Origin of the sequence: Roseovarius sp. MMSF_3350 (genome assembly GCF_030733425.1) — a bacterium.
In the GTDB taxonomy this organism is placed as follows: Bacteria; Pseudomonadota; Alphaproteobacteria; order Rhodobacterales; family Rhodobacteraceae; genus Roseovarius.
In genome coordinates, this window is sequence record NZ_JASHIZ010000008.1 from 54,165 (window position 1) to 107,315 (window position 53,151).

Annotated in this window: 63 protein-coding genes, 1 other RNA gene and 1 riboswitch (2 of these 65 running past the window's edge); of the genes, 27 read left to right on the forward strand and 37 right to left on the reverse strand. The window is 65.9% G+C overall.

Features of this window, described 5'->3' with window-relative positions; translation table 11 throughout:
• From RBB31_RS09385 to RBB31_RS09395, 3 genes are all read right to left on the reverse strand, one after another.
• A protein-coding gene (locus tag RBB31_RS09385; RefSeq protein ID WP_306129031.1) for a MipA/OmpV family protein crosses the window boundary here: on the reverse strand, positions 1-279 show its beginning. It extends 477 nt beyond the left edge of the window; 279 of the gene's 756 nt are visible here — the first part of the coding sequence; its start codon is at positions 277-279; its stop codon lies off the left edge, out of view.
• A gap of 89 nt (positions 280-368) precedes the next feature.
• Positions 369-1,151 carry an MBL fold metallo-hydrolase gene (locus RBB31_RS09390; protein ID WP_306129032.1) on the reverse strand — a complete coding sequence of 261 codons (783 nt, stop codon included), beginning with the start codon at positions 1,149-1,151 and terminating at the stop codon, positions 369-371.
• 240 nt (positions 1,152-1,391) lie between these two features.
• Complete coding sequence (locus RBB31_RS09395; protein WP_306129033.1) at positions 1,392-2,702, reverse strand: glycine cleavage T C-terminal barrel domain-containing protein; 1,311 nt, start codon at positions 2,700-2,702, stop codon at positions 1,392-1,394.
• 140 nt (positions 2,703-2,842) lie between these two features.
• Here RBB31_RS09395 and RBB31_RS09400 point away from each other — a divergent pair, with 140 nt between their 5' ends.
• Both RBB31_RS09400 and folP read left to right on the forward strand, forming a co-directional pair.
• Entirely contained in the window at positions 2,843-3,772 is a 930-nt protein-coding gene (locus RBB31_RS09400; protein WP_306129034.1) for a dihydroneopterin aldolase, read from the forward strand.
• A gap of 122 nt (positions 3,773-3,894) precedes the next feature.
• A complete protein-coding gene (gene folP, locus RBB31_RS09405; RefSeq protein ID WP_306129035.1) occupies positions 3,895-4,905 on the forward strand; it encodes a dihydropteroate synthase in 1,011 nt (336 codons plus the stop codon).
• A 33-nt stretch (positions 4,906-4,938) separates the two neighbouring features.
• On the opposite strand, the gene RBB31_RS09410 is transcribed toward folP, so the two are convergent.
• Positions 4,939-5,865: a DMT family transporter gene (locus tag RBB31_RS09410; protein ID WP_306129036.1), complete on the reverse strand. Its 927-nt coding sequence runs from the start codon at positions 5,863-5,865 to the stop codon at positions 4,939-4,941.
• Between the two features lie 101 nt (positions 5,866-5,966).
• Between RBB31_RS09410 and RBB31_RS09415 the strand changes: the two genes are divergently transcribed.
• A complete protein-coding gene (locus tag RBB31_RS09415; protein ID WP_306129037.1) occupies positions 5,967-6,131 on the forward strand; it encodes a hypothetical protein in 165 nt (54 codons plus the stop codon).
• Positions 6,132-6,190: 59 nt separating this feature from the next.
• On the opposite strand, the gene ilvC is transcribed toward RBB31_RS09415, so the two are convergent.
• Positions 6,191-7,213, reverse strand: coding sequence for a ketol-acid reductoisomerase (ilvC, locus tag RBB31_RS09420; protein ID WP_306129038.1), 1,023 nt, complete (start codon positions 7,211-7,213; stop codon positions 6,191-6,193).
• Between the two features lie 129 nt (positions 7,214-7,342).
• Between ilvC and RBB31_RS09425 the strand changes: the two genes are divergently transcribed.
• The 4 genes from RBB31_RS09425 (at position 7,343) to RBB31_RS09440 (ending at position 10,095) form a co-directional block, all read left to right on the forward strand.
• A complete protein-coding gene (locus tag RBB31_RS09425) occupies positions 7,343-7,801 on the forward strand; it encodes an Lrp/AsnC family transcriptional regulator (RefSeq protein ID WP_306129039.1) in 459 nt (152 codons plus the stop codon).
• Positions 7,798-8,256, forward strand: a complete 459-nt coding sequence (locus tag RBB31_RS09430; protein ID WP_306129040.1) for an Lrp/AsnC family transcriptional regulator — start codon at positions 7,798-7,800, stop codon at positions 8,254-8,256. Before RBB31_RS09425 ends, RBB31_RS09430 begins: the two co-directional genes overlap by 4 nt.
• A 206-nt stretch (positions 8,257-8,462) precedes the next feature.
• Positions 8,463-8,807, forward strand: a complete 345-nt coding sequence (locus RBB31_RS09435; RefSeq protein ID WP_306129041.1) for a hypothetical protein — start codon at positions 8,463-8,465, stop codon at positions 8,805-8,807.
• A gap of 160 nt (positions 8,808-8,967) precedes the next feature.
• Positions 8,968-10,095: an aminotransferase class V-fold PLP-dependent enzyme gene (locus RBB31_RS09440; protein ID WP_306129042.1), complete on the forward strand. Its 1,128-nt coding sequence runs from the start codon at positions 8,968-8,970 to the stop codon at positions 10,093-10,095.
• A 217-nt stretch (positions 10,096-10,312) separates the two neighbouring features.
• Here the strand turns inward: RBB31_RS09440 and RBB31_RS09445 are convergent, their stop codons facing one another.
• The 4 genes from RBB31_RS09445 to RBB31_RS09460 form a co-directional block, all read right to left on the reverse strand.
• The gene (locus RBB31_RS09445; protein WP_306129043.1) at positions 10,313-10,987 is read right to left on the reverse strand and encodes a M50 family metallopeptidase; all 675 of its coding nucleotides are present in this window, start codon (positions 10,985-10,987) and stop codon (positions 10,313-10,315) included.
• A 2-nt stretch (positions 10,988-10,989) separates the two neighbouring features.
• Entirely contained in the window at positions 10,990-12,192 is a 1,203-nt protein-coding gene (locus tag RBB31_RS09450) for a UbiH/UbiF family hydroxylase (protein ID WP_306129044.1), read from the reverse strand.
• Positions 12,193-12,251: 59 nt separating this feature from the next.
• A complete protein-coding gene (locus RBB31_RS09455; RefSeq protein WP_306129045.1) occupies positions 12,252-12,386 on the reverse strand; it encodes a hypothetical protein in 135 nt (44 codons plus the stop codon).
• Between the two features lie 168 nt (positions 12,387-12,554).
• Complete coding sequence (locus RBB31_RS09460; RefSeq protein ID WP_306129046.1) at positions 12,555-13,199, reverse strand: pyrimidine 5'-nucleotidase; 645 nt, start codon at positions 13,197-13,199, stop codon at positions 12,555-12,557.
• 105 nt (positions 13,200-13,304) lie between these two features.
• Here RBB31_RS09460 and RBB31_RS09465 point away from each other — a divergent pair, with 105 nt between their 5' ends.
• A complete protein-coding gene (locus tag RBB31_RS09465) occupies positions 13,305-13,955 on the forward strand; it encodes a GntR family transcriptional regulator (RefSeq protein ID WP_306129047.1) in 651 nt (216 codons plus the stop codon).
• Here the strand turns inward: RBB31_RS09465 and RBB31_RS09470 are convergent.
• Positions 13,929-15,845 carry a glycosyltransferase gene (locus RBB31_RS09470; RefSeq protein ID WP_306129048.1) on the reverse strand — a complete coding sequence of 639 codons (1,917 nt, stop codon included), beginning with the start codon at positions 15,843-15,845 and terminating at the stop codon, positions 13,929-13,931. The two genes, RBB31_RS09465 and RBB31_RS09470, sit on opposite strands and share 27 nt — an antisense overlap.
• A gap of 82 nt (positions 15,846-15,927) precedes the next feature.
• Complete coding sequence (gene carA, locus RBB31_RS09475; protein WP_306129049.1) at positions 15,928-17,076, reverse strand: glutamine-hydrolyzing carbamoyl-phosphate synthase small subunit; 1,149 nt, start codon at positions 17,074-17,076, stop codon at positions 15,928-15,930.
• Between the two features lie 194 nt (positions 17,077-17,270).
• On the opposite strand from carA, the gene RBB31_RS09480 reads away from it, so the two are divergent.
• The gene (locus RBB31_RS09480) at positions 17,271-17,732 is read left to right on the forward strand and encodes a GatB/YqeY domain-containing protein (RefSeq protein WP_306129050.1); all 462 of its coding nucleotides are present in this window, start codon (positions 17,271-17,273) and stop codon (positions 17,730-17,732) included.
• A 70-nt stretch (positions 17,733-17,802) separates the two neighbouring features.
• Here RBB31_RS09480 and RBB31_RS09485 read toward each other — a convergent pair whose 3' ends face one another.
• Positions 17,803-18,135 (reverse strand): hypothetical protein, encoded by a 333-nt coding sequence (locus tag RBB31_RS09485; protein ID WP_306129051.1) that lies wholly within the window; start codon positions 18,133-18,135, stop codon positions 17,803-17,805.
• Positions 18,136-18,226: 91 nt separating this feature from the next.
• On the opposite strand from RBB31_RS09485, the gene RBB31_RS09490 reads away from it, so the two are divergent.
• Complete coding sequence (locus RBB31_RS09490; RefSeq protein ID WP_306129052.1) at positions 18,227-19,219, forward strand: hypothetical protein; 993 nt, start codon at positions 18,227-18,229, stop codon at positions 19,217-19,219.
• A gap of 17 nt (positions 19,220-19,236) precedes the next feature.
• Here RBB31_RS09490 and RBB31_RS09495 read toward each other — a convergent pair whose 3' ends face one another.
• Both RBB31_RS09495 and dtd read right to left on the reverse strand, forming a co-directional pair.
• A complete protein-coding gene (locus RBB31_RS09495) occupies positions 19,237-19,734 on the reverse strand; it encodes a DUF2244 domain-containing protein (RefSeq protein WP_306129053.1) in 498 nt (165 codons plus the stop codon).
• An 80-nt stretch (positions 19,735-19,814) separates the two neighbouring features.
• A complete protein-coding gene (dtd, locus tag RBB31_RS09500; protein ID WP_306129054.1) occupies positions 19,815-20,252 on the reverse strand; it encodes a D-aminoacyl-tRNA deacylase in 438 nt (145 codons plus the stop codon).
• A gap of 48 nt (positions 20,253-20,300) precedes the next feature.
• On the opposite strand from dtd, the gene RBB31_RS09505 reads away from it, so the two are divergent.
• Positions 20,301-21,311 carry a GlxA family transcriptional regulator gene (locus tag RBB31_RS09505; RefSeq protein WP_306129055.1) on the forward strand — a complete coding sequence of 337 codons (1,011 nt, stop codon included), beginning with the start codon at positions 20,301-20,303 and terminating at the stop codon, positions 21,309-21,311.
• A gap of 36 nt (positions 21,312-21,347) precedes the next feature.
• Here the strand turns inward: RBB31_RS09505 and RBB31_RS09510 are convergent, their stop codons facing one another.
• Positions 21,348-22,151 (reverse strand): pseudouridine synthase, encoded by an 804-nt coding sequence (locus RBB31_RS09510; protein ID WP_306129056.1) that lies wholly within the window; start codon positions 22,149-22,151, stop codon positions 21,348-21,350.
• A gap of 61 nt (positions 22,152-22,212) precedes the next feature.
• Between RBB31_RS09510 and RBB31_RS09515 the strand changes: the two genes are divergently transcribed.
• The gene (locus RBB31_RS09515; protein WP_306129057.1) at positions 22,213-22,668 is read left to right on the forward strand and encodes a nucleoside deaminase; all 456 of its coding nucleotides are present in this window, start codon (positions 22,213-22,215) and stop codon (positions 22,666-22,668) included.
• Between the two features lie 133 nt (positions 22,669-22,801).
• Here the strand turns inward: RBB31_RS09515 and RBB31_RS09520 are convergent, their stop codons facing one another.
• Positions 22,802-23,494, reverse strand: a complete 693-nt coding sequence (locus RBB31_RS09520; RefSeq protein WP_306129058.1) for a metal-dependent hydrolase — start codon at positions 23,492-23,494, stop codon at positions 22,802-22,804.
• 58 nt (positions 23,495-23,552) lie between these two features.
• Between RBB31_RS09520 and RBB31_RS09525 the strand changes: the two genes are divergently transcribed.
• From RBB31_RS09525 to RBB31_RS09570, 10 genes are all read left to right on the forward strand, one after another.
• Positions 23,553-24,212 (forward strand): ceramidase domain-containing protein, encoded by a 660-nt coding sequence (locus RBB31_RS09525; RefSeq protein WP_306129155.1) that lies wholly within the window; start codon positions 23,553-23,555, stop codon positions 24,210-24,212.
• A gap of 34 nt (positions 24,213-24,246) precedes the next feature.
• Entirely contained in the window at positions 24,247-24,534 is a 288-nt protein-coding gene (gatC, locus tag RBB31_RS09530; protein ID WP_222450767.1) for an Asp-tRNA(Asn)/Glu-tRNA(Gln) amidotransferase subunit GatC, read from the forward strand.
• Entirely contained in the window at positions 24,534-26,018 is a 1,485-nt protein-coding gene (gene gatA / locus RBB31_RS09535; RefSeq protein ID WP_306129059.1) for an Asp-tRNA(Asn)/Glu-tRNA(Gln) amidotransferase subunit GatA, read from the forward strand. The genes gatC and gatA overlap by 1 nt, the downstream gene beginning before the upstream one ends.
• A gap of 34 nt (positions 26,019-26,052) precedes the next feature.
• Positions 26,053-26,910, forward strand: a complete 858-nt coding sequence (locus RBB31_RS09540; protein WP_306129060.1) for a hypothetical protein — start codon at positions 26,053-26,055, stop codon at positions 26,908-26,910.
• A gap of 16 nt (positions 26,911-26,926) precedes the next feature.
• Entirely contained in the window at positions 26,927-27,595 is a 669-nt protein-coding gene (locus RBB31_RS09545) for an N-acetylmuramoyl-L-alanine amidase (RefSeq protein ID WP_306129061.1), read from the forward strand.
• 29 nt (positions 27,596-27,624) lie between these two features.
• Positions 27,625-27,987: RNase P RNA component class A (gene rnpB / locus RBB31_RS09550), an RNA gene on the forward strand.
• 104 nt (positions 27,988-28,091) lie between these two features.
• A complete protein-coding gene (locus RBB31_RS09555; protein WP_306129062.1) occupies positions 28,092-28,601 on the forward strand; it encodes an Rrf2 family transcriptional regulator in 510 nt (169 codons plus the stop codon).
• Positions 28,602-28,614: 13 nt separating this feature from the next.
• A complete protein-coding gene (locus tag RBB31_RS09560) occupies positions 28,615-29,070 on the forward strand; it encodes a carboxymuconolactone decarboxylase family protein (protein ID WP_306129063.1) in 456 nt (151 codons plus the stop codon).
• Positions 29,071-29,272: 202 nt separating this feature from the next.
• Positions 29,273-30,445 carry an acetylornithine deacetylase gene (gene argE / locus RBB31_RS09565; RefSeq protein ID WP_306129064.1) on the forward strand — a complete coding sequence of 391 codons (1,173 nt, stop codon included), beginning with the start codon at positions 29,273-29,275 and terminating at the stop codon, positions 30,443-30,445.
• A gap of 60 nt (positions 30,446-30,505) precedes the next feature.
• Entirely contained in the window at positions 30,506-30,871 is a 366-nt protein-coding gene (locus RBB31_RS09570; RefSeq protein ID WP_306129065.1) for a hypothetical protein, read from the forward strand.
• A 74-nt stretch (positions 30,872-30,945) separates the two neighbouring features.
• On the opposite strand, the gene RBB31_RS09575 is transcribed toward RBB31_RS09570, so the two are convergent.
• The 10 genes from RBB31_RS09575 to miaB form a co-directional block, all read right to left on the reverse strand.
• On the reverse strand, positions 30,946-31,659 hold the full coding sequence (locus RBB31_RS09575) for a tRNA (guanosine(46)-N(7))-methyltransferase TrmB (RefSeq protein ID WP_306129066.1): 714 nt from the start codon (positions 31,657-31,659) through the stop codon (positions 30,946-30,948).
• Between the two features lies 1 nt (position 31,660).
• Positions 31,661-32,524 (reverse strand): bile acid:sodium symporter family protein, encoded by an 864-nt coding sequence (locus RBB31_RS09580; protein ID WP_306129067.1) that lies wholly within the window; start codon positions 32,522-32,524, stop codon positions 31,661-31,663.
• 104 nt (positions 32,525-32,628) lie between these two features.
• Positions 32,629-33,795, reverse strand: coding sequence for a methionine adenosyltransferase (gene metK / locus RBB31_RS09585; protein ID WP_306129068.1), 1,167 nt, complete (start codon positions 33,793-33,795; stop codon positions 32,629-32,631).
• A 4-nt stretch (positions 33,796-33,799) separates the two neighbouring features.
• Positions 33,800-33,849: riboswitch (SAM-SAH riboswitch) on the reverse strand.
• 32 nt (positions 33,850-33,881) lie between these two features.
• Positions 33,882-35,420: an apolipoprotein N-acyltransferase gene (lnt, locus tag RBB31_RS09590; RefSeq protein WP_306129069.1), complete on the reverse strand. Its 1,539-nt coding sequence runs from the start codon at positions 35,418-35,420 to the stop codon at positions 33,882-33,884.
• Between the two features lie 3 nt (positions 35,421-35,423).
• Positions 35,424-36,356, reverse strand: a complete 933-nt coding sequence (locus RBB31_RS09595) for a hemolysin family protein (RefSeq protein WP_306129070.1) — start codon at positions 36,354-36,356, stop codon at positions 35,424-35,426.
• 42 nt (positions 36,357-36,398) lie between these two features.
• Positions 36,399-36,893, reverse strand: coding sequence for an rRNA maturation RNase YbeY (gene ybeY / locus RBB31_RS09600; protein ID WP_306129071.1), 495 nt, complete (start codon positions 36,891-36,893; stop codon positions 36,399-36,401).
• A gap of 90 nt (positions 36,894-36,983) precedes the next feature.
• A complete protein-coding gene (locus tag RBB31_RS09605) occupies positions 36,984-38,006 on the reverse strand; it encodes a PhoH family protein (RefSeq protein ID WP_306129072.1) in 1,023 nt (340 codons plus the stop codon).
• A 145-nt stretch (positions 38,007-38,151) separates the two neighbouring features.
• Positions 38,152-38,448, reverse strand: a complete 297-nt coding sequence (locus tag RBB31_RS09610) for a hypothetical protein (protein WP_306129073.1) — start codon at positions 38,446-38,448, stop codon at positions 38,152-38,154.
• 14 nt (positions 38,449-38,462) lie between these two features.
• The gene (locus RBB31_RS09615) at positions 38,463-38,966 is read right to left on the reverse strand and encodes an OmpA family protein (protein WP_306129156.1); all 504 of its coding nucleotides are present in this window, start codon (positions 38,964-38,966) and stop codon (positions 38,463-38,465) included.
• A 303-nt stretch (positions 38,967-39,269) separates the two neighbouring features.
• A complete protein-coding gene (gene miaB, locus RBB31_RS09620; RefSeq protein WP_306129157.1) occupies positions 39,270-40,601 on the reverse strand; it encodes a tRNA (N6-isopentenyl adenosine(37)-C2)-methylthiotransferase MiaB in 1,332 nt (443 codons plus the stop codon).
• Positions 40,602-40,715: 114 nt separating this feature from the next.
• On the opposite strand from miaB, the gene RBB31_RS09625 reads away from it, so the two are divergent.
• On the forward strand, positions 40,716-41,585 hold the full coding sequence (locus RBB31_RS09625) for a hypothetical protein (RefSeq protein WP_306129158.1): 870 nt from the start codon (positions 40,716-40,718) through the stop codon (positions 41,583-41,585).
• A 74-nt stretch (positions 41,586-41,659) separates the two neighbouring features.
• On the opposite strand, the gene RBB31_RS09630 is transcribed toward RBB31_RS09625, so the two are convergent.
• From RBB31_RS09630 to RBB31_RS09645, 4 genes are all read right to left on the reverse strand, one after another.
• The gene (locus RBB31_RS09630) at positions 41,660-42,256 is read right to left on the reverse strand and encodes a ferric reductase-like transmembrane domain-containing protein (protein ID WP_306129074.1); all 597 of its coding nucleotides are present in this window, start codon (positions 42,254-42,256) and stop codon (positions 41,660-41,662) included.
• Between the two features lie 7 nt (positions 42,257-42,263).
• Positions 42,264-42,767 (reverse strand): twin-arginine translocation pathway signal, encoded by a 504-nt coding sequence (locus tag RBB31_RS09635; RefSeq protein WP_306129159.1) that lies wholly within the window; start codon positions 42,765-42,767, stop codon positions 42,264-42,266.
• A 185-nt stretch (positions 42,768-42,952) separates the two neighbouring features.
• Complete coding sequence (locus RBB31_RS09640; protein ID WP_306129075.1) at positions 42,953-43,390, reverse strand: PACE efflux transporter; 438 nt, start codon at positions 43,388-43,390, stop codon at positions 42,953-42,955.
• 170 nt (positions 43,391-43,560) lie between these two features.
• On the reverse strand, positions 43,561-43,872 hold the full coding sequence (locus RBB31_RS09645) for a hypothetical protein (RefSeq protein ID WP_306129076.1): 312 nt from the start codon (positions 43,870-43,872) through the stop codon (positions 43,561-43,563).
• Between the two features lie 173 nt (positions 43,873-44,045).
• On the opposite strand from RBB31_RS09645, the gene RBB31_RS09650 reads away from it, so the two are divergent.
• Entirely contained in the window at positions 44,046-44,891 is an 846-nt protein-coding gene (locus RBB31_RS09650; RefSeq protein WP_306129077.1) for a calcium-binding protein, read from the forward strand.
• A gap of 54 nt (positions 44,892-44,945) precedes the next feature.
• Here the strand turns inward: RBB31_RS09650 and RBB31_RS09655 are convergent, their stop codons facing one another.
• From RBB31_RS09655 to fabA, 5 genes are all read right to left on the reverse strand, one after another.
• On the reverse strand, positions 44,946-45,737 hold the full coding sequence (locus RBB31_RS09655) for an enoyl-ACP reductase (RefSeq protein WP_306129078.1): 792 nt from the start codon (positions 45,735-45,737) through the stop codon (positions 44,946-44,948).
• 7 nt (positions 45,738-45,744) lie between these two features.
• A complete protein-coding gene (fabB, locus tag RBB31_RS09660; protein WP_306129079.1) occupies positions 45,745-46,974 on the reverse strand; it encodes a beta-ketoacyl-ACP synthase I in 1,230 nt (409 codons plus the stop codon).
• Positions 46,975-47,051: 77 nt separating this feature from the next.
• Entirely contained in the window at positions 47,052-48,458 is a 1,407-nt protein-coding gene (locus tag RBB31_RS09665; RefSeq protein WP_306129080.1) for a PAS domain S-box protein, read from the reverse strand.
• 319 nt (positions 48,459-48,777) lie between these two features.
• Positions 48,778-49,272, reverse strand: a complete 495-nt coding sequence (locus tag RBB31_RS09670) for an ATP-binding protein (protein ID WP_306129081.1) — start codon at positions 49,270-49,272, stop codon at positions 48,778-48,780.
• A 9-nt stretch (positions 49,273-49,281) separates the two neighbouring features.
• Positions 49,282-49,791 carry a bifunctional 3-hydroxydecanoyl-ACP dehydratase/trans-2-decenoyl-ACP isomerase gene (gene fabA, locus RBB31_RS09675; RefSeq protein WP_306129082.1) on the reverse strand — a complete coding sequence of 170 codons (510 nt, stop codon included), beginning with the start codon at positions 49,789-49,791 and terminating at the stop codon, positions 49,282-49,284.
• Between the two features lie 211 nt (positions 49,792-50,002).
• Between fabA and irrA the strand changes: the two genes are divergently transcribed.
• Together irrA and RBB31_RS09685 are read left to right on the forward strand one after the other, a co-directional pair.
• A complete protein-coding gene (gene irrA, locus RBB31_RS09680) occupies positions 50,003-50,443 on the forward strand; it encodes an iron response transcriptional regulator IrrA (RefSeq protein ID WP_306129083.1) in 441 nt (146 codons plus the stop codon).
• Between the two features lie 10 nt (positions 50,444-50,453).
• Complete coding sequence (locus RBB31_RS09685; RefSeq protein WP_306129084.1) at positions 50,454-51,440, forward strand: NADPH:quinone reductase; 987 nt, start codon at positions 50,454-50,456, stop codon at positions 51,438-51,440.
• 43 nt (positions 51,441-51,483) lie between these two features.
• Here the strand turns inward: RBB31_RS09685 and RBB31_RS09690 are convergent, their stop codons facing one another.
• Together RBB31_RS09690 and RBB31_RS09695 are read right to left on the reverse strand one after the other, a co-directional pair.
• Entirely contained in the window at positions 51,484-52,134 is a 651-nt protein-coding gene (locus RBB31_RS09690) for a hypothetical protein (protein WP_306129085.1), read from the reverse strand.
• Positions 52,135-52,367: 233 nt separating this feature from the next.
• On the reverse strand, positions 52,368-52,799 hold the full coding sequence (locus RBB31_RS09695) for a peptidylprolyl isomerase (protein WP_222450797.1): 432 nt from the start codon (positions 52,797-52,799) through the stop codon (positions 52,368-52,370).
• A 166-nt stretch (positions 52,800-52,965) separates the two neighbouring features.
• Between RBB31_RS09695 and RBB31_RS09700 the strand changes: the two genes are divergently transcribed.
• Positions 52,966-53,151 carry the 5' end (the start) of a haloacid dehalogenase type II gene (locus tag RBB31_RS09700; RefSeq protein ID WP_306129086.1) on the forward strand. It continues 498 nt past the right edge of the window, so 186 of the gene's 684 nt are visible here — the first part of the coding sequence; it begins with the start codon at positions 52,966-52,968; its stop codon lies beyond the right edge, outside the window.

The following is a 53,151-nucleotide window of genomic DNA, read 5'->3' on the forward strand; positions in this document are numbered from 1 at the left end:
ATCCGAACTGTCACGTTCCCCGATCAGGCGGAACGCGCCGCGCGGCCGCCAGCCGAGGTCCACCGCGTTGGGATCGGGGTCGCCGAACTCCAGCCGGCCGATCTTGAGGTGGCCGAACCTGAACCCGCCGGTCACGCCCGCCTCGTAATCGTCCGAACCGAAATACTCGGGCTGGTAATTGCCGCCGATGCCCGCCGAGAAGGACAGGCTGGGGCCGGACTGGGCCAGGGCCATGCCGGGAAGACACGTCATGGCGGCGATCAGGATTGTGACTTTCATGGGGCTCTCTATATCTAGCAGGCGTGTATGCGGTGGCGGTGTCGTGCCACCGCGCCCTGCCTCGGGCGCGGCGACTTGGTGCCCGGGCGTCAGCTCAGGCTGCCGTTGTACCAGTCGTGCAGCGACACCTCGGTCTCGGCCCCGGCCTCCTCGAGCATCTGGGCAAAGGCTTGGGGGTCCTGCGTGCCGCCGTCGCGGCCGCGGTAGTGGTAGGGGACCACGACCGCAGGGGCGAATTCGGCCACCGCGTCTGCGGCCTGTTCGGCGGTCATGGTGAAGGGCAGGTTCATGCACACGAACGCCACGTCGATATTTTCCAGCGCGCGCATCTCGTCGGTGCCTTCGGTATCGCCCGAGATATAGATGCGGTTGCCGTCCACCGTCACGACGAAACCGATATCGCCGCGGTCCTGCGGGTGGAAATCCAACCGGCCTTCGGTGATGTTGTAGGCTGGCACGGCCTTTATGCCGAGGCCCATCATTTCGGTCGTCTCGCCCGCGGCAATGGCCTGCGCGCGGCCCTGCATGTTTTCGGGCATCATGCCCATCACGTCGGCATTGGTCAGGATCGGCACCTCTGGCAGCGCGCTCAGGAGGTCGGCGCTGTAATGGTCGCCATGGCGGTGGGTGATCAGGATCAGTTCGGGCTCGGGCAGACCTTCATACTCCGACGCCTCGCCCACCGGATCGACATAGACCACGCCTGCCGGCGTTTCCATCACGAAGGAGGCGTGCGAGATCGGGTGAATGCTGACGGCCCCGTCGAGAAAGCTCATGCTGGCGCCTTCCTCGGCGGCAAGGGCAAGCGAGGGCAGCACGGTCACGGTCCCGACCGCGGCGCTGCCGATCAGGAATTTGCGTCTGGTGGTCATTGGGGTACCTCCCCGTCTGTTGCGTGGGGTGGCGGACCGGCGGAAACCGGAACGCCATTCGCCGAGAAGAATAGTGCGAAGCCCGGCCGTGGCGAGGGGCGCAATGTGCGGATTGCGGAAATCTTCGCACCGGGCCGGTGGCCGCCGGGTTTCCAGCCCATGAAAGCCTTGGCGACCTCTTCGGACCAGACCCAGATGACTCGCATGCCGCCCGGCAGGCGCAACGCCGGAGTCCAGGGCTCAGCCGCGAACCTCGCGCACATTGGGGTGCTCGGATTCGCGGAACGGCACCTCGCAGACCTCCGCCGCGGCCGCATGACCGGAATTCTCGGCATAGGCCTCGGGCAGTTCCACCTTCAACTGCGATCCGGTCCCGGACAGGCTCCACGGCACGAAGGCCAGCGCGATGTTCACTTCCAGTTCGGGCGACCACCATGCGGAGGTGACATAACCCACCCGGTTGCCGTCCGCGTCCTGCACCAGCCAGAAATCGGAGGGATAATCCGTCACCGGGAGCCCGCCCAGCTTGATCCCCACCATCTTGAGGCGGAACGGGTAATCCCCTGCCTCGATGGCCTCACGCTGACGTTCGAGCGCCGCCTTGCCTATGTAATCCGCCGTCTTTTCCCTTGGCACCTGGTAGGCCAGGTTCACTTGGAAAGGCGAGGTTTCGTGATCCATGTCCTGCCCCCAGGACAGGATGCCGGCCGCGATGCGGCGGTGATGCCCGGGCGCGATCACCCGCAGGCCGTAGCGCGCGCCGGTGCCGCGTATGGCGTACCACACTTTCTCGGCATTCTCCGAGGCGTCGCGCACATAGACCTCATAGCCTTTCTCGCCGGAAAAGCCGGTCTGGCTGATCACGACGGGCGCGCCACCGATCTGCGCTTCCATCATGCCGTAGTAGGGAACGTCACTCAGCGCCTTCCCCACCAGGTCGACCATCAGGTCTTCGGAGAGTGGCCCCTGCACCTGCAGCGGAGCGACGTCGATCTCGTCAATCTCTACGTCCCAGTTGCCGTGCACGTTGACGCCGCGCAGCCAAAGCAACAGGTCGGAATCCGAGATTGAGAACCAGAATTCATTCTCGGTCAACCGCAGCAGCACCGGGTCGTTCAGAATGCCGCCCCGGGGGTCGCACAGGATGCAGTACTTGCCGTGCATCGGTTCTATCTTCGTGGCATCGCGGGTGATGACGAAATTGACAAACGCCTCGGCGTCGGGCCCGCGCACGCGGATCTGCCGCTCCACCGCGACATCCCACAGCGTGACGCGATGCACCAGGCTGCGGTACTCGGCCATCGTGCCGCCGTCCTCCTCGCGGACATAGCCGCGGGGGTGGTACATGCGGTTGTAAACCGTGGCCCGCCACGCCCCCGCCTCGACCGACAGGTGCCAGAAGGGCGACTTGCGGACTCGGGTCGAGACCAGCATCTCGACCGGGGTCGCGCCTGACTGCCGCAGGTTGACCGGCACGATCCGGTCGCTCTGATCGACTTCCGCGACGTTTGGATGAATGAAACTCCGGTTCTGCGCGTCGTTCGCTGTCATGAGCGCTCTCCTGTTATTCCCGTGGGAAACGTGTCTCGGCCCGCTTGCGTTCCGTCCCCGGCGGGCCGACGAATTTACGGGTTCCACCTGTCCCCCGCTGCATGGTATGCCCGGCAGGATGAAAGCTGGGGGAGGCCCACATGTCCAAGGAAATCCGGCTCGCGTTCGCGCACCCGTCCGAACGCGCCGATGCGACCGCGCCCGACGGGCCGCTCGACCGGATCTCGGTGCGCGACCACGTGGTCGAGGTCGAGATCGGCGCCTTCCAGGCCGAGCGTGGCACCACCCAGCGCGTCGCCTTCAACGTGGTGGTTGAGGTGCGCCCGATGACCGCCGCGATCGATGACGACGTCGACCGCATCCTCAGCTATGACAAGGTCACCGAGGCGATCGCCGCCGAACTGGCCGAAGAACGCCTGAACCTGCTGGAAACACTGGCCGACCGCATCGCCGAACGCATCCTGCTGGAACCGCAGGCGGTACGAACCTTCGTGCGGGTCGAGAAACTGGACCGTGGCCCCGGTGCGCTCGGGGTGGAAATCGTCCGCTCGGTCGAGGACCTCAAGACCAAGCCCGTGGGCCATCACGCCGACATCACACCGCATCCGCATGTCGTCTACCTGTCGAACACCGCCATCGGCTCGCCCAACCTGTCGCGCTGGCTCGACCAGCTTCAGGCGCGGGCCGAGCCGGTGATCCTCTGCGTCGGCCACAACCGTGTCGACAGCCCCAAGACCGGGCACCGCATGTCGCAGCGCCGCGTCGATCTGCTGGCGCTGGAACAGAACGCCTGGGTGCTGGCGGGGCGCGACGACCGCTGCGTGGTGGTGGGCACGCGGACGGAGCTGGACTGGGCGATGAAGAATGGCCAGATCTGCGTCTGGGCGCCCTCGAAGATCGTGCTGGACGCCGTGGACGGTCCGCGCACCGGCCCGGACGATCCGGTGGGCTTGGCGGCATGGTTCGCCGGGCACATGGATGCCTCGGACCTGCTGTTGATCGGCGAGATGCCGCCCAAGGATCCGCCCGTGCCGGTACTGGTGCAGGACATCGCCCAGAGCGGCTTGTGAAACCGCGTCTCACAAGCTGTCCCGGACTTGATCCGGGACCTCCCAACCGCCTTGCGCCACGCCCCGGCTCCAAGGCAAACCCGTCCCGGGCTTGACCCGGGACCTCGTATCGCCCAGACGACATGCCCTACTACCGCCCCATCCCCCGCACCGATCACGCCCGTTCGGCCACGGCCCTGCCCCTGGCCGGCGGCTGGTGCTGGTTCGACACTGTCGAGGTCCTTGACCGCGACGCACCCGCCCGGCTGATCCCGGCGCACGATGTTCCGGCCGAGGTACTCACCCGGCTGACCGCACCCCGCGCACCCGTCGTCGGGCTCGACGTGTCGCGCCCCACCCTGATGGGCATCCTGAACGTCACACCCGACAGTTTTTCCGATGGCGGCGAACACAGCGCGCCCGATGCGGCCCTGGCGCGGGCCGAGGCGATGGTCGACGCGGGCGCCGAGATCGTCGATATCGGCGGGGAATCCACACGCCCCGGTGCGGCAGTGGTGCCGCTGGACGAAGAAATCGCCCGCACCGCGCCCGTGATCGCCGCCCTGCGCCAGCGCTCGGACGTGCCCGTCTCCATCGACACCCGCAAGGCCCCCGTGGCCCACGCCGCGCATGAGGCCGGCGCGAACCTTGTCAACGATGTGGCCGGCTTCACCTTCGACCCCGCGCTCGCGCCTTTCTGCGCCGAAGCCGGGCTGCCGGTCTGCGTCATGCACGCCCAGGGCACGCCGGACGTGATGCAGAAGAACCCGCGCTACGAGAACGTCGCGCTCGACATCTACGACTGGCTCGATGAGCGGATTACGGCGCTCGAGGCCGCCTGCATCCCCCGCGACCGGATCATCGCCGACCCCGGCATCGGTTTCGGCAAGACGCTGGAGCACAACGTGACGCTTCTGCACAACCTCGCGCTCTTTCACGGGCTGGGTTGCACCGTCCTGCTGGGCGCGTCGCGCAAACGCTTCATCGGCACGATCGGCGGCACCGAAGAGGCGCGACACCGCGCGCCCGGCTCGATCGCCGTGACGCTGGCCGGGGTGGCGCAGGGCGTCCAGATCCACCGCGTGCATGACGTGGCCGAAACGGCGGAGGCGCTCAGGCTGTGGATGGCCGCCACCGTTGCCGCGGAAAATTAGAAATTTTCCGGCCCGATAAAATTCGTACGAATTTTATCGGGTGCCGAACAACCGCCGCAGCGCGCCCAGCTGGCTGAGCGCCACACCGCCCAGGATCAGCGCGAGCCCCAGAAAGAGGCTGGGCGGCAACGCCTCGAACAGCACCACCGCGCCGAAGATGATCGACCAGATCGGCACCTGGTAGTTCACCAGACTCAGGAACACCGGGCCGGCATCACGGATCACGGTCACCAGGATGATCTGGGCCACGCCCGTGGGCAGGAGACCAAGATAGATCAGCGCCCAGAACGCCCGGCCCTGGGGAATTTGCGGCACGCCTTCGATGTAGAGCGCGTAGGGCGTGAACACGACCGCCCCCACGGTCAGCACCGCTGCGGCCAGGGACATGCGGTCAACCTCCGGCGCCAGCCGGGTAAAGATCGACCCCACCGCGTAGCAGCCCGCCGCGCCCACGCAGGCCAGCCGCGCCAGTGTCTCGAACTCCGCCCCGGTCGAGCGGAACGCTTCCGGCCCTATGATCACGATCACACCGGCGGTCCCCATGACGAACCCGACCGCGCGGCGCAGGTGCATCCGCTCTCCCGGCACCAGGACATGCGCCAGCGGCAGAACGAAAAGCGGCACCGCCGCCATGCAGACGCCCGCAAATCCAGAGGCGACCACCTGCTGCCCCCAGCTGAGCAGGAAGAACGGCAAGGCGTTGGAAAAAAGACCCATGGCCAGGATGAACATCCACAGCCGCCCGGCCTGCGGCCCGCGCCGAGGCGGCAGCCCCCGGCCCATCGCGCGGCAGAGCACCAGCAGGAACAGCGCCCCGAGGCACAGCCGGACCGCCACCACGGTCAGCGGTCCGACCCCTTCCAGTGCCACGCTCACCGCCATGAAGGAGGCGCCCCAGATCATGCCCAGCGCACAAAGTCTGAGCCAGTTCAGCGGCCCGACAACAATCGTTTTTTCCATTCAATTTAACTCTCTGGGATGCCGGTGCGTGTCAAAACGTCCCTCGCGTATTGTCTTTTACGACGGCGCAGTCAGGTCATGTGGACGAAAGGAGGCCCAACATGGAAATAGCCATCGGCGCCGCGGCCCTGTCGATCATCACCCTGGTGATCGTTCTCATTCTGGCCGCGCGCAACAAGCAAAAGACCGAACAACGCAGGAAAGATCCCGATGTCCCGCCAAGTTCGCTCGCCAAGGACGGCGATTCTCACAAGTCGGTCGACTGAAAAGAACGAAAAGAGCCGGTACACGTTACCGGCTCTTTCCTTTTTTGGTCCCGATGGCGTCAGTTCTTTTCCTTGTCGACCATCTTGCCGGCGGAGATCCACGGCATCATGGCGCGCAGCTTCTCGCCCACTTCCTCGATCTGGTGCGCGTCGTTCATGCGACGGGTGCCCTTGAAGAACGGCTGGCCGACCTTGTTCTCGGTCATGAAGTCGCGCACGAAGGCACCGGTCTGGATGTCGTGCAGGATCGCTTTCATCTCCTTCTTGGTCCGCTCGTAGGGCAGAACCCGCGGGCCGCTGACGTATTCGCCATACTCGGCCGTGTTCGAGATCGAGTAGTTCATGTTGGCGATGCCGCCCTCATAGATCAGGTCGACGATCAGCTTCACCTCGTGCAGGCACTCGAAATAGGCCATCTCGGGCGCGTAGCCCGCCTCGACCAGCGTCTCGAAGCCCATGCGGATCAGCTCCACCAGGCCACCGCACAGCACGGCCTGCTCGCCGAAGAGGTCGGTTTCGCACTCTTCGCGGAAGTTGGTCTCGATGATCCCCGAACGCCCGCCGCCGATGGCCGAGCAATAGGAAAGGCCCAGTTCCAGCGCCTTGCCCGACGCGTCGTTGTGCACGGCCACCAGGCAGGGCACGCCGCCGCCCTTGGTGTATTCGCCGCGCACGGTGTGGCCGGGGCCCTTGGGCGCCATCATGATGACGTCGACGCCCTCTTTCGGCTCGATCAGGCCGAAATGCACGTTCAGGCCGTGGGCAAACGCAATCGCCGCGCCTTCGCGGAGGTTGTCATGCACGTGGGCTTTGTAGGTCTCGGCCTGCAGTTCGTCGGGCATGGTGAACATCATCAGGTCGCACCAGGCCGCCGCCTCGGCGATGCCCATGACCTTCAGGCCCTCGCCTTCGGCCTTCTTGGCCGAGGGGCTGCCCTCGCGCAGCGCCACCACGAGGTTCTTGGCGCCACTGTCGCGCAGGTTCAGCGCGTGGGCGTGGCCCTGGCTGCCATAGCCCAGGATGGCGACTTTCTTGTCCTTGATCAGGTTGATATCGCAATCGCGATCGTAATAGACGCGCATGGTTCTCTCCTTTGTCGTCAGATGACGTGGAAGATGAAGAATATTTCGCAAGCGATCCCGGCTTTTTCGATAGGATTTTCGGAATTGATGCGATAATCATTCACTGTTCTGCAAATTCTCGAAAATTCCATGCAACTCGACGACACCGACCGCCGCATCCTGCGCCAGTACCAGCACGACCCGACGCTCGGCCCCGCCGACCTAGCGGGGCTCGCAGGCGTCACACCCGCCACCTGTGCCCGGCGGCTGGACCGGATGGCGCAGGCCGGGCTTTTGCGCGGCAATCACGCGGTGATCGACTGGGCCGCGCTCGGCTATACGGTCGAGGTCTCCTTGCGCATCACGCTCGACAAGACCCTGCCCACCGCCTTCGACGAGTTTACCGACGCCGCCCGCGCCATCCCCGAGGTTCTGGAAATCCAGTCTTTCCTGGGCCGGGTCGACACGCGCCTGTCGGTCATCGCCCGCGACATGGCCCATTACCAGGAGATCTATCGCACCGCGATCCTGACCCTGCCCCACATCACCGATATCGAGGCCTTGATGCACGTGGCCCGGATCAAGACCAACGAGGTCTTGCCCCTATGATCGAACTGGACACCACCGACCGCCAGATCCTGCGCGCGCTGGTGCAGGACGCCACGCAATCGGCGGGCGCCATCGGCCGTGCCCTGGGTCTCAGCCAGCCCGCGGCGTGGCGGCGGATCAAGCGATTGCGCGACGCCGGCATCCTGAAAACCCAACGTCTCGATCTGGACAAGGAGGCGTTGGGGTTCGGCGTCACCGTCTTTCTGGGCCTGAAACTGGCCACCAAGGGCCGCGTCAGCCTTGCCGATTTCGAGCGCGCCGTATCAGCCATCCCCGAGGTTCAGACGGTCGAGCATATCCTGGGCCTCTACGACTATCGCCTGCGTGTGGTGGCCCGTGACATCTCGGATTTCGAGCGCGTGCTGCGCCGCCGCATCATGACCCTACCGGGGGTCGGCGGCGTCGAGGCGAACGTACTTCTCAGCGAGGAACGGCGCCCCGGCCCGATCGGTTAACAGGGCCGCCGCGGTATGCCGCCGTATGCGTGTATGCAAAAGTATTCTTTATTTACAGTGATTTATTCCCGAGGCGCATGGCCGGTATGCGGAATGGACGACTAGCCGCGGCCCTCGCGGCAGGACTATGCTGCATCGCAGAATCAGCGTGCCGGCTCGACATCCCCCCAATGACGGCACCCACCCGCAACGAAATGAGGTACCCCATGAAAGCCATCCTTACCGCCGCCGCCTTTGCCCTGACAGCCACCACGGCCTTTGCCGATACCGTCACGGTGACACGGGCAAACGCCGGCGCGACGCTACACGAAACCGATGCCGACATGAGCGTCTACTGGGTCGAGGACGGCGACGCCTACGCGCTGACCGCCTTCTATGTGACCGGCGAGGCGCCCGCCGATCCCGCCCGCCTGCGGATGCACCTGGCGGATGGCGACAAGGTCACGTTCGGTCTGCCCGGCGTGAAAGACCGCCTGTTCACCTTCGCTCGCGACGGCGAAACGGTCTCGGTCCGGTCGGCCCGGGTCAGCGTCGATTACGCCAGCAAGTAAGGCCGGCCATCGGTCATGCCCCGCCGCGGCGCCCCGTGCGTCGCGGCGTTTGCATGCAATAGGCCGGGAATGCCCTTCGACGTGACGGCATGACGCCCTGTCATCCTGCCGCGCGCCGGGGCATACTGCCGGCAGTTTGCCAAACCAGGACAGGACGCTCATGACCGCTCTTCGCCCCGATATCGACCCCGACGGCCTGCTGGAATATTCCGTCGTCTTCACGGACCGTTCGCTCAATCACATGAGCAAGGTTTTCCAGAAAGTCATGACCGACATCTCGGGCATGCTGAAAGAGGTCTACAACGCCTCCGCCGTGGCCATCGTGCCCGGCGGCGGCACCGTCGCGATGGAGGCCGTCGCCCGCCAGTTCGGTCATGACGCCCACGCGCTGATCTTGCGCAACGGCTGGTTCTCCTACCGCTGGAGCCAGATCTTCGAGGCCGGACAGTTCACCTCGGACACCACCGTCTGCATGGCCCGCCAGACCGGCAACGGGGCGCAGGCCCCCTTCGCCCCCGCCCCGATCGAGGAGGTCACGGCGAAGATTCGCGAGGCCAAGCCCGACGCCGTCTTCGCGCCGCACGTGGAAACCAGCGCCGGCATCATCCTGCCCGACGACTATATCACCGCGTTGGCCGAGGTGGCGCATGAGGTGGGCGCCCTGATGGTGCTCGATTGCATCGCGTCGGGCTGCGCCTGGGTCGACATGGAACAGACAGGCATCGACGTGCTGATCTCGGCCCCGCAAAAGGGCTGGTCGGCCTCGCCCTCGGCGGGTCTGGTGATGATGTCGGAGCGTGCGCTGGAGCGGCTGGCGGCCACGACCTCTGACAGCTTCGCCATCGACCTCAAGAAATGGCACGCGATCATGCAGGCCTATGAGAACGGCGGCCATGCCTATCACGCCACCATGCCCACCGACGCCCTGCGCGGCTTCCGCGACACCATGCAGGAGACGAGGGAATACGGTTTCGAAAAACTGCGGCAGGCGCAATGGGATCTGGGCAATGCGGTGCGCGCCATGCTGGCGGACAAGGGCGTGACCTCCGTCGCCGCCGAAGGCTACGGCGCGCCGGGCGTGGTGGTCAGCTATACCACCGACCCGGAGGTGCAGAACGGCAAGAAATTCAGCGAGCAGGGCATGCAGATCGCCGCCGGCGTGCCCCTGCAGGTGGGCGAGCCCGACGGGTTCATGACCTTCCGGCTGGGGCTTTTCGGTCTGGACAAGCTCTATGACGTGGAGGCCGCGAAAGCCCGGCTGCAAGAGGTGTTCGACAAGGTTCTGTAGCCCCCGGGCGGAATAGAGGCGCAGCTAGCTGCGCCGCCGCGCGATCGGCCGCTGACCGAAAGGCGATTGCCTGCAATCGCCGAAAGGGGGGCCGCCCCCCGGTCTGGCGATTGGTAGCCGTAAGCGCTTCAATTTGAGGTTTTTCGGAGTTGGCAGCCATAAAGTGCGCGGAACGACCGCCGGGTCGCCATCCCGCGGTCTGACGATCGCGCGGCCCCTACCGCAACCGTATATTGCTCTGCGCCCCCAGCCCCCGGCGCAGGCACATCCAGATCACCCAGGCGCTGGCCGCCAGCCACAACCCGCCCCACATCCAGGGGGTGCCGCCGAACTCCTCGGCCAGCATCCGCGCGTCGGAATGCAACCAGCCGCGTGCGATGGTGTCGCTGTATATGTCGAGCGGCACATAAACCATGCAGACAAGGCCGATCACCCGCAGCATCAGGTCGTTGACGTCCCGTGGCAGAAATTTCGCCGCCAACAGCATCGCCGCGCCCGTTCCTGCCCCAAAGACCAGCGCGAATGGCGACCGAATATACAGCACCGTCACCGCCAGCAGCGTCAGCCCGAGCAGGCTAAGCACCACCCGGTCGGCGCGGGTCCGCACCGCGGCCATGAAGAGCGCCACGCCGATCAGAAGAGAGCCGAGATAGCCCGCGCTGAGGCTGATAAAGCGATTGCCCCCGCGCGACGTCACCGCCCCGCCCTGCATCGGGTCGAGCGTCAGGTCCAGAACCTCGCCGCCGGTCAGCAGCACGGCCACCACGTGACCCAGCTCGTGCAGGAACACCACCAGCAGTTTCAGCGGGATCACCAGGGGCGTCCGCCACAGCAGGGCAATCGCGGCCACCAAAAGCAGCAATTGCCAATGCCCGCGCAGGAGTGCCCGCATTCTCAGCCCCTTGCGCCCAGCCCCAGCTGCATCAGCGTCTTGCGCACCGGGGCCAGCCCATAAAGGGCGTTCAGCGCCTGCGCTCGCGCGTCGCGTAGCACCGGCGCGCTGACCATCGAGGCGCGGTTCAGCACGTCGATGCCCGTGACCCGCGCCATCACCTCCCAGTGGCGGCGCTGGTGGTAGGTCTCCAGCATTTCGCGGTCGCCAAGCCGATCAGGATGCGCCGTGGCAAGCTCCAGCAGAACATGCAGATCGCCAAGGCTCATGTTCAGCCCCTGCGCCCCGATAGGCGGCACAACATGCGCGGCCTCGGCCACCAATGCCACGCGCTCGGCCGCCATCCGCTCGGCCACTTGGCTGATGATCGGCCAGACCGTCCGGCGCGAGGCCAACGTCAGCGGGCCGAAAAGGTGGCAGGACCGCGTGCTCATCTCGGCCTCGAACGCGGCCTCGTCCAGCGCGGCCAGCCGCTGCGCCTCGGGGCCTTCCTCCATCCACACCACGGCCGACGAGGGCCGCCCTTCGTAATCCGGCAGCGGGACCAGCGTGAACGGGCCGCCCGTGCGGTGGATCTCGGTCGAGACATTGCCATGCGGGATCGGGTGCGTCACGGCAAAGGCCAGCGCCTTTTGACCATAACGCGTTGTTTTCACCGGGATACCTGCAGCCTCCCGCATGGGCGAGCCGCGCCCGTCTGCAGCCAGAACCAGCCGGGTGCGGATCTTGCTGCCATCGCTCAGGCCCACCCGCGCCTCGGCCTCGCGGGTAAAGAGGCTCTCCGCCGCCACGCCGGGGCGAAACTCCACGGTGCCGAGGCTGTCCAGCTGCGCCACCATCTCGCGCCGCAAAAGCCAGTTGGGCAGGTTCCAGCCAAAGGGCTTTTCCGAGATGTCGCCCGCGTCGAAATCCTTGACGATGCGCGGCTCCGGCACTTCGCCGCCCGCGTCGACGATGCGCATCACTTGCAAGGGCGTCGCCTCGGCGTCCAGCCGGTCCCATATCCCCGCCTCCGCCAAGAGCGCCTGCGCCGGTTGAAGGATCGCGGTGGTGCGCAGGTCCGAGCCTTCGGCGTCGCGCTCGGTCACCGGCGGGGCCGGATCGACGCACAGCACGCGAAATCCCGCGCCGCCAAAGAGGGCCGCCGCCGACAGACCGGCCACGCCGCCGCCGGAAACAAGGATGTCATGATCAAAGCGGCTCATGCGCAGGCCTCCCTTTCAGCGGCACCATAGACCGCGTGCGCACCGACCGCCAGACCGGCTCAGGCGCGCGAGATGATCAACAGAAACACCCATATGACCGGCACGAGAGCCAGCGCGGGCAGGTAGAGCCCCGGCACGCCCCAGAGCACGATGGCGCCGCCCCAAACCGTCAGAAGAACGAGCCGGAACAGCAAGATACGTACTGTAATTGATGTTTCACTCAAACGTTCCGCCGGGGGTCTCCCGGCTTCGTTTCCGGCGCCGTGGGTCTGTGTCATGACATGCGTCCCGCGTGGTGTCTCGCTGCCGGACGTAGGATGCGCCCGCGCCGCGAAAAAGGTGCAAATCGCCGCAGCGGGATGTCAGACAAGGCTTGACAGGAAGCCCGGCAAATCGTCGGTGTGATGGTGAACGTGATCGGCCTCGATCGCCTCGGGGCCGACCAGCACGGTGCGCATTCCCATCGCGTGGGGAGCCGCAAGGTTGCGCACGTCATCCTCGAACATCGCGGCGCGCGCGGTGACCACGCCATCGATGGCGAACACCCGGTCGAACGCCGCCCGGTCCGGCTTGGGGTGGAAATCCGCATGCTCCACGCCATAGATCGCGTCGAAAAGCCCGTCGAGCCCCCGCGCCTCGACCACCCGCTGTGCATAGGGGGCCGAGCCGTTGGTATAGACGATCTTGCGGCCCGGCAGCGCCCGGATATGCGCGGCCAGCTCCGCATCCGCCACCAGCACGTCGAAGCAAATGTCGTGCACATCCGTCAGGTACGGCCCCGGATCGACGTCATGCTCGCGCATCAGCCCGGCCAGCGTCGTCCCATGCCGGCGCCAGTACTCCAGCCGCAGCCGGTCGGCCTCGGCCCGGTCCACGCCCAGCGCATCCATCACGAATTGCGTCATCCGGACCTCGATCTGGTCGAACAGGCGCATCTCGGGCGGGTAAAGCGTGTTGTCCAGGTCAAAGACCCACGTGTCCACATGCGCGAAGAATTCTTTCGCCATCGCTTCCATCCGCTCTTAATTGTCGCAGGGCCCGGCAACGCTTGCACCCGGCGCCCTGCCCCGCATATCCTCGTCGTCTGAAACCTCATACCAAAAGAGAGTGCGATGACCATAGCCGCGCCGCAGAAAGATGCCTATCACCTGATCCTCGAGGCGATCGACACCGGCGATTACAAACCCGGCGACCGCCTGGTGGAAAGCGACCTGGCAGAGCGGTTCGGGGTGTCGCGCACACCGATCCGCGAGGCGCTGCAACGGCTGGAAACCCAGAGCCTGCTCACGCGCGACGGCCGCAGCCTGATCGTGTCGTCGCTCGATCACAACCAGCTGGCCGAGCTTTACGTGGTGCGCGCCGAGCTCGAGGGGCTGGCCGCCAACCTTGCCGCCCGTCACGCCGCACCCGAAGAGGTCCGCGTGCTGCGCGACATGGTCACCGACGACCACGCCCTCGTCGACGATCCCAAGGCGATGGCGCGCGCCAACCGGCGCTTTCACAAGCAGATCCATCTGGCCTCGCACAACCGCTTCCTGGTGCAGCAGCTGGACCTCGTGCATCGCTCCATGGCCTTGATGGCGACCACCTCTCTGGCCGCGATGGGCCGGCCCGAGGATGCCCTTGCCGAGCACGACGCCATCGTCACCGCCATCGAGAACGGCGATGCCGAGGCTGCGGGCGAGGCCCTGCGCGCCCATATATCCAAGGCTTTCGTGACCCGGCTCAAGCTCGATTCAGGGGAACTGGGTACGCTGATCTGACGCGGTCTTGGCAACCGGCGGGGGCGCCACGCGCAACGACAGACCATGCTTCGTCTTGTCCCAGAAGAACGGCTTCAGAACCAGTTCGTAAAGCGCCTTGTAGGCGGCGATCGCGCCCAGCGGCCAGTACAGGTGCATCGTCGGCACCCAGAGCATGAGGTGGCGGTGCTTCGGCCCCGTGACCGACGCGGCGTAGATCGTCAGGTTCAGCACCTCGATCGCCAGAAACAGCGCCCCGAACGCCCCCAGCACCACCCGCGGCAACACCGGGTCCAACGGGTGCGGCATCCCGAAAAAGACCAGCCAGAACGACCACAGGAACGGTGCCAGCATCACCTGGCTCAGCGCGGTGACGAAATGCGCCTGGAAGCCCCAGAATTTCCACGCGCCCAACTGCCGGTATAGCAGGCGCGGCTGGCGCATATGCACCAGGTAGGTCGTCATGTAGGCCTTGAGCCAGCGCGAGCGTTGCTTGACCCAGGCCCAGGGCTGGCAATTCGCCTCCTCCTCGGTGACCGTGGCCACCATTTCGGTGCGAAAGCCGTGCCGGGCCAGCCGGAAACCAAGATCGGCGTCCTCTGTCACGTTATGCGCGTCCCACCCGCCCAGCGCCTCCAGCGCATCGCGGCGGAAATAGAGCGTCGTGCCGCCCAGCGGAATGGCAAAGCCCAGCCGCGCCATGCCCGGCAGAATGGTGCGGAACCACGCGGCATATTCGATGGTGAAACAGCGCGCCAGCCAGTTCTGGCGCGGATTGTAGTAATCGAGGATGCCCTGGAGGCAGGCGACCTCGGGCGCGGCCTGCTGGAACTGCCGCGCCACGCGGGTGATCTGGTCGGGCTCGGGCGCGTCCTCGGCGTCGAAGATGCCGATGATGTCGCCCTCGCAGAAATCCAGCGCATAGTTCATCGCCCGCGGCTTGCTCCGGGGATGACCGTCGGGCACGACCACCACGCGGATCCAGCTGGGCAGGTCGATCTGCGCCAGGGTGGCGCGCGTCAGGTCGTCCTCCTCCTCCAGCACCAGCACCACGTCCAGCAGGCACTTGGGATATGTCAGCTGCGTCAACCGCGCCACCAGCGCGTGGGCCACTTCGGTTTCGCGAAAGAGCGGGACAAGCACGGAAACCCGGGGCAACGGCATCTGTTCCACCGGCTCCGCCAGCGCGGGGGCCACCGGCCCCTCGACCAGCCGCGCCGCGAAGGCCGCCAGCTTGAACATCGCCGACACGATCAGCGTGAACGCCGCCCACCCGACCAGCAGCGCCATGACCAGGCGCGGCAAGGCCACCGTCAACACGGCCAGCGCCATCAGCGCCACCATCACCAGCGCAAGACGCCGGCCATAGTCTTGCGCCCAGGTGCGGCAGCTTTCGATCAGTGGCACGCGGGCCTGCGCGGCCGCGGTCAGCCGCGCGGCGAAACGCTCTGCCACATGGGCCTGAACCACCTCGCGCGGGGCCAACAGGATGCGTGCCCGGCCCAGCTCTTCTGGCAGATGCGCCCGGGCGAAAGCCAGTGCCTCGGGGTCGCCGCTGACGATGGCGGGTTTGCCGTCATGGTCGGTGACTGGAAAAAAGGCATACCGCAAAAAGATGTGCGGCGCCGACTCGACCGCCAGGGGTGGCAGCGCGGCGATCTCTTCGGCCTCGACCCGGCGCGAGCGGAACCGGCGGGCATGGGCATCCAGCAGGTCGCCCCGCGTGACCAGCCCCTCTGCCAGCAGGATGCGGCCGACATCGGCGTCGCAATGACGCTGCACCTGCCGCGCCAGCATGGCGTCGCGGGCACCCAGCGTGCCGCGCTGCACCAGGTCGGCCTCTATCGTTCCCGTCTCGAGTCTGGCGGCGTCTCCGAACGGCCCCGCCTGTCGCAGTTCCGATATCCCCATATCCGTCTGCCCTTCTGCGTGACAGACGCGGTTTACCAGCAGATGGTTAATGGCCCGTAAAGAAACGGTTAATGCAGCGGGCTCAGCGGTCCATCGACGCGGCGAAGCGCTCGAACAGGTAGAAGCTGTCCTGCGGTCCGGGGCTGGCCTCGGGGTGATGCTGGACCGAAAAGACCGGGCGGTCGGCCATGCGGATGCCGCAGTTCGAGCCGTCAAAGAGCGACACGTGCGATTGCACCACGCCCTCGGGTAGGGTCTGACTGTCCACGGCGAACCCGTGGTTCATCGAGGTGATCTCCACCTTGCCGGTGGTCAGGTCCTTCACCGGGTGGTTCGCGCCGTGGTGGCCGTGGTTCATCTTGATCGTCCGCGCGCCCAGCGCGAGCCCCAGCATCTGGTGGCCCAGGCAGATCCCGAACAGTGGCAGGTTCTTTTCCAGAACGCCCCGGATCATCGGCACGGCATATTCGCCCGTCGCCGCCGGGTCGCCGGGGCCGTTCGACAGGAACACGCCATCGGGGCTTTGCGCCAGCACGTCCTCCGCCGTGGCCGTGGCGGGCATCACCGTCACCTCGCAGCCCGCGCTGGCCAAGCAGCGCAGAATGTTGCGCTTGGCGCCATAGTCGATGGCGACGACCTTGTGGCGCGCCTGCGTCTGGCGGGGAAACCCGTCGGGCCAGGCCCAGCGCATCTCATCCCAGCGGTAACTTTGCGCGCAGGTCACCTGCCGGGCAAGGTCCATGCCCTCCAGCCCGGCAAAGGCGCGGGCCTTGGCGACCAGCGCATCGGTGTCGAAATTGCCGTCCGCGCGGTGTGCCAGCGCCACGTGGGGCGCGCCCTGCTGGCGGATGGCCCGCGTCAGCCGGCGGGTGTCGACGCCACCGATGGCCACCCGGCCCCGCCGCGCCAGCCACTCGCCCAGCCGCTCGGTCGAGCGCCAGTTGCTCGGCTCGGTCGGGTCCCACTTCACGACCATGCCCTCCGCCACCGGATCGGCGGTCTCGTCATCGTCGGGGTTCACGCCCACGTTGCCGATATGCGGAAAGGTGAAGGTCACCACCTGCCCGGCATAGCTGGGGTCGGTCATGATCTCCTGGTAGCCGGTCATCGCGGTGTTGAAGCAAAGTTCCGCCGCGACCTCGCCCTCGGCCCCGAACCCGCGCCCGTAGAACAGCGATCCATCGGCCAAAGCCAGGCAGGCGGTCGGACGGGCATCGGGCGCGTGCGTCATGGGGGATTCTCCATCGGGCAAATTGCGCGGAACCTATGGTCGCGCGCCCGCGCGGTCAAGGCCACGTTTCGCGCCGCGACGTCACTCGCCATGGCCCGCAAAACAAGGGGCCCCGCATTGATCGCCGCAGTTGCGCCCCTATATGCTTTCCGGTACTGTCCCACGTTTACGGGATGACAAGAGGATACCCTGACATGGGATTGCGCGAGCGCGTGAACGACGCCCTGAAACAGGCCATGAAAGACAAGGACACGACGCGGCTGGGCACGCTGCGGCTGATCAATGCCGCGATCAAGGATCAGGACATCGCCCGCCGTGGCACCGACAACGAGACCGGCTGTTCCGATGGCGACATCCTTGCCATCCTTGGCAAGATGACCAAGCAGCGCCACGAGAGTGTCCGCGCCTACGAGGAAGGCGGCCGGCTGGACCTTGCCGAGGAGGAACAGCGCGAGATCGAGGTGATCGAGGAATTCCTGCCCCGGCAGCTCGACGACGAGGAAGTCACCAAGGCGATCGACACCGCCATCGACAGGACCGGCGCCAGCTCGATCCGAGACATGGGCAAGGTGATGGGCCACCTCAAGGAAAACTACACCGGCCAGATGGATTTCGGCGCGGTGGGCCCGCGGGTCAAGGACCGGCTCTGCGCCTGAGGCGCGGGCCGGACCGCACCGGGACCACCCTTTCGGCAGCCCCATGAGCGCCACGCGCGGGATGCGGAACCTACAGGTCAGGCCATCGCTGTCGGTCGCCGCGCAACTGCGCTTCGATGCACAACTTCACCAGCTTCGATCCGAACCCGGTGCCCGCGGCGGTTCGCGCCACGTGGCCGGGCCCGGCCTCGCGCCAGATCGGCTCGACCGCGTCATCGCCACCGGTACAGACGACTACCAGGCTCCGCTCCGGTGCGCTCGGTGCGCCGTACTTGACCGCGCCTTGCCCCGCCATCCGCTGCAACGTGTCGTGGCGCCGGATCATCCGCCGCATGCATCCATTCGAGCCCTGTCTCGCGCGGCGCGCATCCTTCACGGCAGACCCCGATGACGAATTCGTCATCACGACCGCCTTACCTACTCGACCAAAATCCAGCATACTTTGACTAAACGAGGATGGACCACGCACAGCGCCATGCGCGAGAGAGAGCTGGATGACATCGTACCGCCACCGCATCGGACACAGACTTCACGTACTCGCAGTTTGCGGCCTTCTGGGCCTCGGGTCCGCGCCCCCCGTGGCGGCCTGCGCGTTTCACGGCTACACGCCCAATCCGACGCTTGTGGACATCCTTCTGGCGACGGAACAGGTGGTGGTCGCCCGCCCCGATTCGGCGGACCCAACGCGCTACGCCACGCTTGAAACGCTGGCCGGTCCGGATGTCGCCGACATCCCGCTCGAGGTCGGCCGCGAGGCCCGCAAACACCTCTCGGGCCGTCCCGACGCGACGGTTCTGCTCGCCCGTGACGGCGCCTACGGTCCGTGGCTCGAACTTGCCGTCCTCGACACCCGCTATCGCGCGCTCGTGACCGGGGTTCTGAAACATCAGTCCGACTGGGCCTTTGGCAGAGACGAGGACAGGCTTGACCATTTCGCCGGGCTGGTGAACGACCCCAACCCCGACATCCGCGACCTCGCCCTGCGAGAACTTGACCGCGCGCCCTACGGAGCCCTGCAGAAAGCACGCCTGCCGAAGGTGCAAAACCTCGCGCGCGACCTTGCGACGGGCGAGCGGGATCTTGCACCGATTCGCGTTCTTCTGGCCGGGCTGTCCGGAGATCGCGGCTTTGCGCCAGGACTATCAGCCGATCTTGATGCCGCCATCCGTGCCGGCACGCCCTACATGGGGGCCTATGCGACCGCGCTTATTGAACTCCAAGGCGCATCGGCGGTCGATATGCTTCTCGTGCGATACCTCAGGAACAACAGCTTACCGATTGAAACCCGGGAAAAAATTCTTGAAGGTCTGGCGATCCAGCACAAGACGGGGTCCAGCCCGACGCGCCGTGCCATCGCCGTTGGCGTGGCAGACCTTCTGCGCAGTTCGCCCGAGTTGCGCGGCGCGGCAGAACGGCAGTTTGGCTTTCGCACCCACTGGAGCCTCGGCCACTCCGCATCCGGGACAGACCGGGCCATCGACCGCTAGACCGTTGTCGAACCGCACTATCCCGCCGCCAGCGGATCGGGCGTTCCAATCCGCCGCAGGGCGTCAGAGATCTCGCCATATAGCGCCTTGCGCTCGTCCTCGCTCAAAAACGCGCCGATCTCGACCTGCCGCCCCTTGCCCTTGAGCGTCACGTAATGCGGCACCGGCCCGCCCGTGGGATGCATTTCGACCTTGGCCCAATAGCTTTCGCAGTCCCATTCCTGTACCGGCCCGCGTGCATTCGTGCGTTTCAGATGCACCGCCTCGCGGTCTATTGTCAGCTCCTCGTTCATCTGCGCGTCCTTGTAGGACCGCTCTAGCGCCGCCCAGACGCCCCAGATCGCCAGCAGCAGGAAGGGCAGCAGCCCCCACAGGGTCATCGTTCCGATCAGGGGGTAAAGCGGCAGCGTCAGCATTCCGCAGGTGATCACGATGAACAGAGCAAACCCCCGCCGCGGCAGCGACCGGTGCGGCCAGAGCCGCAGCTCGCACGCCTCGTCCTCTCCGTTCCGCATGTGACTCCACTGATAGGGCATGCTGCGATCTTAGCGCACACCGCGCGCGAGGGAAGCGCGACATTTCTGCGCGTTGGGGCTCAGACCTCCAGCCAGATCGTCACCGGACCGTCATTGACCAGGCTCACCTGCATATCCGCGCCGAACTGCCCCGTCTCGACCGGCACGCCCTCGCTCGCCAATGCCTCGGCAAAGCGTTCATACAGGCGCCGCCCCTCCTCGGGCGCCGCAGCACCCGAAAATCCGGGCCGCGTGCCGCGCGACGTGTCGGCGGCCAGCGTGAACTGGCTGACAACCAGCGCGCCGCCGCCCACATTGCGCACCGAGCGGTTCATCTTGCCCGCCTCGTCCTTGAAGATCCGCAGCTTGGCCACCTTGGCCGCAAGTGCATCGGCCTGGGCATCGCCATCGCCCGCCATCGCGCAGACCAGCACCAGCAATCCCGGCCCGCTCGCCCCGACCACCGCGCCCCTCACGCGCACCTCGGCCTCGCTCACCCGTTGTATCAACGCCCGCACGCCTTCGTCCTCCCTTGCCAGTTGCGGGCCACATGCTACCAATTCGCCATGGAACGCAAATCCTTCGTCCCGCGCGGCGCGGCCAGTTTGCGGGTCGACTTTGACGGCCCGCCGCAGGACTACCACTTCTTGCTGCTGCCGCGGCTGACACTCCTGGCCTTCACCTCGGCGATCGAGCCGCTGCGCGTTGCCAACCAGGTCGCGGGCAAAGAGCTTTATCGCTGGTTCATCAGCACGATAGACGGCGAAGCTGTATCCTGTTCCTGCGGCGTGACAATCACGCCTGACAGCCAGGCGCATGACCTGACGAGCAGCGACAAGGCCTTTGTCTGTGCCGGCATCGCGCCGCTGGAGACGGCCCTGCCGCGGGCGGTCACATGGGTGAACCGGCAATGGGCGCACGGCGTCCAGGTGGGCGGCATCTGCACCGGCGCCTTCGCGCTGGCGCGGGCCGGCCGGCTCAAGAACCGCCGCTTCACCCTGCACTGGGAAAACCAGCCCGCCTTTCGGGAAACCTTTCCGGGGCTGGAACCCACCGGCCAGCTTTATGAAGAGGATTCGGGGCTTTATACCTGCGGCGGCGGTTCGGCGGGCACCGACATGTTGCTCGAGATCATCGAGCGCGACCATGGCCCGGCGCTGGCCGCCATCGTCGCCGACATGTGCCTGCACCGCCGGGCAGGCAACCGCAGCGCGCCCCAGCGCCCCGCCTACGCTGCGGCATTGGGCAGCCACAATCCGCAACTGATCGCCGCCACCGACCTGATGTCGGCCCATATCGAGGATCCGCTGGACATTTCCCAGGTCGCCGAGACGATCGGCCTCTCGCGCCGCCAGCTCGAGCGGCACTTCACCCGCTACCTGGCCGCGACCCCGGCGCAGTATTATCTCGACCTGCGCATCTCGCGCGCGCATGCGCTCCTGAACGAGACGCGGCTCAGCATCGGTCAGATCGCCGCCGCCACCGGCTTTGCCAGCGCCTCGCAACTGGCCGACCGTTTCCGCAAGCGCTACGGCACGACACCCAGGGCCTACCGCCGCGGCGCGACATCAAGATAACCCGTCAGGTAATTGATTATGTTTGTGAAACGCGATCTATCGCCGTTTCCTCTGAACCTTCGGCCGGCCCTTCGCGGGCTTTTCCTTGCCTGGCGTCTCGTCCATGCCCAACTGGTCACGCAGCACCCGGGGGCGAATCTCCTCGACCTCGCCCGCCTTCAGCTGCCCCAGTTGGAACGGGCCATAAGAGATCCGGATCAGCCGGTTCACCTGGCAGCCCACCGCCTCCATGGCGCGGCGAATCTCGCGGTTCTTGCCCTCGCGGATGCCCACCGTGGCCCAGGCATTGGCCCCCTTCTGCCGATCCAGCACGACGGACATCGGCTGAAATACCTCGCCATCCAGCGTCAGCCCCTTGCGCAACGGCTCGAACGTCGCATCCTCGGGCCGCCCTTTCACGCGCACGCGGTACTTCCGCACCCAGCCGGTCGAGGGTAGTTCCAGCTTGCGCTTGACGCCGCCGTCATTGGTCAGAAGCAGCAACCCTTCCGAGTTCAGGTCGAGCCGCCCCACGCTAAGAACACGCGGCAAGTCCTCGGGAAGCCTGTCGAAAATCGTCTCGCGCCCCTGCTCGTCGCGGGTGGTCGTCACCAGCCCCGCGGGCTTGTGATACAGCCACAGGCGCGGCGGTTCGGGCGCGTCCAGCGCGCGACCATCCACCTCGATCCGGTCGGCACTGGTCACGTTCAGCGCCGCGCGGTCGATCACGTCGCCGTTCACGCGCACCCGCCCCGCCTCGATCATGCGCTCGGCTTCGCGACGGCTGGCGACACCGGCGCGCGCGATCACCTTGGCGATCCGGTCGCCTGGCGGCGTCTGGGAGGTGGGTTTACGAGTCATGGCATCGCTCTACCCCATCCTTGCCCCTTGCGAAAGCACCGCTCGCACGGCACTCAGGGGCATGACGTTCAAAAGCCATATGGACACGGCCCTGGCCGAGGCCCGCGCCGCCCGCGACCGTGGCGAGGTGCCCGTAGGCGCCGTGGTGGCAGACCCGGCGGGGCGGATCGTGGCGCAGGCCGGCAACCGCACCCGGGAACTGAGCGACCCAACGGCACACGCCGAAATCCTGGCGATCCGCGCCGCCTGTGCCGCGGCAGGCAGCGAACGCCTGCCCGGTTACAGCCTGACCGTCACGCTGGAGCCTTGCGCGATGTGCGCCACCGCCATTGCGGGTGCCCGCATCGCGCGGCTCTACTATGGCGCCGCCGACCCCAAATCCGGCGGTGTGGCGCATGGCGCACGGATCTTCACTCATGCCCAGACGCACCACGCGCCGGACGTCTACGACGGGATCAACGCCTCCGAGGCGGAAGCCCTGTTGCAGGACTTCTTCAAATTCCTGCGTGAGGAATAGATCGTAAGACGCTCTTTTTCTTGCCGAAAATAATCACAACACAACGCCGACGCCCGAACCCCGCCTGGAGGTCCGGGCACCAAAAGCTTTCTCAAAGCTTTTACCAAAACTTTTCAAAAAAGTTTTGCCCCGCTCAGATCTCGATCGCCGTCATCACCTCCGGCTCGATCACGTCGACCCCGGGCAGGCCTTCTTTCAAGGCCTCCGCCGATTGCTCCAGCAGCGGGAAGGTCTTGTAGTGGCACGGAATCACCGTCTTGAAATCGAAAAACGTCTTCGCCGCGTATGCCGCCCGCGTCATGTCCATGGTGAAATGCCCCCCGGCACACAGGATGCCGATATCGGGATGATGCAGGTCGTTGAACACGCCCATATCGGCCATCACGTCGGTGTCGCCGGACACATAGATCACGTGCCCCTCGCCCTCGATCATGAAGCCGCATTCGGTGCCGGGCACGTGCGGGCCGTTCTCGCCGCCGAAGCTCGAGGAATGCGTCGCATGCACCATCGTCACCTTCACATCCCCCAGGGCCACCGTGCCGCCCTTGTTGAAGCCGACAACCTCCAGGCCTGCGCTTTCTTCCCACCAGCCCATCAGGTCGAACTGCCCCACCACCGGCACCGACAGCCTCTTCGCGAGGTCCGGCAGGTCCGAGGCATGGTCAAAATGCGCGTGGGTCAGCAGGATATGCGTCGCCCCCTTGGTGGCCGCATCATGATGTGCCTCGTCCAGCATCGGGTTGCCCGTCAGCCACGGGTCGATCAGCAGAACCTGATCGGCGATCTCGATGCGGAAACTTGCATGTCCAAGCCAGGTGATTTTCATGACGCTCTCCTTATGTCATTTCCACGGGAAAGTTAGCAGAGAGGCCACCGATTTCCACATGGACTGGACCCGCGCCATCGACGCCTATTGCGAACGCACCGATCCCGGCTTCTGGGCCGAGCCGGTCAACGCGCTCACCAATGCCGCCTTCCTCGTCGCGGCGCTGGTCATGGCGTGGCGCCTGCGCGGCACGCAGCTTGCGCTGGCCCGCCCCCTCGTCCTGCTCCTGGCGCTGATCGGCGTCGGTTCGTTTCTCTTTCACACGTTCGCCCAGCCCTGGGCGGCGATGCTCGACGTCCTGCCGATCATGGTCTTTGCGCTGACCTATCTCTATGCCGCCAGCCGCCATTTTCTCGGCCTGTCGCGTCGAGCCGCCGCCGCCACCGTTCTCGCCTTCCTGGTCGTGACCGCCCTCGCCATGCCACTCCTGTCGCAGCTTCCGCTCTATGGCCCCTCGGCCTCCTACCTGACGCTGCCGCTGGTCATTTTGCTCTACGCCTGGCTCACCCGCGCCGACGCCGCTTTGTCGCGGGGTCTCGTTCTGGGCGCGGGCCTGCTGCTCGTCTCGCTGACCTTCCGCAGCCTCGACGCGCCCTTGTGCGACAGCCTCGCCCTCGGCACCCATTTCGGCTGGCACGTCTTCAACGCGCTCATGCTGGGCTGGATGATCGAGCTCTACCGCCGCCACGCCCTTGCACCGTCCCGGCGCGGGCGCTAAACGCGGATGCGATAACGCACACGGAGATGCCCCCATGTCCATCGACACCGCGACCGCCGCCAAGGTGGCCAAGCTGGCCCGCATCCGGGTCGAGGAAGACGACCTCCCCGCGCTGGCCAACGAGTTCAACACCATCCTCGGCTTCATCGAGCAACTGAACGAGGTCGATGTCGAGGGGGTCGAGCCGATGGTCTCGGTCACGCCCATGCGCCTCAAGCGCCGTGAGGACGTGGTGACCGACGGCGGCCAGCAGGACAAGGTGCTGTCCAACGCCCCCGATGCCCGCGAGGGCTTTTTCGCCGTGCCGAAAGTGGTGGAATGATGACCGATCTCAATGCAATGACCATCGCCGACGCCCGCAACAACCTGCGCGCGGGCGAGATCACCTCCGAGGAACTGACCGAGGCCTGCCTGACGGCCATCGAGGGCGCCGGCGCGCTTGGCGCCTTCGTGCACCACACGCCCGAGATCGCCCGCGAACAGGCCAAGGCCGCCGACACGCGGCTTCGGGCCGGCGACGCGCCCTCGATGTGCGGCATCCCGCTGGGCATCAAGGATCTTTTCTGCACCAAGGGCGTGCCCTCCCAGGCCGCCAGCGGCATCCTCAAGGGCTTCAAGCCGGAATATGAATCCACCGTCAGCCAGAACCTCTTCGACGCCGGCGCCGTCATGCTGGGCAAGCTCAACATGGACGAGTTCGCCATGGGCTCCTCGAACGAGACCTCCGTCTATGGCAACGCCATCAACCCGTGGCGCCGCGGCAATGACGAGATGGCGCTGACGCCCGGCGGCTCCTCGGGTGGCTCGGCCTCCGCCGTCTCCGCCGATCTGTGCCTTGGCGCCACCGGCACCGATACCGGCGGCTCGATCCGCCAGCCTGCCGCCTTCACCGGCATCACCGGCATCAAGCCCACCTACGGGCGCTGCTCGCGCTGGGGGATCGTGGCCTTCGCCTCGTCGCTCGACCAGGCCGGCCCGATGACCAAATCGGTGCGCGACGCGGCCATCATGCTGGAAGCCATGTGCAGTCACGACCCCAAGGACAGCACCAGCGCCGACATCCCCGTGCCGGATTTCGAGGCCATGCTGACCGGCGACATCCGCGGCAAGAAGATCGGCATCCCCAAAGAATACCACATGGACGGGATGCCAGAGGAGATCGAGACGCAATGGACCCAAGGCAAGGAAATGCTGGCCGATGCGGGGGCCGAGATCGTCGATATCTCGCTGCCGCACACCAAGTACGCCCTGCCCGCCTATTACGTCATCGCGCCCGCCGAGGCGTCCTCGAACCTGGCGCGCTATGACGGCGTGCGCTACGGCCACCGCGCGAAACTGGCGCAGGGCGACGGCATCACCGAGATGTACGAAAAGACCCGCGCCGAAGGCTTCGGCGATGAGGTCAAGCGCCGCGTCATGGTCGGCACCTACGTGCTGTCGGCTGGCTTCTACGACGCCTTTTACAACCGCGCCCGCAAGGTGCGCGCCCTGATCAAGAAGGATTTCGAGGACGTGTTCGATCAAGGCATCGACGCGATCCTGACCCCCGCCACCCCCTCGGCGGCATTCGAACTGGGCCGGCAGTCCGATGACCCGGTGGAGATGTACCTCAACGACGTCTTCACCGTCACCGTCAACCTCGCCGGCCTGCCCGGCATCGCCGTGCCCACCGGGCTCAACCGCAACGGGCTGCCCCTTGGTCTGCAGTTGATCGGTCGGCCCTGGGAAGAGGGCGATCTGCTCAACACCGCCTACGCGCTCGAGGCGGCGGCGGGCTTTGTGGCCAAACCCGGCAAATGGTGGTAGATTGTTGCAAAACAGATCGGCAGGATCCAATCAGATGCGATTTTATCTTTGTGTAACGGCCCTTGTCGGGCTGACCGCCTGTGCGCCCAGCGTCCCTGACAGCGGCGCGGGCCTCCCCGACAGCGGCACCGGCGTCGGTTTCGGCACGTCGGACGAATACCTCGCCCAGCAACGCGCCCGCGATGCGCAGCTCGAAGGCACCTCTGCCGTGCCGCCCGCCGGCGCGATTTCACCCGAAAGCCGCAGCCAGGCCACGCCGGGCGCACCGCTCAGCGCGACACAAGGCGCGGCCGGCGGCACCGTGACCTCCTCCACCAACCCCACGCGGCAACCCGCCTCGGGCGCCTACACGCCCACCGGCGGGCTCTCCTCTGCCTCCACCAGCGACGAGATCGCCCGCGAAACCGCGGCGCGGCTGGCCGAAACCTCGCAGAACTCGGGCCAGCAGATCGTGCATGCCAGCCCCTCGAACCCCACGCCCCAGACCGTGACCAGCGCGGGCGGCATCTCGAACGAGAACAATTTCGACGCCGTGGGCAACGCCCGCACGATCCAGGACGACGCCGAACTGATCGCCCAGAACCGCGCCCAATACCAGGTGGTCCAGCCCGGCGCCCTGCCCGAACGTACGGGCAATATCGGCCCCAACATCGTGCAATACGCGCTCGAGACCAGCCACCCCAAGGGCCAGCAGATCTATACCCGCGTCGGTCTCAACAAGCAGGCCAAGTTTCAGCGCAACTGCGCCAAATACAACTCGGCCGACCAGGCGCAGACCGATTTCCTCGCCCAGGGCGGCCCGCGACGCGACAAGCTGGGGCTCGACCCTGATGGCGACGGCTATGCCTGCGCGTGGGATCCGCGCCCGTTCCGCGCGGCGGTGCAGAACTGATCCTCGGGCAGGCCGCGTGACAGCGCCGCTCTGGCACCCCTCGCCCAATTTCGGAGCGCGCCGCCTTGGCGCGAAACCCGACATGGTGGTGATCCACTACACCGCCATGGCCAGCGCCGAGGCCGCGCTGGAGCGTCTCTGCGACCCGCAGGCCGAAGTGTCGGCGCATTACCTCATCGGGGCCGATGGGCACGTATGGCAAATGGTCGCCGAAATCGCGCGCGCCTGGCACGCCGGGGCAGGCTCGTGGCAAGATGTGACCGATGTGAATTCCCGCTCCATCGGCGTAGAACTCGATAATCCCGGCGATCGCCCGTTCCCGGAACCACTCATGAACGCGCTGGAATCCCTTCTGCGCGCCATTCTGGACCGGTGGGCCATTCCGCGGGACCGCGTGATCGGCCATTCCGACATGGCACCCGGGCGCAAACACGATCCCGGCCCGCATTTCGATTGGGAAAGGCTGGAACAGGCCGGATTGGCGGGCAAAAGGGGCCATGACATCGGTCCCGGCGACCCGAACCCGGACACGTTCAGAGCCGTGGCGCGACGGGCGGGATACACGGCCGATGTGGACGACGACGCCCTTCTCGCCGCCGTCAGGCTGCGCTACCGCCCGTTTGCGACCGGTCCGCTTTCACCAGAGGATTACACGCCGCTGGGCCACACCGCGCTCTGGACCTGAGCCGCGTAACCCCTTACATCGCGTTTTGCGCGGAGGGCCGGACGGCCGCCTGCAACTCGCCGTCGGCGAGTTGCACGGAGGAAAGTCCGGACTCCACAAGGCAACGGTGCCGGGTAACGCCCGGCCGGGGCAACCCGAGGGAAAGCGCCACAGAAAACAGACCGTCTCGGACATGTTCCGGGATAAGGGTGAAACGGTGGGGTAAGAGCCCACCGCGGGACGGGCAACCGGACCGGCTTGGCAAGCCCCACCGGGAGCAATGCCGAATAGGGATCGCATTCGGGCCGCCTTGGCCCCGCGATCCGGGTTGGCAGCTAAAGCCTGCGGGCAACCGCAGGACCAGATGAATGGTCGTCCCACGACAGAATCCGGCTTACAGGCCCTCCGCGCACAGCTTCATGGCTTTGCGTGGCAACGCGGGTTGGCCTGGGACAACAACCTCTCGACTCCGGCATCAATCACGGATAAAAATTATCCACGAATCAGGAGGCGTGTCATGAAACTCGGCGACGGAGTCGAACAGGCGATACACGCGGTTACCATGATGGCCGCGCTACCAGACGATGGGGTCATGCCTGCCGCGGACCTGGCCGAGTTTCACGGTGTTTCGTCCAGCTACCTGCTGAAGCATCTTCAGTCCTTGTCGCGCGCCGGCCTCCTGCAGACGCTACCCGGCCCACGTGGCGGCTACCGCCTTGCCCGCTCCCCCGCCGAGATCACGCTGCTGGACATCGTCCTTGCCGTAGAAGGGCCCGAGCCCGCCTTTCGTTGCCGCGAGATCCGTCAACGCGGCCCGAACCCCCTGCCCCAGTCCATGTTCACCGCGCCCTGCGGAATCAATGCCGCCATGCTGCGCGCCGAACGTGCCTACCGCGACGAACTGCGCAAGGTGACCGTTCAGGCCTTGCTCGACGGGCTGACCGCGGAGGACCGCACGGGTGACATCGCCGCCCGCGGCTGTGCTTTTCTCCAGGCGCGCATGCGCCATTCCCCTCCCCGCTCCTGAAAGGATCTCGAAGATGACCCAACGTGTCGATTATTTCAGCATCGCCCCCGATGCCGTCAAACCCGTGCTGGCGCTGGAAAACCACGTCTCCGGCAAGTCCGGGCTGGACCCGGCCCTGCGGCACCTGATCAAGCTGCGCGCCTCGCAGATCAACGGTTGCGCCTTCTGCGTCGACATGCATGTCAAGCAGGCCCGCGCCCACGGGCTCTCCGAACAGTGGATCGCACTCGTTGCCACCTGGCGCGAGGCACGGGTCTTCACGCCCCGCGAACGGGCGCTGCTGGCGCTGGTCGACTCGGTCACCCGGATGCAGGACCACGGCGTGCCGGATGACGTCTACGACGCCGCACGCCACTGGTTCCCCGACGCCGAGATGGTCGAGATCGTCGTCGCCATCGGCACGATCAACATCTGGAACCGGCTTGCGGTGACGTTCCGCAGCGAGCACCCGCTCGACAACGCGGCCTGAGGCGCGGCACGTGCTCGCGCCCACCCGCCGGTATGCGGCCCGCCCCCGGGGCTCGTATACCGGCGCGGGCAGCAGTTTGTTGGTCTCGCACAGGCCGCCCCCGGCATTTTCCGCCCGATTTCAGACCCCATCGGCATGTCGCCCCTTGACCCTTTCCGCCTAGGGCTCCAACGTCTCTCAGGCTTGAAAGAAAGGGATAATCGTGCCGGAACGACAGGAACTGCTGGACAGCACATCGCGCATTCTGGGCGACCTGATCGGCTTTCCCACCATCTCGACCGACCCCAATATCGACATGATCAACTCGATCGCCAACCGGCTCGACATGGTCGGCGCCCGGGTCGAGATCTTCCCCGATCCCTCGGGGCAGAAGGCCAATCTCTTTGCCACGATCGGCCCAGAGCGCGACGGCGGCATCGTCCTGTCGGGCCACAGCGATGTGGTGCCCGTCGCAGATCAGGACTGGGCCTCGAACCCGTTCGACATGCTGGAACATGACGGATTGCTCTACGGCCGCGGCACCTGCGACATGAAGGGGTTCATCGCCGCCAGCCTCGCCATGGCGCCGCATTACGCCGCGCTGAACCCGGATCGCCCGTTGCATTTCGCCTTCACCCATGACGAGGAGACGGGCTGTTTCGGCGCCCGCGCGCTGGCCCACACCCTGCGCGCAAAGGGACTCAGCCCCGGCGTGGCCATCGTGGGCGAACCGACGATGATGCGCGTGATCGAGGGGCACAAGGGCTGTTACGAATACACCACCCGCTTTTCCGGGCTGGCGGGCCACGGCTCGGCCCCCGATCGCGGCGTGAACGCGGTGGAATACGCCGTGCGCTACATCGCCCGCCTGCTCGACCTCAAGGAGGCGCTGCGCGCCCGCGCCCCCGCAGACAGCCTGTTCGAGCCGCCCTGGACCACCATCAACACCGGCCGCCTCGCGGGCGGCGTGGCGCACAACGTCATCCCCAGCGAAGCGGTGGTGGACTGGGAGATGCGCCCGGTGCAGACCTCCGACGCGGATTTCGTCAAGGACTCGCTCAAGACCTATATCGAGCAAGAGCTGCTGCCCGCCATGCGCGCCGTCGATCCGGAGTCGGACATCGTTACCGAGGTCATCGGCGAGGTCGAGGGGCTCATCCCCACCACCGACAACGAGGCCCGCACCATCGTGTCGGAACTCACCGGCGCCAACCACGCCGAATGCGTCGCCTTCGGCACCGAGGCGGGCATTTTTCAGTCCCTGGGCATGTCGGCGGTCATCTGCGGCCCCGGCTCGATCGAGCAGGCGCACAAGGCCGACGAATTCGTGGCGCTCCACCAGCTTTCGCAATGCCTCGACATGCTGGAACGATTGCAGGACAAGCTGGTTGCGTAATGGAAGGGGCCGCCCCCCGGCCCTTTCCACCAGCTTGCTTCAAAGGCAAAGAAGGTTCACATGCGCACCAAATTCCCCTGCATCGCCCTGATGTTCGCCTTGGCGCAGGCCACCCATGCCGCCCCCGTCGAGGCCCCCAACGGCTCCGTGACCGGGTATTTTGGCGACACCGAGTTCGACCATCCGCTGCTGTGCGAGCGCGATCCCTTCGTTGTCGCCCGCACCCATGATGGCGAAGGCGCCCCGGCTTTCGAGGCGGCATTCGTGTCCAATGGCGTCACCAGCATCGAGATCCGCACCGGGGAGGAGACCCGCCAGTTCGGCACCTCGACCGATGCTGCAGGCTTTCCGCTCGTGATCGAAGGCGATGTCGACGGCACGGCCTATTCCTTCGAGGTGGCCTGCCCGGACAGCTTCGACATGTAGGCACGCGCTCGGCGGAAAGTCCCGCCGCGCCCCGGCTTTTCTTGCCAAAAATACTCGCTTCTCGCCGGTGGCGATCAGTCGCGCCGGAAGGTCATGTAATGCGGCACCCGGCCCTCGCGCAGCGCCTTCTGCTCGTAGCGGGTCGAGATCCAGTCCTTCCACGGCTCCCGCCAGTCGCGCGGCCCCTCGGCCAGCCAGGTAAAGCCGTGGCGCGGCACCTCGATCATCGTCTGGCGCACGTAGTCAGGGATATCCGTGGCGACGCGGAAGATCGCGCCGGGCTTCATCACCCGCGCCAGCGGCTCCAGGTGCTCGGGCGTCACGAAGCGCCGCCGGTGGTGGCGCTTCTTCGGCCACGGGTCGGGGTATAGCAGGAAGGCCCGCGCGATGCTGGCCTCGGGCAGCACGTCGAACATGTCACGCACGTCGCCGGGATGGATCGCCACGTTCTTCACGTCGCTGTCGCGCAACTGGCCCAGCAGCTTGGCCACCCCGTTGATGTAAGGCTCGCAGCCGACGATCCCCACACCGGGGTTCTCCGCCGCCTGGTGGATCATGTGCTCGCCGCCGCCAAAACCGACTTCAAGCCATACATCACGGTCCCCGAATAACGTGCCGAGATCTATCGGCTTTCTCTGCGGGTTCACCTCCCAGTCCACGGCCCCCGGCGACCACGCGGCCAGGTCCTCGTCCAGGTAGGCTTCCTGCGATTTCTTCAGGTGCTTTCCCTTGAACCGGCCATAGAAGTTGCGCCACGGCGCGCCAGAGGGATGCTTGGCCTGTCCCATCTCAGGACCCCGCGACAAAGACCCGGCGCAGCACCAGCAGCGCGGGAATGTTCACCAGATACATGCAGATGCCGTAAACCGCCGAGGGCACGGCGAATTCCGACAGCCCCGTGCTGGCCGCGACGATATTGGCGATGGTGATGCCCACCGTGGCGTTCTGCACCCCCATCTCCACCGCGATGGCAAGCCCGTCGCGCCCGGCGATCCCCATCAGCCGGGCAAGGCCGATCCCCACCGCCAGCAGCACCAGGTTCAGCACGATCAGGAACGGCCCCAGCCGCGCGAAGCTCTCGGTCAGGAGCGCCCAGTTGCTGGCAATCGCCGCTGCCACGATCAGAATGAACAGGATCAGCGCCACGATTTCGCAGCCGCGTTCGATCGCTTGCGCGAAACGCTCGGCATAGCGGCGGATCAGCAGCCCGATGAAGACCGGCAGCGCCGTGATCAGGAACATCGCCACGCCGACCTTCACCACGCTGATCTCGGGCGCGGCCTCTCCCATGAAATGCACCGCCGCCCAGGCCACCAGCACCGGCAGCGTCAGCACCGACAGCAGGCTCACCACAGCCGTCAGCGTGATCGACAGCGCCACGGTGCCCCCCGCCAGCTTGGTCAGCATGTTCGAGGTGACGCCCCCGGGGCTGAACGCCAGCAGCATGATCCCGAACGCCATGCCGCCCGCAAACCCCCAGAGCGCGATCAGCGCATAGGCCACCAGCGGCAACAGCACGAGCTGCGCCACGATCCCCGTCAGCGCGGGTTTCGGCATGCGCAGCACCCGGCCGAAATCGGCGAAATGCAGCCCCAGCCCCAAGGAAAACATGATGAAGGCCAGCGCCAGCGGCAGCCCGATATCAAGGATCATCCCGTCCCTCCCTTTTGGCGCAGTCTACGGTTTGCAAGGCGCCCTGTCGCGCATGAAAAAACGCGGGAGACATCACCCCCGCGCCCTTCCGTCCTTGGTCCGGATCAGACCTCTTTTTTCAGCGCGTCCACCAGGTCGGTGCGTTCCCAGCTGAAACCACCATCGGCCTCCGGCTCGCGCCCGAAATGGCCATAGGCCGCCGTGCGCTCGTAGATCGGCTTGTTGAGGTCCAGCGCCTCGCGGATGCCGCGCGGCGTCAGGTCCATGACCTTGCGCACCGCGTTCTCGATGGCCGCCGCCTCGACCTCGCCCGTGCCATAGGTCTCGGCATAGATCGACAGCGGCTTGGCCACCCCGATCGCATAGCTCAGCTGGATGGTGCATTTCTCGGCCATGCCCGCGGCGACCACGTTCTTGGCCAGGTAGCGCGCGGCATAGGCGGCCGAGCGGTCCACCTTGGTCGGGTCCTTGCCCGAAAACGCGCCGCCGCCATGTGGGGCCGCGCCACCGTAAGTGTCCACGATGATCTTTCGGCCCGTCAGGCCCGCGTCCCCGTCAGGTCCGCCGATCACGAAGGTGCCGGTGGGGTTCACCCACCACTCGGTCTTGTCCGTGATCCACTCGGCGGGCAGCACCTCGCGGATATAGGGCTCGACGATGGCGCGGATGTCGTCGCTCTTCTGGTGCTCGCTCTCGTGTTGCGTGGACAGCACGATCGAGGTCACCTCGACCGGCTTGCCGTTCTCGTAGCGCAGCGAAATCTGACTTTTCGCGTCCGGGCGCAGCGTCGGCTCCTGCCCGGATTTGCGCACCTCGGCCAGCCGCCGCAGGATCGCATGGCTGAACTGGATCGGCGCGGGCATCAGCGCGTCGGTCTCGTTGGTGGCGTGGCCGAACATGATGCCCTGGTCCCCGGCCCCGTCCTTGTCGACACCTTGCGCGATATGCGCGGACTGCTCGTGCAGGAAGTTCAGGACATGGCAGGTGTTCCAGTGGAACTTGTCCTGCTCGTAGCCGATATCGCGGATGCAGTCGCGGGCGATCTGACCGATCCGGCCCATGTAGTTCTTCAGGCGTTCCTGGTCCGACAGGCCCACCTCGCCGCCGATCACCACCATGCCGGAGGTGGCGAAGGTTTCGCAGGCCACGCGGGCGTCGGGTTCCTCGGCGAGAAAGGCATCAAGCACGGCGTCGGAAATGCGGTCGCACACCTTGTCGGGGTGCCCCTCCGAAACGGACTCGGAGGTGAAAACGTAGTTGTCTCGGGACATGAAATGCTCCATTGGGGTAAGTCCCGCCACGCCAGGAAGCCGTTGTGACGGGTTTCCAGCTTGCTTATGCGGGCCTCACGGGAAGGTCAATCGCTAAGTCTACGACCCGTGGCGCGCCTGTGGATCAGCGCCCCCGCCAGCATCAGCAGCGCGGCCAGAACCAGCATCGGCGCGTTCCCCGTCCGGCTGTAGAGCGTCGCCGGCAACGGCGGCGGCAGGGGCGTGTCGATCCAGCCCGCCTCTCCCAGCGGGATATGCGCCAGAACCCGGCCCGTGCCGTCGACCATGGCCGACACGCCGGTATTGGCCACGCGCACCATCGGCAGGCCCTGCTCCGCGCTGCGCAGCCGTCCCTGCGCCAGATGCTGGTATGGCCCCGAGACCTTGCCGAACCACGCGTCGTTGGTGATCATCAGGATCATGTCGGGCCGCGCCGGCGCCGAGGTGATGTTGCGCGCGAACACGCCTTCGTAGCAGATCAGCGGAACCGCCGTGCCAAGAGGGCCCATGTCCACGATCTCGGCCCCCGGCCCGGCGGAATACCCCCCGCCCTCCTCGGCGGCAAGGCCGTGGATGCCGAACCGCGCCATCAGGTCGCCCAGCGGCATGAATTCCCCGAACGGCACAAGGTGATGCTTGTCATAGACCTGCGCGACGGTTCCGTCCCCGTCCATGTAAAGCAGCGAGTTGTAGAACCGCTGCCCGTCCAGCCGCCGCAGGCCCAGCACCACCGGCGCGCCCTGCGCCGAGGCCGCGATACCGCCCAAAAGGTCGCCCGACTGGTGCAGGAAGGTCGGGATCGCCGTTTCGGGCCAGACCACCAGGTCGGGCCGGCCGGTCTCGCCCGGGGCGGCGGTGAACTGGCGCTGCCGGTCATAGAACATCTGAAGGTTCTCGGGCAGCCATTTCGCCCGCTGCGCCGCGTTGGGCTGTACCAGCCGTACGGTCTGCGCCTCCGGCCCCGGGGCGGCGGCTTCGGTCGGCGTCAGGGCCAGGCCCCCGCCATACAGCAACGCAAGGCCCGCCAGCCCCGTGGCCCCGGCCATGCGCCGCCCCGCACCCAGATGCCACAACGCCACCGCGGCACCCATGATCAGCGCACAGAGGCCCAGGCCCCCGCCGATGGACGCCCAATGCAGCAGCGGCGTGTCGATCAGCACATGGCCGACCTGCGCCCAGGCAAAGCCGGTGAAAAGCCATCCGCGCAGCGCCTCGCCGATGACGAACGCCCCCACCAGCGCCACGCCGCTGCGCGGGGCCAGCGCGCGGGCCGCGCCAAAGGCCACGGCCCAGTAGGACGCCATGAAGATCGACAGGCCCAGCACGGCAAACGGCGCCATCCAGCCATGCCGTGCGGCGTCCACCAGGAACGGCTCGAAAATCCAGCTGAGGGCCACGACGAAATGCCCCGTGCCCGCCACCAGACCCAGGATCGTGGCAGACAGCCATCCACCCGTCTCGCGCCACAGGCCATAGACCAGCGCCAGCGCCATGATCGTCAGCGGCCACAGCCCCCAGGGCGCCTGCCCCAGCGCCGCCACCGCGCCCAGACCTGCGGCAAGGGCATAGCGCGTCAGCACGCGGCCCTCGCCGATCTGCCGCGCCAACGCGTCAAGACTGGCCATGCCCTACCCCTCGATCGCCTCGGGCAGCCGCACCCGCAGCCGCTTGATCCGCCGCGGATCGGAATCCAGCACCTGGATCTCGATACCCGTGGGATGCTCGACCAGTTCGCCCCGTGCGGGCACCCGGCCCAGCAGCATGAAGACCAGCCCGCCCAGCGTGTCGATCTCCTCCTCGTCGATCTCCTCCGAGTCGGTCAGCGAAAGGCCGATCTCGGCCTCGAACTCCTCCAGCGGCGCCTTGGCCTGCACCACGTAGGAGCCGGGCTTTTCCTCAGCCCAGTAGGCGCCCTCGTCCTGGTCGTGCTCGTCGGCGATCTCGCCCACGACCTGTTCGATCAGGTCCTCGATCGTCACGAGCCCGTCGACCCCGCCATATTCGTCGATCACCAGCGCCATGTGACGCCGTTCGGCCTGCATCTTCTGCAACAGCACGCCGATGGTCATCGACGGAGGCACGTACATCAGTGGGCGCAACAGCTCTTCCAGCGAATACTCCGAGCCATGCCCGTTGAACCCGTGCTTCAGCGCGAAATCCTTCAGGTGGGCAAACCCCACGGGCGTGTCCAGCGTCCCCTCGTAAACCGGCAGGCGCGTCAGCCCGCTGTCGCGGAACGTGTGAACCAGTTCATCCATGGTGATTGAGGCGGGAACCGAAACGATGTCCGCCTTGGGGATCATCACGTCCTCGACCGACAGCCGCCGCAAATTGCCCAGCCCAAGGTTGGGCGCAAAGCCCCCGCCGGTCGCGGCGGGGCTGCCTCCGTCGGGGTCCGCCTCCGAGCCGTCCAGTGTCTCGTCCGCGCCAAGCGCACGAAAGAAGTTGCGGAAGAACCCGCCCTGCGTGTCGTTCTGATCCTCTGCCGGATCGTCGCCCTTGCTTGCCTCGGGCCGCGCGCCATGCGCTGCCATAGAAGAGGCGTCGTTGCTGTCGTTCATCGTACCTTTCCAAATCGCGCCCGCATCCACGGGCGCCGGGTGTCAATATGGGTCAGGCAGACCCAGTTTGCCAAGTATCTCCACCTCGGTTCGTTCCATCAGGGTGGCATCCTTGTCACGAACGTGATCGTAGCCCAGCAAATGCAAGATTCCGTGAACGATCAGGTGCGTCACGTGGTCCTGCATCGGCTTGCCCGCCGCCTCGGCCTCTTTCGCGCAGGTCTCGAACGCAATCGCGATATCGCCCAGCTCGGTGTCGGGACCCGCCTCTGGCAGGTCCGGCACCACGCCGTCGGTCTCTGCGCCGCGTTCCGCGCTCGGCCAGCTTAATACATTGGTCGGCGCCGCCTTGTCCCGGAAATCTTCGTTCAAGGCGGCAATCCGCGCATCGTCGCAGCCCAGCACCGCGATCTCCCACGCCGCGGGGTCCAGCCCCAGATGCGCCAACGTGGCCTCAGCCGCCCGCGCGGCCAGCCGCTCCAGCCCCGCTTCCTGCCAGCGGTGGTCCTCGATCACCGTATCGACCGAAACGCTCACACCGGGCGCGGGCCGGAATTTTGCAAAATTCCGGATCGGAAAATAGCAATTTTCCGGCCAATTTTCTTCCAAAGAAAATTGCCCCCGGACTCAGACATCCGCGTCATAGGCCTCGATGATCGCCGCCACCAGCGGGTGGCGCACCACGTCCTTCGAGGTGAAGTAGTTGAAGGCGATCTTGGGAATATCCTTCAGCAGCCGCTCGGCATCGTGCAGCCCGCTGGTCACCCCGCGCGGCAGGTCGATCTGGCTTCGGTCGCCGGTGATCACCATCCGGCTGCCCTCGCCCAGGCGCGTCAGGAACATCTTCATCTGCATCGAGGTCGCGTTCTGCGCCTCGTCCAGCACGACGAAGGCATTGGCCAGCGTCCGCCCCCGCATGAAGGCCAGCGGTGCGATCTCGATCCGCTTTTCCTCGATCAGCTTGGCCACCTGCTTGGCCGGGAAAAAGTCATTCAGCGCGTCGTATAGCGGCTGCATGTAAGGATCGACCTTGTCCTTCATGTCGCCCGGCAGATAGCCCAGCTTCTCGCCCGCCTCCACCGCCGGCCGGCTGAGGATGATGCGGTCGACATGCCCCTCGATGAACATGCTGACGCCCACAGCGACGGCCAGATAGGTCTTGCCGGTGCCCGCGGGGCCGATGCCGAAGGCCAGCTCGTTGGCGAACAGCGCCTGGACATAGGCTTTCTGCGCGTCGGTGCGTGGCTCCACCGGCTTCTTGCGGGTCTTGATCTCGACCCGCCCGCCCTTGAACATCTCGAGCTGATCGCCGCCATCCGCGTCCTCGCCCTCATCGCGGTGTGCGCTGCCGCCCGCGCCCATGCGCAGCTCTCGGTCGACGTCGCCATGCTCCACCGTGCGGCCCTCTTCCAGCCGCTGGTACAGCGCCAGCAGCACGTCGCGCGCCTCCTTGGCCTGCTCCGGCTCGCCGATCACGGCAAGCTGGTTGCCCCGGCGCAGGATCTGCACGCCCAGCTTCTTCTCGATTTCGGCAAGGTTGCGGTCATACTCGCCGCACAGGTCGATCAACAGGAAATTGTCGGGGAACTCGACAACCGTTTCCAGAATGTCGCTGCTTTCGGATTGCGACGTCAGCACGTTCGTGACCAATCAAATCTCCCTGTCAAAGGCCTGTTACGATGCTGCCAAGATGCGGCCCCAAGGGCAAGGCCCGGTTCGCAATTGTCACGCGTTTGAAACGAAAAATGCCGCGGACCCTTGGGCCCACGGCACGGAAACGGGCATTTGACGCGCGTCAAATCGAGTCGGCCACGGGCGTACCGCCCTTGTAGTTGCCCGTCGCCACGGTCGGCGGCGCGGTGCCGGAACACACCGGCTTGCCGTATTTGTCCAGCCGCTGCGACAGGTAACCTTCGGTTCCGTCATCGATGATCCAGTGATCACAGCCGTTGGGATCGACCCAGATGCCCGCCTGAAGCTGGCTCAGGTGCTTGGAGTCAAAGCCGCGGTCGACGGTCTTGTTGCGCTTGTCGTCACAGGCCGCCAGCGCACCGACAAGGGGGATCACGGCCAGAAGTTTATATGCTTGCATTGGTTCGGGTCCCCTTAGCGGATGCAGATGATTTCGACGCGGCGGTTCTGCTGCATGCCCGCGGCCGTGTTGTTGGATGCCTTGGGCAGACGTTCGCCGTAGCCGCGCACATCCGCGATCCGGGCGCCCGTGGCCGCGGCGATTCGCGCGACCGAGTTCGCCCGGCGATAGGACAGGTCGATGTTATACTGGTCCGAGGCGCGGCTGTCGGTGTGCCCGGTGATGATGTAGGAGATCGCCCCGGTGCTGCGAAAGAATTCCTGCAGTCGTGCCCGGCCCGCGGCGCTGATATTGGCGCTGTCGGTGGCGAACAGCTGGTCGGTGTTGACCACGCCGCACACATTGCCCCGGCGGCAGACCGGGATGCCCTGGCGGTTCACGTGGGGGGTCATGTAGCCTTCCCAGCCGTCATCCATCACCCAGTGCTCGCACCCGTCCGGATCGACCCAGATCGTGGGCACGTAACGCTCGCCCTTCACGACCCGCTGGCCACTTTGCGCCTGACCGGCCTCGGTCATCGCCACCACACCCAGAGCGACGGCAGCCAATCCGCTCAGAAGGGTGCGCACTGTTTTCGAAATCGTATTCGTCACAGCCACTGTCCTTTTTATTATTTCCCCCATTTACCCCGGTACCAGGCAGCGATTCCGAGGTAAAAAACGAATTATTGTTTGAGAATAGCAAGTTCAGGCGGGTTGTGAAGCATAAATGGCCAGATATTGTGGCGCCCCGGGAAACAATCCCCACCCATGGGCTGTACATACCCCGAAACAGCGAATTATCCCGCCATCCCCGAGCGTGACCGCCACCCTGCCGGAACTTCAGGCGGGCAGCACCCGACCGCCCAGCGAATTGGCGCCGCTTTCGATGATTTCCACCCGGCGCAGGTCGCCGGGCCGCACGTCGGGATCGCTCACATGGACCGCGTGCAGGTAATCCGACTTGCCCACCATCTGCCCCTCGCGGCGTCCGGCCTTCTCGAACAGCACACCCACCTCGCGGCCCACCATGGCATCCTGGATGGCGCGCTGCTGTTCGGTGATCAGCGCCTGAAGGCGGTGCAACCGCTCGGTCTTCACGTCCTCGTCCAACTGCGCACGCTCCGCCGCGGGCGTGCCGGGCCGTGTGGAATACTTGAAGGAATAGGCATAGCCATAGCGGACCTCCTCGATCAGCGCCATCGTGTCGGCGAAATCCGCCTCGGTCTCCTCCGGGAAGCCCACGATGAAATCCCCCGACAGCAGGATATCGGGCCGCGCCGCGCGGATGCGCTCGATCAACCGGATATAGCTTTCGGCGGTATGACTGCGGTTCATCCGCTTCAGGATGCGGTCGCTGCCCGATTGCACCGGCAAGTGCAGGTAGGGCATCAGCTTGGCACACTGCCCGTGCGCCTCGATCAGGTCGTCGCCCATGTCGTTGGGATGACTGGTCGTGAACCGGATGCGCTCCAACCCGTCGACCTTGTCCAACTCCCAGATCAGCTGCGCCAGCGACCAGTCGTTCCCGTCCGGCCCCTGCCCGTGATAGGCATTCACGTTCTGGCCCAGCAGGGTGATCTCGCGCACGCCGCGCTCCACCAGCTCTTTCGCCTCGTCCACGATGCGCGCCACCGGGCGGCTTACCTCCGCGCCACGGGTATAGGGCACCACGCAGAAGGCACAGAACTTGTCGCAGCCTTCCTGCACGGTCAGGAACGCGGTCGGTCCGCGCTTGGCCTTGCCGCCCCGCTTGCGCAGCGTGTCGAACTTGTCGTCGACCGGAAAATCCGTGTCCAGCGCCTTGGCCCCGTCCCGCGCCTTGGCCTCCAGCGCCGGCAGGTTGTGATAGCTTTGCGGCCCCACCACCAGGTCCACCATCGGCTGGCGGCGCATGATCTCCTCGCCCTCGGCCTGCGCGACACAGCCGGCCACGCCGATCTTGAGGTCGGGCTTGGCGTCCTTCAGCCCCTTGAACCGGCCCAGCTCGGAATAAACCTTTTCCGCGGCCTTTTCACGTATGTGACAGGTATTGAGCAGAATCATGTCCGCGTCGTCGGGCGTGTCCGTCTCGACATAGCCCGCGCCGCCCATGGCCTCGGCCATGCGCTCGCTGTCATAGACGTTCATCTGGCACCCGTAGGTCTTGATGTATAGCTTTTTCGTCTCGGACATGGCCACACCCTGCGTCTCAAGCGGTTTCAAGGCGCCTGCCTACACCACCTGCGGCCCGACTTGCAATGCGCCGCGAATTGCGGAATTTTACCGGCGCAGCCCCGAAGGATGACGATGCAATATCACAGCCTCTCCGCCTTTCTCGACAGTTCCGCCGCGGCGCTGGCCAAGGGCCCCGTCGCCATGATCTTCGTCGAGGATCAGGTCGAGGTCGACAGCGCCATCCGGCACCATCTCGACACCGGGTTCGCCTCGGTGCTGGTGCTCATGCCCCCCGCGTTCTCCCTCGCGCCCGACGTGGCCGACCGGGTCGAGCGGATCGGCTATGACATCGCGGCGGGCGACAGTTTCGTCGAGGCGGTGAACCGCGTGATCGAGGCCGCGCCGGGTCTTTGGCTCTATTACTGCTTCAACGCCGAGTACCTGTTCTTTCCCTTCTGCGAGACCCGCACCGTGGGCGAGATGCTGGCCTTCCACACCGAGGAACGGCGCGACGCCATGCTGACCTACGTGGTCGATCTCTACGCCGGCGACCTCGACCTGCACCGCGACGCCGTCTCGCTGGAGGATGCGCATCTCGACCGTTCCGGCTATTACGCGCTGGCGCGCAACGATCCCGACAACCACAACCACCCGCGCGAACGGCAGCTCGATTTCTTCGGCGGCCTGCGTTGGCGATACGAGGAACACATCCCCGCCGAGCGGCGCAAGATCGACCGTATCTCTCTGTTCCGCGCCAGGCCGGGGCTGGAATTGCGTCCCGATCACACCTTCAACGACGAGGAATACAACACCTATGCCTGCCCCTGGCACCACAATCTGACGGCGGCGGTGGCCTCGTTCCGCACGGCCAAGGCGCTGAAACGCAACCCGGGCTCGACCTTCGACATCCACACGTTCAAGTGGCACAATTCCGCGCCGTTCGAATGGCATTCGCGTCAATTGCTGGACTTGGGCCTGATGGAACCCGGCCAGTGGTTCTGAAACACCCGTCCCGGGCCTGACCCGGGACCTCCGAGACAATGAGATCCCGGATCAAGTCCGGGATGCCGCCCGCTTCACCTTGTTTTGCCGGCCCAGATCCGCAGGTCCCGTATGACCTTGATCGTCGCCCCCAGCGCCAGCGCGCACAGGGCGAACTTGCTCACCGTTTCCATCGTGCCCTGAATAAGGATCGCGTGCAGGCCCGTGCCCGCCACGATCAGCACCGCCAGCGCCGTGTGCACCCGCCGCCATGTCATGGGCCGCACCCCCAGCCGCTTGCGCGTAAGCGCCAGCGCGGCGGTGGCAAAGATCAGCCACATGACCAGAACACCCCATACCGAGAACGGCGTCGGCGAGCGCAGCAGCAGCGCATCCACCACGTCCGGCGGGCTGGTCAGCCACAACCCGCCCACGTGCAGCACCACCAGCGCCACGATCCCCGCGCCGACCCAACGATGCACCCGCCGCCCTTTCAGCGCCGGCAAGCCGGGCAGGTAGCCCCCGGCCAGAAGCGGCTGCAAAAGCATCAGGGAAAAGCCCACGATCCCGGCAAACCCGGCCACGATATAGATGGGTTGGCGCCATTGCAGCAGCGGGCTGAACCCCGCCGCCACGACGGGCACAAGAAGGGCGGCGCAAACCGCCGCCCATATCAAAACCTTTCGCAACATCAGGACGCTACGCCGGAACCAGCACGAACTCCACGTCAAGCGAGGTCTCCGACGCGCTCGACATCACCGGGCGCAGGAACACGGTCTCGAACCCGCCATCGTCATACTCTGCATCATAGGCCAGATGCCCGTGCGGCTGACCGAAGGCGGGCACGATCTGCGGCATGTCCATCACGAACTGCCCGTTTCGGTCGGTCAGCGTCGCACCGTGGCTTTGCGGGTCACGCTCGTGCCCTTCGGTCGTGTGCGCCCAGATCTGGATGCGGCGGCCTTCCAGCGGGGCGCCGTCGCCCGCACGGCGCACGGTGCCGGTCATGGCGAATCCGCCATTGCCGATTCGCTGCACGATCTGCGCGCCGGGGCGATAGTTGTTGGCGCCGCCCGGCATCGTCGGCGTCGGCTGCACGCCTGCGGCACGGGCGGGCACGATCAGGCCCGATCCCAGTGTCACGGCGGCGGCCGCGCCGCCGGTGGCGATCAGGCTGCGTCGGTTGATCAGTCGGCTAGTCATATCGGTGTCTCCTGTCGGGTCGGGGGCGCAGGCCGCCAGCATCGGCATGACCTGCACCGTCATTCATCTTTGAAGATAACGCCGATCCGGCGCAGGCAAACCGCCCTCACGCCACCGTGACCGCGCGATTTCGTCCCGATCGGCAGGGTTTGGCGCAATCGCGGCCGATGGCGCTGTACTGCAGCTCAGTTCCGAGCCTCCTGCCCGGTCCATTCCGGCAGCGGAAACACCATGTCATAAAGCCAGTTAAAGCCCAAAGCGTAGACCATGTAGAACAACGCGAATGACAGGTCCATCACCAGCGCCTGCCACAGCGACACCTGCAGATACCACGCGATGAACGGCATGAGCACCACCAGCAGTCCCGCCTCGAACAGGCCCGCATGACCGATCCGCATCAAGGCGGTCTTGCGTGTCGAGCCGGTCTGCCGCCGCAGCACCAGGTCGAAACCGAAATTGAAAATCATGTTCCACAGCGTGGCGATGGTCGCGCTGACCAGCCCGACCACCCCGATATCGTGCATCGGCACCCCGAAGGCCACAGCCCCCAGTGGCACGATCAGGATCAGGGCGATGATTTCAAAGCTCAGCGCGTGGCGCAGACGGTCGAACGGGGATCTCATGGAACCCTCCCACTTGAGCCGGGCCGTCCCGGATGCAAACTGCCCGAGTGGGGAGGTCGTCCTCTGTCGCATCAGGTGCTGCTTCACCGCGCCCCTTTCAAGCTGCCCCGCACGGATTGTGGAAGATGTGGCCGAAAAGGCACCGCCGGCCCGCGGCATGGCGTTCGCGGTTACTGCCGCAGGTTCAGCAATGCCCGCGTGATCGCGTCATGCTCGCCGCTGTCGCCGCCGCCGCTCAGTCCGCCCATCGCGGTCAGATAGCTGCTGCCGGTCTCCGTGCTTTCGAGCCAGTCGACGCCATAGGCATAGGCGTCCTGCATCCGGTCATGCATCCCCGGATGGATCGCCCGTTCCTGCCATACCGCCGTCAGGCACAGCCCCATCAGGCCAAGCTGAATCCCACGCGCCCATTTGCGGGCGGCCCGGCTCCTGGCCTGGCGTTTTTCGAGGCGTAGCTCGTGGGGAGAGCGCATGAAGGTCATGGGTGAACCGTCGCCGCCTCCCATGGCGATAATGTGGCGATAACCGGTCGAAACCGGGATATCGGAATAAATCCGACCTCATGACCGTTGTCCTCCTGTTCCCGGGTCAGACCCGGGGCGCTCACCCAACGGGCGGCACCCGCCCCCCCCCAGAACCGACAGGAGAGAACGACATGGCGCAGATCAACGGAAAGGGCAGCGCTGACTGGCTGTCAGGCACGCTTTTCGACGACATCATCAAGGGCTTCGACGGCGACGACACCCTCATCGGGCGCGACGGCGACGATGCGATCTTCGGTGGTGACGACAGCGACCGGCTCGTCGGGAACCGCGGCAACGACACCGTGGAGGGCGGCAAGGGCGAAGACGTGCTCTTCGGAAACGACGGCGACGATATCCTCCGGGATGAAAGCGGCGACGATACGTTGAACGGTGGCGATGGCGATGACACCCTCGACGCAGGCGAAGGCAATGACCGCCTGAACGGTGGCTCGGGGAATGACCTGATGCGCGCCGGCGAAGGCAACGACACAATGAGTGGCGGAAGCGGTAATGACCGGATGTATGCCGGATCGGGCAACGACGACATCAAGGCCGGGCATGGAAACGACTATATCCACGCCGACGAGGGCAACGACACGATCAAGGCCGGTGGCGGGCACGACACGCTCATCGGCGGCGAAGGGGATGACATCATGCTTGGCGGCGGGGGGCATGACATTCTGCGCGGTGGCGAAGGCAACGACCTGCTGAATGGTGGCACCGGCAAGGACGTGATGACAGGCGGGGTCGGCGCGGACACTTTCGTCTTCACCCACGCCCATGATGTCATCACCGACTTCGAGCCGGGCGACGACCAGATCGACCTCACCGCCATCGACGGCGTGCATCGGTTTCAGGACGTCCTCGCCGCGGCCCAAACCGTCGGCGACGATATCCGGCTCGACTTCGGGGCACATCAGCTGACCCTTGTCGGCATCTCCGTCTCACAACTGGATTCGGACGACTTCATACTCTGATCCACCGCGTGGCTAGGCGCCCCCCTGCTCCGGCAGGGGGCCAATGGCCGCGGGTCAGAGGTTTTCGGGCTGCGGCATCCCCAGCACGTGATAGCCGCCATCGACCTTGATCACCTCGCCGGTGGTGCAGGCCCCGGCCGGGCTCGCCAGATACACCGCCGTGCCGCCGATCGCCTCCAGCGTGGCATTGGCCCGCATCGGCGCGTTCTCTTCCGTGTGCCGGAACGTCCGCCGCGCCCCGCCGATGGCCGCGCCGGCCAGCGTCTTCATCGGCCCGGGGCTGATCGCGTTCACGCGGATCTTGTCGGGGCCAAGGTCATTGGCCAGATACCGCGTCGTGGCCTCCAGCGCCGCCTTGGCCACGCCCATCACGTTATAGTTCGGCACCACACGGTTCGATCCCTGGTAGGTCAGGGTCAGCATCGTGCCGCCCTTCTCCTTCATCATCGGATAGGCCCGGCGGGCCACCTCGATGAAGGAATAGACCGAGATATCCATCGAATGCTTGAAATTGGTCCGGCTGGTGTTCAGGAACCGGCCCGACAGCTCGGACTTGTCGGAATAGGCGATGGCATGCACCACGAAGTCGATCGTCGGCCATGTCTCGGCCAGTGTTGCAAAGGCGGCGTCCAGCGACTCGTCCTTGGTGACGTCCACGTCCATCAACAGGTTCGATCCCAGCGAATTGGCCAGCGGTTCCACCCGCCTGGCAAAGGCCTCGCCCTGATAGGAGAACGCCAGCTCCGCCCCGGCCGCGTGCATCGCCTTTGCGATCCCCCACGCGATCGAGCGGTCGTTCGCGACGCCCATGATCAGGCCACGCTGTCCTTGCATAGAATTCGTCATGGCCGTCCTATCCGTCAAAACGGCTCAGCAGCATCGAGCCGTTCGTGCCACCGAAACCGAAAGAGTTGGTCATCACCGTATCCAGCCCGGCATCGTCCACGCGCGCCGTGGCGATCTCGCCCTCGTGGATGGCGGGGTCCAGCGTCTCGACATTGATGGACGGGATGATGAAATCGTGATGCAGCGCCAGGAGGCAGTAAATCGCCTCCTGCGCCCCTGTCGCCCCCTGGCTATGGCCGGTCATCGACTTTGTGGAACTTATGGGCGGCACGTTGCCCTCGCCGAAAATCCGCCGTACGGCCTCCACCTCGCCCGCGTCACCGACCGGCGTACTGGTGCCATGCGCGTTGATATAGCCAACGCGGCGACCCTCGGGCAGCGTCTGCAACGCCAGGCGCATCGCCCGCTCGCCGCCTTCGCCGCTGGGGGCCACCATGTCATGCCCGTCGCTGGTCGCGGCATAGCCCGTCACCTCGGCATAGATCTTGGCACCCCGCGCCTTCGCATGCTCCAGATCCTCCAGCACGACGATCCCGCCGCCACCGGAAATCACGAATCCGTCGCGGTCCGCGTCAAAGGCCCGGCTCGCCTTCTCGGGGGTGTCGTTATACTTCGACGACATCGCGCCCATCGCGTCGAACAGGCACGACAACGTCCAGTCCAGCTCTTCGCCGCCCCCCGCGAACATTACGTCCTGCTTGCCCATCATGATCTGCTCGGCGGCGTTGCCGATGCAATGCAGGCTGGTGGAACAGGCCGAGGTGATGGAATAGTTGATGCCCTTGATCTTGAAGGCGGTCGACAGGTTGGCGCTGATCGTCGAGGACATGCATTTCGGAACGGCAAAGGGCCCGATCCGCTTGGGGCTGCCCTTTTCCAGCACCGTCTGATGCGCCGCCAGCATGGCCGAGGTGGACGGCCCGCCCGACCCCGCCACCAGCCCGGTGCGCGGGTTGACGATCTCGCCCTCCTCCAGACCGGCATCGGCAATGGCCTGTTGCATGGCGATATGCGCATAGGCCGCACCCGGCCCCATGAATCGCAGGGTGCGCTTGTCCACGTGCTCGGTCACGTCCAGCTTGACGTCCCCGGCGATCTGGCTGCGGAATCCGTGCTCGGCCATTTCCTCGTTCGCCGAGATACCCGAACGCCCCTCTTTCAAGGAGGTCAGCACCTCCTCGGCATTGTTGCCGATACTGGAGACGATCCCCAGCCCGGTGACGACGACGCGACGCATGTTGCCTCCCTACCTGATTGCTCGCGTTGTAGGCCATGCAAGGCGGCGGGTGCAAGATCAATGCCGCGCCCGCGGGCCTATCCTACCGGGGAAAAATGCGTGGGGTCGATGGAGATCGTCCAGTGAACGCCTTCCGGCGCCACATGATACCGCGCCTGCGTGCCCAGCATCGACGGCGCCAGCGACGTCAGCACGGTGCTGCCAAATCCCGGCGCCTCTTCCTCGGGGGGATGCGCCAGGTTGCGTTCCTGCCAACTCAGGTCCAGCACGCGCCCCTCGGGACCATGGACCAGCTTCCAGCCCAGCTGCACCTCGCCGTCGTCATGCGCCAATGCACCGTATTTCATTGCGTTCGTGGCCAGTTCGTGCAGCGCGATCCCCAGCGTCTGCAGCGCCTGCGGCATCAGCCGCACCTCCGGCCCGGACAGGCGGACACGCGCATCGTTTTCCACGGTGAACGGACGCAGATGCCCCATCACCAGGTCGCGCAGGTCCGCATCTTGCCAGTGCCCGCCGACCAGCAGATCGGTCGATTTCGACAGGGCCGAAATCCGGTCGCCGAACCTCGCGTGGAAATCCTCGACCGTCGCGGCGCTGCGCGCGGTCTGGCGCTGTACCGCCGACACGATGGTCAGCATGTTCTTGGCCCGGTGGATGACCTCGCGCGACATCAGCTCGCGCGCTTTTTCCGACTTGCGCAACTCGGTGATGTCGCGGTGGATGTTGGAAATCGCCACCACCTCGCCATCCGAGCCCCGGATCGGCGCACAACTGATCCAGACCTCCCGCGGCGTGCCGTCGCGACCCACGCGCACGGCCTCGAACCGCTCCAGCCGGCCGGCGATGATCTCGTCACGAAACCATGCAACCCGTTTCGTCTCGTCCGAGGGATAGAGCGTTTCCAGCGATTGCCCGATGATCTCGTCGCCGGAATATCCATACAACCGCTCTGCCGCCGGGTTCCATGACGTGATCTTGCCCTCCAGATCATAGCTCAGGATCGCGTCCGACGTCCCCGCCACCAGTGCGGCCAGCGCGTTGCTGTCCACCGCCGTACGCTTCAGCGCGTCGCGTTCCTGGTGGCGTTGCGTCACGTTGCGGTGCTGGATGGTCAGAAAGGGCTGGCCTTCGAACACAACCCGCGTCGCGGTCAGCTCGAACCAGCGTTTCGTGGTGGGACTGTCGCAGGGATACTCGCACACGAAAGGCTCGCCCGAGCGCAGCGTCATCTCCAGCGACTCCGCGATCAGCCGGGCTTCCATGCTCGAAATCCCGTCGGCGCTGCGGCAGACGTCGAAATAATTGCTTCCGACATAGCCCGAGGGCGCTCCGTCATTCTCGGCGCTGAACTGCTTCCATGCGGAATTGGCGGCGATGACCACGCCGTCGGAATCCACGATCACGAACTCGTCCGGCAGTGCATCTATGAATTCCGTCACGCCGATCCGGCCGACCGGCCCGAAAGCATCACTGTTGGTTTGCACGCGCTCTTGCCTCGTTAATCTCTTGCGACTGGCCATTGACGTGGGGGTGATGCTCCACAGGCGCAACCTTGGTGTCTTGAACCGACCTTATCCCAACCGGGAATGGGGGCCGCAATAAACTCGTTTAAATAAGGTTAACCTTACGTCGCGTAAGCGAAAATTCGCCGAAATTATTTTAAATCAGGCACTTAGCGAGGCGCCGAGCGCGTCCAACGCGAAAAAGCGAGGCCATCCGCCCGATGTGACAGCATTTTTCTCGCGTCTGCCCCTCCGGGCGGCGGAGCTCCTGCTGCAATCCAGGATCAACACCCTTGTCGCTTCAGGGCGCGGCATTCCGGACGATCTCGATCCCCTCCTCGGGTAAAGGCGGCTCGAAATATCGCGTCAGCCTGTCGAACTGCTCTTCACTCACGCTGAAGGGATGCGCGCCGTCGGCATTGCGCACCGCAAGCCGCGCCTTGCAGACCGCGTCCGGAACGTCGAGGTAATGCAGGACGCAGGCGCTGCCCGCCGCCTCCGCCACGCCCTTCATCCAGGCCCGCGCCTCTGCGGTGTTGGCCGGGAAATCCAGAACGACGTTCACACCTGCCTGCAAAAGCTGCGTCACGTGCGGCCCGACGACAGCCCGCAGCCGTTTCGAGAACGCGACGTAATCGGCCAGCGTTTCCATCCTATCACCGAAAAGCGGCGCCAGCCAGTCGTCCTCGGAAATGCGCACGGCCCTCGCCGCGCGCCCAAGGGACTCCGACAGAGTGGATTTGCCCGCCGCCGCCTTGCCGCAGATCAGGTGAAGTGTCGGGCCGGCCCCAGCCATGGTCGCGCCTCAGGTCTCGCTCAGCGCGACCTTCATGTCCTTGACCTGGTAGATCACCTCGCCATCGGCCTCGACCCGGCCGTCGGCCACGCCCATGGTCAGGCGCCTCGTCTGCACCGCCTTGGTGAAATCAACGTAGTAGGTCAGCATCTTGCGGTCGGGGCGCACCATGCCCGTCAACTTCACCTCGCCCACGCCCAGCGCATAGCCGCGCCCCTGCCAGCCGCGCCAGCCCAGGTTGAAGCCGGTCAGCTGCCACAGCCCGTCGAGGCCAAGGCATCCCGGCATGATCGGGTTGCCCGGAAAGTGACACTCGAAAAACCACAGGTCCGGCGTGATGTCGAACTCGGCCACAACGTGCCCCTTGCCGTGCGGACCGCCATCGCCCGAAATATCGGTGATCCGGTCCATCATCAACATCGGCGGCAGGGGCAGCTGCGCATTGCCGGGGCCGAAAAGCTCGCCGCGTGCGCATTTCAGCAGGTCTTCGCGGTCGAAGCTGCTCGGGAAGTCGGCCATAGGGTCGCACCCTTTTCTTTGTCAGTTCCGTTACCTGACCGTGTAGCACCCCGCAAAACCCACGTGCAAGCCCCGTAGACGCCCTGCACGGCCGCACCCGCCTGCATCACCCCGCCCCCGCGCGCCTATGTCACGCTGCGCGCCACGGGCGAGTTTTTGTTTGAAATCCTCCCGGCCCGCCCCTTATATTAAAGCTGTTACAGGAGGTTGCATGACCAAAACCGAGGCAACGACAACCGAGGCCACCAACCGCGGAACCGAATGGCTGGCCGGCGCAGGCCTGCGCCCGACCCGTCAGCGTGTCGCGCTGGCGACTCTTCTGGTGGGCGACGGGCAGCACCGCCACGTCACCGCCGAAAGCCTCTTTGCCGCTGTCTGCGAAAACGGCGACAGCGTGTCGCTTGCCACCGTCTACAACACTCTACGCGCCTTCTGCGACGCGGGCCTTCTGCAAGAGGTCACGGTCGACGGCTCGAAAAGCTATTTCGACACCAACACCCACGACCACCCGCATTTCTTCTGGGAGGACGAGCAGCGCCTTTCCGACGCCCCCGCCGAGGAGCTTGAGATCGCTCGCCTGCCCGGCGCCCCCGCAGGCGCGGAAATCGCATCGGTCGACGTGGTGATCCGCCTGCGCCGCAAGTCCGGCTGACCCGGCCCCGATGCGCGCCGCCCATTACGAAACATTCGGACCCGCCGAAGATGTCCTCACCGTGGGCGAGGTCGACACCCCCACGCCCGGCCCGGGCGAGGTGCTCGTGCGGCTTACCCATTCCGGCGTCAACCCGTCCGACGCCAAGTCCCGCGCCGGCACCCGCCCCGGCGTGACCAAGCCCGATTTTCCCAGCATCATTCCCCATTCCGACGGCGCCGGCACGATCTTCGCCGTGGGCGAAGGCGTTGACGCCTCCCGCATGGATCAACACGTCTGGCTCTGGAACGCTCAGTGGCAACGCGCCCATGGCACCGCGGCCGAGATGATCGCCCTGCCCGCCGACCAGGCCGTGCCCCTGCCCCAGGGCGTCAGCCACGAGGTCGGCGCCACGCTCGGAATCCCAGGCCTGACCGCGTGCCAGACCGTCTTCGGCGGCGGCGAGGTGGCGGGGCAAACTTTGCTTATTTCCGGCGGCGCGGGCGCCGTCGGCCACATGGCGGTGCAGCTGGCCAAATGGGGCGGCGCCACCGTCATCACCACCGCCTCCGCCGACGCCGCCGATTACGTGGCCGACACCGGCGCCGATCACGTGCTCGACTACCGCGACGCGGATCTGACAGCGAAAATCAAGGACATTGCCCCGAATGGCATCGCCCGCGCCGTAGAGGTCGAATTCGGCACCAACGCCCCCCTTCTGGCCGAGGTGATGAAACCGATGGGCACCATCGCCACCTACGGCTCGGCCAAGGCCATGACGCCCGAACTGCCCTTTGGCGCGATGCTGTTCAAGGCGCTCAAGATCGACATCACCCTGATCTACATCCTGCCGCCGGCGGACCGCGCCGCGGCCATCGCGCGCCTGCACGCGGCCCTTTCCGAAGGCGCGCTGAAACCTGCGATCCACGCCTGCCTGCCGCTGACCGATTGCGTCACGGCGCACAACATGGTGCTCAGCCCCGGCCGCCGTGGCGCGGTCCTGCTGGAAACGGGCTGAGGCCGCCTGCCACCACGCAGGTCCGCGCCCTCTCGTATCGTCGTCACAGCCCGGCGAACTCCGCGCCGATCTCGGCATTTCCGTCCTTGCGCGCCAGTCGCTCCAGCATCGACGTGATCTTCTTCCTCAGCCGCCGCGACCGGATCTGTCGCGCCTCCAGCTTCCGGGGCACCAGCCGCACGCCTCCGTCCGCGGCATGCAGGTCGAACTCGCGCACCGCGGCGACGACGTGATTGGCCTGGTTCGTCGCACAGACCGCCACCAGCTTAAGGCAACGGTCCTCCAGGTTGCCGTCTTCGGCACTGTGCCCCGCACGACGCGCAACATCCCCGAAGGTACCGATATCCACGTATCCGCCCGAGGGAATCGGCCCCTGGCCCGTCACTTTCGTGGGCTGCTCCAGTTCTTCCTTCCGCAGCTCCTCGCGGTCGATAACACTGGAGACATTGATGTCGTCGCCCGTGCCCAGCGACGCGAGCACGTCCAGCAGATAGGCGGGCTGGGCGCCCATGTTCGACACCAGGCACCGAGCCTGCATGTCGGGGCCGCCGCCGCGGTTGATCAGGATGCTGGACCGCCGTTGCTGGATGTACCCGCTCAGGAAGATATGCAGATAGACCAGCCAGATGATCGCCGTCATCAGGCTGACCGCGATCTGCGCGATTTCCACGTTTTCCTTGATGAACTCCAACATTGCCCTCGCGCCCCTTGATCTTTCCGCCGGTTGCATGAGGTCCAACGCGGACCCTGCGCACGTGTTCCGGCCCGCCCATCACCCGCACGCCGTCGGACGATTGAGGCCCCACTCCGCGCAAGAAAAAACGCGCGCGACAGCCTTCCGTCACGCGCGTTTTGCGATGTCCCGCGCCCCGGTCTGACCCGGAATGCGCGCTGCGGGCGACAAGGCCGCCGCCCGCGCAGATCACATCAGCTGTCGATCCCGACCAGCTCGACGTCGAATGTCAGGTCCTTGCCCGCCAGCGGGTGGTTGGCGTCCAGTGTCACCTGCTCGTCGGTCACTTCGGCCACCATCACCTGAAGGGTCTGGCCCTGCGGCGTCTGCACCTGCAACTGCGTACCGATATCCAGCGGAATGTCGTCGGGAATGTCGGCGCGCGGCACAGCCTGCTTGGCGGCCGGGTCCAGCGGGCCATAGGCCTCGTCGGCGGGCACTTCGACGGTTTTCTTGTCGCCCACTTCCATACCCGGAATGGCCTTGTCGAGGCCGGGGATGATCTGACCGGAGCCCACCGTGAACTCCAGCGGGTCGCGCCCTTCGCTGCTGTCGAAGGTCGTGCCGTCGGCCAGCGTGCCCTTGTAATGTACTTTTACCGTATCGCCGGATTTCACCTGCGTCATGTGGTTTCCAATCTGTTTGGGGGATGGGTTTCCAAGGCCGCGCCTCGCGCGGGTGCTTGATGATCTGCCCAAGGCTAACCTGCCCGTGAAGCGATTGCAAACAGGGTTCCAACCCACCCCCAGACGTGCCACTCTGCGCCCGAAACACCGCATCTCCAAGGCCCCCATGCCCATCACCACCTGCATCTTCGACGCCTACGGCACGCTTTTCGACGTGGCCGCCGCCGCCCGCACCGCCGCCGACGAGCCGGGGCGCGAGGCGTTTCGCGCCCACTGGCCCGCCATCGCCGAACACTGGCGCCTGAAACAGCTGCAATACACCTGGCTGCGCGCCATCACCGGTGACCACACC

What these genes read in the sequence shown, in the direction of transcription:
- RBB31_RS09390 (WP_306129032.1), bottom strand. Translation starts at nt 1,151, where the DNA reads ATGACCACCAGACGCAAATTCCTGATCGGCAGCGCCGCGGTCGGGACC.
- RBB31_RS09395 (WP_306129033.1), bottom strand. Translation starts at nt 2,702, where the DNA reads ATGACAGCGAACGACGCGCAGAACCGGAGTTTCATTCATCCAAACGTC.
- RBB31_RS09400 (WP_306129034.1), top strand. Translation starts at nt 2,843, where the DNA reads ATGTCCAAGGAAATCCGGCTCGCGTTCGCGCACCCGTCCGAACGCGCC.
- folP (WP_306129035.1), top strand. Translation starts at nt 3,895, where the DNA reads ATGCCCTACTACCGCCCCATCCCCCGCACCGATCACGCCCGTTCGGCC.
- RBB31_RS09410 (WP_306129036.1), bottom strand. Translation starts at nt 5,865, where the DNA reads ATGGAAAAAACGATTGTTGTCGGGCCGCTGAACTGGCTCAGACTTTGT.
- RBB31_RS09415 (WP_306129037.1), top strand. Translation starts at nt 5,967, where the DNA reads ATGGAAATAGCCATCGGCGCCGCGGCCCTGTCGATCATCACCCTGGTG.
- ilvC (WP_306129038.1), bottom strand. Translation starts at nt 7,213, where the DNA reads ATGCGCGTCTATTACGATCGCGATTGCGATATCAACCTGATCAAGGAC.
- RBB31_RS09425 (WP_306129039.1), top strand. Translation starts at nt 7,343, where the DNA reads ATGCAACTCGACGACACCGACCGCCGCATCCTGCGCCAGTACCAGCAC.
- RBB31_RS09430 (WP_306129040.1), top strand. Translation starts at nt 7,798, where the DNA reads ATGATCGAACTGGACACCACCGACCGCCAGATCCTGCGCGCGCTGGTG.
- RBB31_RS09435 (WP_306129041.1), top strand. Translation starts at nt 8,463, where the DNA reads ATGAAAGCCATCCTTACCGCCGCCGCCTTTGCCCTGACAGCCACCACG.
- RBB31_RS09440 (WP_306129042.1), top strand. Translation starts at nt 8,968, where the DNA reads ATGACCGCTCTTCGCCCCGATATCGACCCCGACGGCCTGCTGGAATAT.
- RBB31_RS09445 (WP_306129043.1), bottom strand. Translation starts at nt 10,987, where the DNA reads ATGCGGGCACTCCTGCGCGGGCATTGGCAATTGCTGCTTTTGGTGGCC.
- RBB31_RS09450 (WP_306129044.1), bottom strand. Translation starts at nt 12,192, where the DNA reads ATGAGCCGCTTTGATCATGACATCCTTGTTTCCGGCGGCGGCGTGGCC.
- RBB31_RS09460 (WP_306129046.1), bottom strand. Translation starts at nt 13,199, where the DNA reads ATGGCGAAAGAATTCTTCGCGCATGTGGACACGTGGGTCTTTGACCTG.
- RBB31_RS09465 (WP_306129047.1), top strand. Translation starts at nt 13,305, where the DNA reads ATGACCATAGCCGCGCCGCAGAAAGATGCCTATCACCTGATCCTCGAG.
- RBB31_RS09470 (WP_306129048.1), bottom strand. Translation starts at nt 15,845, where the DNA reads ATGGGGATATCGGAACTGCGACAGGCGGGGCCGTTCGGAGACGCCGCC.
- carA (WP_306129049.1), bottom strand. Translation starts at nt 17,076, where the DNA reads ATGACGCACGCGCCCGATGCCCGTCCGACCGCCTGCCTGGCTTTGGCC.
- RBB31_RS09480 (WP_306129050.1), top strand. Translation starts at nt 17,271, where the DNA reads ATGGGATTGCGCGAGCGCGTGAACGACGCCCTGAAACAGGCCATGAAA.
- RBB31_RS09485 (WP_306129051.1), bottom strand. Translation starts at nt 18,135, where the DNA reads ATGACGAATTCGTCATCGGGGTCTGCCGTGAAGGATGCGCGCCGCGCG.
- RBB31_RS09490 (WP_306129052.1), top strand. Translation starts at nt 18,227, where the DNA reads ATGACATCGTACCGCCACCGCATCGGACACAGACTTCACGTACTCGCA.
- RBB31_RS09495 (WP_306129053.1), bottom strand. Translation starts at nt 19,734, where the DNA reads ATGCGGAACGGAGAGGACGAGGCGTGCGAGCTGCGGCTCTGGCCGCAC.
- RBB31_RS09505 (WP_306129055.1), top strand. Translation starts at nt 20,301, where the DNA reads ATGGAACGCAAATCCTTCGTCCCGCGCGGCGCGGCCAGTTTGCGGGTC.
- RBB31_RS09510 (WP_306129056.1), bottom strand. Translation starts at nt 22,151, where the DNA reads ATGACTCGTAAACCCACCTCCCAGACGCCGCCAGGCGACCGGATCGCC.
- RBB31_RS09515 (WP_306129057.1), top strand. Translation starts at nt 22,213, where the DNA reads ATGACGTTCAAAAGCCATATGGACACGGCCCTGGCCGAGGCCCGCGCC.
- RBB31_RS09520 (WP_306129058.1), bottom strand. Translation starts at nt 23,494, where the DNA reads ATGAAAATCACCTGGCTTGGACATGCAAGTTTCCGCATCGAGATCGCC.
- RBB31_RS09525 (WP_306129155.1), top strand. Translation starts at nt 23,553, where the DNA reads ATGGACTGGACCCGCGCCATCGACGCCTATTGCGAACGCACCGATCCC.
- gatC (WP_222450767.1), top strand. Translation starts at nt 24,247, where the DNA reads ATGTCCATCGACACCGCGACCGCCGCCAAGGTGGCCAAGCTGGCCCGC.
- gatA (WP_306129059.1), top strand. Translation starts at nt 24,534, where the DNA reads ATGACCGATCTCAATGCAATGACCATCGCCGACGCCCGCAACAACCTG.
- RBB31_RS09540 (WP_306129060.1), top strand. Translation starts at nt 26,053, where the DNA reads ATGCGATTTTATCTTTGTGTAACGGCCCTTGTCGGGCTGACCGCCTGT.
- RBB31_RS09555 (WP_306129062.1), top strand. Translation starts at nt 28,092, where the DNA reads ATGAAACTCGGCGACGGAGTCGAACAGGCGATACACGCGGTTACCATG.
- RBB31_RS09560 (WP_306129063.1), top strand. Translation starts at nt 28,615, where the DNA reads ATGACCCAACGTGTCGATTATTTCAGCATCGCCCCCGATGCCGTCAAA.
- RBB31_RS09570 (WP_306129065.1), top strand. Translation starts at nt 30,506, where the DNA reads ATGCGCACCAAATTCCCCTGCATCGCCCTGATGTTCGCCTTGGCGCAG.
- RBB31_RS09575 (WP_306129066.1), bottom strand. Translation starts at nt 31,659, where the DNA reads ATGGGACAGGCCAAGCATCCCTCTGGCGCGCCGTGGCGCAACTTCTAT.
- RBB31_RS09580 (WP_306129067.1), bottom strand. Translation starts at nt 32,524, where the DNA reads ATGATCCTTGATATCGGGCTGCCGCTGGCGCTGGCCTTCATCATGTTT.
- metK (WP_306129068.1), bottom strand. Translation starts at nt 33,795, where the DNA reads ATGTCCCGAGACAACTACGTTTTCACCTCCGAGTCCGTTTCGGAGGGG.
- lnt (WP_306129069.1), bottom strand. Translation starts at nt 35,420, where the DNA reads ATGGCCAGTCTTGACGCGTTGGCGCGGCAGATCGGCGAGGGCCGCGTG.
- RBB31_RS09595 (WP_306129070.1), bottom strand. Translation starts at nt 36,356, where the DNA reads ATGAACGACAGCAACGACGCCTCTTCTATGGCAGCGCATGGCGCGCGG.
- RBB31_RS09610 (WP_306129073.1), bottom strand. Translation starts at nt 38,448, where the DNA reads ATGCAAGCATATAAACTTCTGGCCGTGATCCCCCTTGTCGGTGCGCTG.
- RBB31_RS09615 (WP_306129156.1), bottom strand. Translation starts at nt 38,966, where the DNA reads ATGACCGAGGCCGGTCAGGCGCAAAGTGGCCAGCGGGTCGTGAAGGGC.
- miaB (WP_306129157.1), bottom strand. Translation starts at nt 40,601, where the DNA reads ATGTCCGAGACGAAAAAGCTATACATCAAGACCTACGGGTGCCAGATG.
- RBB31_RS09625 (WP_306129158.1), top strand. Translation starts at nt 40,716, where the DNA reads ATGCAATATCACAGCCTCTCCGCCTTTCTCGACAGTTCCGCCGCGGCG.
- RBB31_RS09630 (WP_306129074.1), bottom strand. Translation starts at nt 42,256, where the DNA reads ATGTTGCGAAAGGTTTTGATATGGGCGGCGGTTTGCGCCGCCCTTCTT.
- RBB31_RS09635 (WP_306129159.1), bottom strand. Translation starts at nt 42,767, where the DNA reads ATGACTAGCCGACTGATCAACCGACGCAGCCTGATCGCCACCGGCGGC.
- RBB31_RS09640 (WP_306129075.1), bottom strand. Translation starts at nt 43,390, where the DNA reads ATGAGATCCCCGTTCGACCGTCTGCGCCACGCGCTGAGCTTTGAAATC.
- RBB31_RS09645 (WP_306129076.1), bottom strand. Translation starts at nt 43,872, where the DNA reads ATGACCTTCATGCGCTCTCCCCACGAGCTACGCCTCGAAAAACGCCAG.
- RBB31_RS09650 (WP_306129077.1), top strand. Translation starts at nt 44,046, where the DNA reads ATGGCGCAGATCAACGGAAAGGGCAGCGCTGACTGGCTGTCAGGCACG.
- RBB31_RS09655 (WP_306129078.1), bottom strand. Translation starts at nt 45,737, where the DNA reads ATGACGAATTCTATGCAAGGACAGCGTGGCCTGATCATGGGCGTCGCG.
- fabB (WP_306129079.1), bottom strand. Translation starts at nt 46,974, where the DNA reads ATGCGTCGCGTCGTCGTCACCGGGCTGGGGATCGTCTCCAGTATCGGC.
- RBB31_RS09670 (WP_306129081.1), bottom strand. Translation starts at nt 49,272, where the DNA reads ATGGCTGGGGCCGGCCCGACACTTCACCTGATCTGCGGCAAGGCGGCG.
- fabA (WP_306129082.1), bottom strand. Translation starts at nt 49,791, where the DNA reads ATGGCCGACTTCCCGAGCAGCTTCGACCGCGAAGACCTGCTGAAATGC.
- irrA (WP_306129083.1), top strand. Translation starts at nt 50,003, where the DNA reads ATGACCAAAACCGAGGCAACGACAACCGAGGCCACCAACCGCGGAACC.
- RBB31_RS09685 (WP_306129084.1), top strand. Translation starts at nt 50,454, where the DNA reads ATGCGCGCCGCCCATTACGAAACATTCGGACCCGCCGAAGATGTCCTC.
- RBB31_RS09690 (WP_306129085.1), bottom strand. Translation starts at nt 52,134, where the DNA reads ATGTTGGAGTTCATCAAGGAAAACGTGGAAATCGCGCAGATCGCGGTC.
- RBB31_RS09695 (WP_222450797.1), bottom strand. Translation starts at nt 52,799, where the DNA reads ATGACGCAGGTGAAATCCGGCGATACGGTAAAAGTACATTACAAGGGC.